Below are 57,671 nucleotides of genomic sequence, written 5' to 3' on the forward strand. Positions count from 1 at the left end.
GCTCCATCCAGACGGTGGGCGCGAAGTCGGCCGGGCCGGGTCCCCCGGGGTCGGTGCGGTCCGCGTCGCCGCCGGGGCTGCGCAGCGGCAGCACTCGCCAGTCGATGGCGGCCGCCTGGCCGATGCCGCCGCCGGGGGCGTGGATGCGCTGGGGCTGCCAGCTGTGGCCGGTGACCTCGGCCAGTTCGATTTCGAGACGGTCGGTGTCGAACGAACGGGCGAGCGGGGCCGCTTCGGCGAGCTGCGCCGGCTGGATGTGGTCGGGTGTGCTCATCACAGATTCCCTCTCCAGGTCCGGGGTCAGCGGGCGTGCTGGGCCGGTACGCCCACGTGGTCGCTCGCGGCGTACGTGTCCGCGGGGACGGCCGCGAAGTGCTTGTCGAGCGCGTCCCACACCGCTTGGCGTTCGGCGTCGGCGGCATAGGCGAGGCAGAACACGAACTGGGCGCGTCCGGGTTCGAGGGGGATGACCGGCATGGAGACGATCACGCCGGTGCGGGTGGCGGGGTCGTAGCCGCAGCCGAGCTCATCGGCGGCCGAGAGGAAGGCGCCGAAGTCGGGGACGGCCCAGGTCGGGGGGATGTGGTACTCCACCACCGACCGCTCGGGCGCGGCTGCGGTGTCGACGATGCGGTGGGCGATGACCTGGTAGATGTGCAGCGAGCCGGATACCTGGGCGTTGACCTCGGTGAACACCAGCCGCCCGTCCCGCGGGGCGATCGCGTCCGCGCTCAGGTGGCCGCGGTATCCGAGCGAGCGGTAGGCCTCGGCCAGCCGCGTCCCGCCGTGAAGGAGCTGCGCGCGGACCGTGTCGTCCACTCCGCGCAGCGGCACGATCTGGTGGCTCAGGCGCCGCCCGACGTACAACAGAGTGCCCATCTCCGTCGGACGCGTTGCGTCGTCGGCGGCGTAGTGCTCGGAGTACACCGACACCGCGTCAGGGACGAACTCCTCGATGACGACCGGGAACCGGCCGGAGGCGGAGGCCCAGTCCCAGCGTTCCTTCCAGTACGCCTCGATCGTCCCCCTGCCCCCGTCGAGGTGGTGCAGGTGGCGGGCGCCGACGTGGTCAGATGTGAGGGAGGCGTCGCTCACCAGGAGCTGGTTGCCCACGCCAGCCCCGTTGTGGGCCTGCTTGACCATGACCGCGTCGGCCTCGTCCAGCAGGGCGGTGGTGGCTTCGATGGCCTCGCGCTCGCTGCGGGCAACGGCGCCAGCGGGGATGGGTACACCGGCTCCGGCCGCGAGCGCCCGGAACGTCGCCTTGTTGTTGCCCAACTCCCCGCCGTCCTGCGCGAAGAAACTGGCCCCTGGGAAACGGTCCGCGATGCCCAGCGCGGCGGCGAAGCGGGCCACGTGCGCCGACGGCCACAGAGCGAAGACCTCCTCCACGGCGTCGAGCCCGCCCTCGCCGAGTGCGTCACGGACTGTACGGACGAACTGGTCACTGGTGAGGCTCTCAGGGTCCAGTAGGCGTCCGCCGTGGCAGCCGGCCGACGGAACCAGAAGGTGCAGGCTGGCCGGATCCACGCCCGTGTAGGAGGACGCGTAGGCGAGGAACTGCCGGTCGGGCTCATCGCACAGCACGACCACGTCGCCTTCGTCAGCAAACCACAGCACGCGCTGTGTCCAGGCCCGCAGGTCGCCGCGGTCGCGGATGGCGGGGTCGATGTGGTTAGCGATCAGGATCCTCAACGGTGTACTCCCAGCTCGGGGCGGAAGACGGCGGGCAGGACGTCGAAGGCGCGCATGGTCGCGGTGCGGCGACGCCGGGGCTCTGCGGCCGCGTTCAGGGGTGCCGGATGCTCCAGCAGGCTGGCCACCAGGGCGCGCAGGGCCATTTGGGCGGGCATGGTGCCGATGCATGCGTGGGTGCCCCAGCCGTAGCCGAGGTGCCGGTTCGGCGAGCGGCCTGGCAGCAGCCGGCCGGGGTCGGGGAACTGGGCCGGGTCGTGGTTGGCGGCGGCGAACAGGACTGTCACGGTCTCGCCCTCCGTCACGGTGACGCCGCCGATCTCGCAGGTCTCAGTTGCGATCCGGCTCGTGCCTTGCACCGGCCCGTCGTAGCGAACGAGTTCGTCGACGCCTGTGCGTAGCAGGTCCTGATCGCGCATCTGCTGAAGGGCGTGTGGGTTGTGCAGCAGGGTGTGCACGGCGTTGCCGATGGCAGCAACCATGGTGCTGTAGCCGCCCTGGAACATCACCCGGGCGGTGTTGCGCACGAACAGGTCGAGGCCGGCACCGGTGCCCTGGCGGGCGTGCTCGCGGACGTGCGATAACAGTCCCGGTCGGCCGCTGGTACGGAACCACGACTCCACCAGCGCGCTCAGCTCCTGCCGGGCGATCCGACCAGGCTCGACAACGGACGAGTCGAGGCCGCCGTCCATGCTCCGCATGATCGCGTCCGACACCTGGGCGAAGGAGCTGTGGTCAGGTTCGTCAACGCCGAGCAGGTCCGAGATAACCGCGATCGACAGCGGCGCGGCTACTTCGGCCATCACATCGAACTCACCGCCGCCAGTGAGCCGACCGAAGCGGGCAGCCAGCAGAGCGCGAGCCCGAAGCTCGATGGCGGTGAGGTCCTGGGCGTGCAGCGCCGTCATGAACAGCGAGCGCACCGGCGCCTGGTGAGGCGGATCCAGCGACTGCACGCTCAAGGACAGCTCGGGCACCTCAGCACCCATACGCCGCCGGTCTCGGGCGAACAGGGCGTAGTCACGCAGCACCGCGACGCAGTCCGCATGTCGCGTCAGGACCCAGGTGCGCATGCCCTCGTGCCAGAAGACCGGGGTGGCCTCCCGCAGTGCGGCAAGTACCGGGTGGGGGTCGGCGAGCGTTGCCGGATCCAGCGGGTCATACGTGAGCATGGGGATCGTGGGTGGCATGGGCTCTCCTTGCGAATCAGGGCGGAGTGTCCAGAGCGGGCCGGGGCCAGTCGGTGCCAACCCCGGCCCGACGCTGGGGATCAGTGGTCGTACGACATGGCCGTCCTCCTTCCCCGTGTATGCCGGATGGCGCCGGTGCAATGGGCCCGGGGGGACAGTCCCCGGGCGGCCCGCCCCTTGGATGGGGCGGCGCGCACCCAACGCAGACGCCTCATAGCTCTGCCGAAACGATGTGTGCCATTGCGCCCGGAACAAGTGACCCGCGGCTGACGTGTCGGCACCCGTTGGCGCGTCGGCCCGTCCATGAGGGTGCTCTGGAATCACCGGAAGGGCACATCTCAGCGGTGATATCACGCGGGTGATACCCGACGGCCTGGAGTTTGACCTGCGTTGTTCCGCCTGCCTTTAGTCGTCGTCTGGGTCTGCGGCCAAGGGGCGCAACATCGGTCCCGTTAGCTCAACAGGCGTGTCCAGTCCCTCAAGCGAATGATGATCTTGTCGATGTTTGTGAGACGGCGCGTCCCGGACTCGTGTCGAGGGAGCGCCGCGCATAACCCCTGATCGGGCATCCCGTAGCCTCCGTTGGTCGGTGATGCCCTCAGACTGGCTCCAGCCAAAGCGAAGGACCCGGACAGTCTGTCCGGGTCCAATTTGTCTTGTTCTAAAGGTTGTTGATTGGTTCGTCAGAAGCTGGTCTTCCCGGCCTCATCCAGTACGGCTTCCCACGGATACCGGCGGCCCGGCATTCCAGCCCGCGGCTCGGCGAGCGGCCACACCTGGTCTCCGTAGATCAACCGCGTCCCCGCATCGCGAAGGGCCTTGATGTGTCCCTCCCACGCGGGGTGGCGGGCGTGCGCGGCGTTCACCCGCGGCCAGATGACAACCGGCAGATCCGGTGTCCCGATAGCCTCGTTGGCCTGTGTCAACGCCTGGTTGTCTGAGATGCCCATAGCCAGCTTGGCGACGGTGTTGGCGCTCGCGGGGGCGACGACATAGCAATCCACTGGGGGGTGCGGCCGTGAGTCGCCGGGGAGACGCGATTCGGTGCGTACGGGCAGACCCGTCAACTTCTCGATCCTGGCAGCCTCTCCGCTGGAACGAAGCCACTCACCCGCTGTCGGCGTGAGCGTGACCGCGACGGTCCAGCCGCATTCGAGGGCGGGAACCACGAGTCCCGTACGCAACTCCTCGATTCCGCCGGCGCCCGAGCCCACGACGCCCAGCACCGCCAACGAGCTTGCGGATCGCGATCGGGATACGCGCCTACGGGGGCTGTCCGCTTCGAAGCGGACTGTGGAACGCTGGTGGGGCGGAGAGTTGAAGGGGCAGCCCCAGCCGGATCAGAGCCGGGTCCTGGAGCACATGTTCAGGCGTCCTATCGCCGAGCTACTTGCCGAGTGGAAGCCTCCGGTCGAACCGGATCCGCCCGCCCTCGCCCGCGTCGCGGATCAGATGCCGGCCCGTGTACTGCTAACCGATCCTCGTAATCGTTACGCGGATTCGGACGACATGGGAAGGCAGGTCGCAATGGCGGCAGATCGTGCACTCCGGTTCGCTGTGATGGCCGAAGGGAACAGTCTCGGACAGGAGTCTCTGGCCCACATTCAAGGTGAGATTGCCCGTATCGCAGCGGACTACCCGCGTGTTCCACTCCACTCCCTCCTCGGGGATCTCATCGAGGTGCAGGACCTCGCGCACCGTCTCCTGGAGAGCGGCAAGGCCAAGCCCACACAGGCCCGAGACCTCTACCTCCAAGCGGCAATGGCTGCCGGGATGCTGTCCAAAGCCAGTCATGATCTTGGTGATCCTCGCTCAGCGATGACTCAAGCTCGGACCGCCTACATCTGCGCCGACCAAGCCGATCACCATCCCATGCGGGCTTGGGTGCGCGGCCTTCAGTCCCTCATCTCCTACTGGGCTGGTCGCCCCGAGGACGCCGTCCGCTACGCGACACTCGGTACTCGTGAGGCCGCACAAGTAACCGGGAGCACCAGCACCTGGCTCGCGTGTCTCGACGCCCGCGCCCACGCTCTCCTCGGCGACCGCGACGCAGCCAATGACGCGATATCCCGTGCCGGAGACAGGCGCGAGAGTGCTGTGCAAGACGACCTCGACAGCATCGGTGGAATCCTCACCTTCCCCAATCCCCGCCACCCGTACTACGTCGCCGAAGCAGAGGTGCTCCTGGGGCAGCATTCAGCCCAAGTTGAACGGAATGCAGAGGAAGCGGTACGCGCCTACGAAACCGCGTCACAGGACGAGTGGGCCTTTGGCGATGAGGCCGGTGCCCGCACCAACCTGGCACTGAGCCGCATAGGGAGCGGCGAACTCGGAGGTGCTGCCGAGGCCATCCGCCCCGTACTCGATCTCCCACCCGCACAACGCAATCACGGCATCATCGTCAGCGCCCGTCGCGTACAGGACGCTCTTTCCGGTCCAGAGACCCGCACCGCCCGGCTCTCCAAAGACCTCCGTACCGAGATTGAGGTGTTCAGTTCGACGCCCACTCCCTCACTGCCGCGATAGGAGCGCCGAGTAGAGTCCCCAGCCATGTACCCGGTCCAGCACTCCACCCCGCGTCTGTCTCTCCGAGAGCTCACCGCGGAGGACGTTGATGGCGTCTTGGCGATCTACGGTGATCCAGAGGCAACCCGGCACTTGTCATTCGAGCCCCGAACCCGCGAGCAGGTTGCGGCTCTCGTCCGGGGAGCAATGGTGGCAGCCAGTGCTGAACCACGCACGGAGTACTCGCTTGCTGTGGCCTCCCGGGAGACTGGTGATCTAATCGGCTTCGCCCGTCTCGCCATGGACCCCCATCAGCAGCGAGCTGCCACGCTGGGGTTTGCGCTGCGTCCGGATGTGTGGGGCCAGGGCGGGGGTGTAGAGACGGTGCGGGCTGTTCTGGCGATCGCCTTCAGCCAACTGGATCTTCACCGAGTTTGGGCTGCACGGTCTCCGGCGAACACGGTGTCTGAAAAGACCCTGCTGCGCGCTGGCTTCGTGGAGGAAGGCCGCATCAGGCAGCACGTATTCGTGCATGGCGCATGGCGGGACTCTGTGACCTACGGAATCGTCGAGGAAGAGTGGCGCGCAGCGTTGTGATGCTGCGCGTGCCGGCTCCTGCAGACCGGCAAGCCCACTGCCGACCTTCATTCCTCCCGGTAGCGCCACTCCTCCCACAGGATGCGCCGCCACTCGCGCTGTTCATGTTCGAGGCGCACAGCTCGCCGACGCTGCACCGTCGCGCCGCCAGCTGCCGCACCGGCTAGGACAGCAACGATGCTGAACGCAACCCACACTCCGAACAGCGAGTCGAGAAGCAGCGCCCCGCCGCCCACAAGCAGGAGGCCGATAGCGATCCCCGCAGGTTCGCTTGCCCGCTGCGGCATCATCCGTTGTGAGGGTGCGGCCTTTGGTACACATTGGCTGACGAACTGCGGCGTATGGGGTCTAACATGGCCTTATTCCTCCGGGTTGGAATCAACTGTGCGGGGACGTAACGGAAGCGATCGCGTCCATCAGATGCTGTAGGTCTTCCAGACTGTCGAGAACAACATCAGCCCCTGCCTCCTTGAGGTCCTGTGTGGAGGTCTTGCCCGAGGGCACGCCAAGGACCGGGGCGCCGCCTTCGAGTCCGGTACGGACATCTTCGAGGGAGTCACCGATGATCACGGTGTTGGCTCGGGTAAAGGAGATGTCGTGCTTGGCCTGAGCGCGCTTCTGGGCGATGGCGACGAGTGAGGGCCGATGGTCGTTGTCGGAGGCGTATCCGCCGATCTCTGTATCTACGAATCGGCTGAGGCCAAAGGCGTCGAGCTTCAGCAGAGCGTTGGGGCGGAGATTCCCCGTGACGACGGTCGGAACCAGGCCGGGGTGGTCGTGGACGGCGCTCAGGGCGGCAGCCGCGCCGGGCATGAGGACGCCTTCGCGTCGGAGAGCCTGCGAGTGGCCGGCGAGGCGCTTCGGGAGCAACTTGACCATCAGCGATAGGAGTTCCGGGATTTTCGATTCCGGCACGCCGTTGTCCAGGAGTAGTCCTCGGATTGCGAGTGGCATCGTCACCCCTGTTCCGCGTGGCGGTAGGCGTTCCACCGGTCGGCCGACGACTTCGGCGAAGATCTCGCGGTACACCTGCCGGTCGATGTCACCGACGTACAGCAACGTGCGATCAATGTCCCAGAGCACAAGGACTGGCAGGGAATCCGGCATATTTATCCCGTCGTTCGACCGCATCAGCGCATTCGGCATTGCGTGATCAGGCTGCGGCCCATTGGGCCCGGTCGTCGTCTCTTCTGAGCGTCTCAAGGCGGTAGGTCAGCTGCTCGGCGGCGGCGGTGTCACCTCGGTCCGCTCGCCGAATGTAGGAGCCGAGGGTGTGCAGGTCACGGATCCTGCACAGGACTGACAGGCCAGTCCACTGCCGGATGTCGAAGCCGTACTGGAGGCTGAAGTCGTCCAGTTCCCCGTCGGTGCGTCCGAATCGGACCCCTTGGAACGTGTTGGCCAAGTCGATCTCGCGTGGACCTCGTGCTGCCTCGTCCCAGTCGCCGAGGCGAGCCCCAGGGCCGTCCCACAGGGTGTTGCCCGGGTAGGCGTCGCCGTGAAGCAGTCCCTTACCCAGCGGGAAGTCGAGCTGTTCGTAGGCGGCGAGGAGCTCGTGTCCCCGCGCCATCAGCCAGTCTCTGTGGTCTTCACGCAGGCCGGTGCTTTCCGTCAATGTCTTCTGGAGGGAAGCAAGCGGCTGGTACTCGGGCAGTTCGAGGGGTGGGGGCGGCAGGTCATGCAGCCTTCGGAGCAGTCCGCCCAGGGGGCCTGCCGGCGGTGGGCTGCGGTCTGGCTGCGGGTAGTGGGTCCAGAAGGTCACGACGTGCTGGCCACAGGGGACGGGCTGAGGCACGTCGACGGGTTCCGTCGCTGGATAGCTATGTGATGCCAGCCAGCGGGTCAGGGTCACTGCTGTGTTGAGTTGATGTATCTGGGAGGCGGAGCTGACGCGGACGACGATGCCCTCCGTGGGCAGGAGGAACACGGAGGTGGCGTGCTGGTGGAGGTGGGTCAAGGGCTGGTCCGGAAGACCGGTTAGCCGACAGGCTTGGCGGGCTGCGGTCTCCTCGGAGGCCGGTTTCGTCATGGCAGTTAGGCTTTCGTTGTCGGGTCGATCGCCTGGTAGTCGCGGGTGGCGTCTGCGAGCTCACGCGCCAGGCGGCTTCCTGCGAGGCGGGGCTGTTTCAGGAGGTCGCCGACGCCCTTCATGGCGCTGTCGATCTGTTGGATGCGCAGGTTGGGGGGCATCTGGAGAATCTGTTGGAGTTGCTCGCCGGCCCCCTCTACTTCTCCGACTGCGAGGCGTGCAGTGGTGATGTCCAGGCGCGCAAGAGCTTCGTCGCCGTAGGAGCGGTCTTCCTTGGCTCCGCCCTCGTAGAGCGCGATGGCAGCCGTTGCATGCTCCTCTGCTTGCGCATGCTCACCGAGGAGAGCGTACGTCCCGCCGATGTAGTACTCCTGCTTGGCCAGGGGGAAGGTGAGCAGTCCGCCGAACTGGCCGAGGCCACCTGGCCCGGACTGCTGGTCTCTGGCCCTCTGAAGATCTGTGAGTGCAGCCAAGGCCCTCTCTCTGTCGCCGATGCGTGCTGCGCCTCGGGCCTCGATGGCGGCTATCCGGATGCGGGACTCGCCGGCGGGGGCGTATCCCAGGGCTTGTTGGGTGTAGTTCAAGGCAGCCTGCTTGCGAGGGGACCACTCTGCGATCAGTGCTGCGGTGCCCTTCGCCCAGGCGCGCAGTCCGCTGTGGTCGGCCTTCTGGGCGCAGGTCCAAGCGGTTCGGATCTGCGCCATCGCGGATCGCTCGTCGCCGAGGTTCTGTGAGGCGTGGGCCAGCAGCAAGCAACTGGTTCCCGCGAGCAGGAAGAGGTCGCGGGTCTGACCAGGGTCCTGGCGCCCGTCGAGGAGGCTGAAGGCCCCGTTCCTGGCGGCGAGGAGGTCGCTGAACAGCGGTTGTAGGGGTGCGTGGACATAGTCCGTGGCGATTCTGGCAAGTTCGTAAGCCAAATCTTCAATGTCGTCGCCGGTGACGTTGCTCGGTCCGACGCGCTCAGCGAACTGGAGTGACTGTGCGGCTGCTTGGGATGCCAGTGCGCGTAGTTCGGTGGGGTTCAGCGTGCCTTCGGCTGTGGCGGCTGCGGTCGTGGGCGGCGTCAGAAGTGTCGGGGTGGCCAATTGGGAGGGCTGGCGTCCCGTTGCGGTACGGAGCTCCGCCGGCACTCCAAGGCCGTCGAGAAACCGGGTGACTCTTTCGATGCTGGTTAGTCTTCGGTTTCCGGACTCGAGCATGGACAGAAAGCCCTGACTCGTTCCTGCGAGCCCGGCCATGTCCACTTGACGTAGCCCTGAGTGCTTTCGGATCAGCTTGCACGCCCGCCCGTAATCTCGTTCTTCCAAGGCGATTTGGACAGGCACGTCCAGCCATACCCATGACGGTACTCGCGGCGAGTCCTGCACTGAGGGCGCCCTGCGAGAGCAGGGTCCGCACAGATCATCACGGTTGTACTGGCTCAGTCGGCATCTGCAGCCGCGGCATGTGCGAACTCGATCTGACATCGCTATTCCCAGGTCCCATCGCCCGCCAGCTTACGAGCGGCTTCACGGCAAGAGAATTACTCCCGTGATATGGCCGCCATCAGAGGTCAGTGCATGCAGCACCAGCCCCGTCGATTGGTCCGTGACCTGGGTAGTCCCTCATGTGCAGGTTGCCGCTTGGCCACGGAAATGCTCAGGGCTAGAGGGTTCAACACAGCTCTCGACAAGGGAAATCGCCTCAGCGATATCACTCCTGGAATGTGCGCAAACGCATTGCACCGACCAGTGTTGTCCTTCATCAGCCTCGGCCGAGTCCTCTTGCGGTCGTGGGATCAGCGAAGGTACGTCGAAACGCACGGGAGATCGGGGTGCTTGCTCCTCATCGGCAGTGTGAGACCACGCTCATCCAGCAGCACGATCAGCCCCGACATGCCTTCCCCCACACGGTTCGGCAGCAGCGAGCGTCGGGGGCTCTCATCTGCCCTCTCTTACCGGAGTCAACGTTGTCGTCCGCTCTGCAGACTGAGCTGCCTTGGAAGGTGCAACTGGTGGAGCAGCCAACTCCTCCGCCTTTGCTTGGTTCGCCCATCGATGTGGTCCAGACCGGCATGCGTGTCGGCCTGCGGGCCCTGGAAGAAGTCCGCGGGCAGGCCCGCGCCGTGGGGCCTGTTCTCGTCTGCGTGTCACACCTGCTCATGCATATTCCGGTGGAGCCGGGCACCGTCGATCGCTGGCATGCGCCGCAAACGCTCTGCCGGCCAGGCACGTTGTCCTGCGCCGCCATCGACCTTGGGCCAACTCGCTCCGCATGCTTTCGCATCTGGCTGATCCCTCAAGAAGCCGTGCGCCCCTATACGGACAGCACCGAACTCCTGCACCGCATCACGCTGGCTCGCTCGCGGCCCGACGGCGGCTGGGGGGTACCCCGTGGCCGTTAGCATCTCCGCCGTCGTGCTGCTGGCCATCGCCGTCTTCCTGCTCATCCGGAAGGGCGGGCTCAAAGCCGGGCATGCGGTCGTCTCCATCCTTCTGGGCTTCTACCTGGCCAGTTCCTCGATCGCGCCGACGATCTCCGAGGCCACGACGAGCGTGGCCCGAATGATCGGCGGGATCAACTTCTAGACCGGCCGCCGGGCGCGGGACGTGCACGGATCCACCCCCGCTCCGTCCGCCCTGCCCCCGGCGGCCTTCCACCCCTCTCCCCGTCTACTGAGGACCTTTTTGATGACGCAGATACCGGAGGCGTTTCCCGAAGTCTTGGCCGCGGGTGCAGCCTCCGCTGCTCTTGTCGCTGCCCGGCTTCTCTTCCGTGCCCGCCGCCTGGTGACGAGTCTGCGGACCGAGCGGGATGACTCCGTCCAGAACCAGGAGCACTTGAATGCTCGGCGGCAGGCTCTGGAGGAGGAGACGCAGCATCTGGTCACCGTCCGGCTTCCGGCCCTGGCCACCCATCTCGCGCACCGGCACGTCCCTGTTCCCGGCCTCCTTCACCCCGCATTCGCCGGGTCCGAGATCGATCAGCTGCATCGTGGAGCCCTGGATCATCTGGCGAAGGCCGTGGCCGCCGAGCGGCAGCGTGTGGATGAGGCTGCGCAGGCTGTGATGCGTGGTGCAACGACTGTCATCCAGGCTCAGAGCTACCAGCTGCAGTCCAAGATCGACCAGATGCAGCATCGCTACGAGGCCCCGGAAATCGCGGGTGATCTCCTGGAACTGGATCACCTCAACGAGCAGAACCTGCGCCGTATTCAGGCGACTGGGGTGTTGTGCGGGGCGTGGCCGGGGCTGACGCGCGCCGACTCTCACCTTGGCGATGTCGTCGTCGGCGCGCAGTCCCGCATCCGCGGCTATCACCGCGTCAAGGTCACGAGCAAACTGGACGTGCCTGTCGGCGTGGTGGCACGGGCAGTCGAACCTGTCGCCATCGCCGTCGCCGAGCTACTGGCGAACGCCGTGCACCACACGCACGGCACCCTGGCCATCGACGTGAGCCTCCACCAGGTGGAGGCGGGGGCCTGCATCGTCATCGACGACGCTGGCGTGGGGATGCACGCGGATGAAGTGGAGTTCGCTGCTCGTCTGTTGTCGGGGCAGCGGACGATTCTGCTGACCGAACTCGGCGATCCGCCGCGGTCAGGATTCGCCGCCATCGGCCGCCTGGTGCGGCAGTACGGCTTCGGCGTATCGATCGACAAGCCCGCACCGTACGGCGGAGTCCGCGCCGTCGTCTTCATCCCGGGACACCTGCTGACAGTCCTGGATGACCAGGCCCATCCCATGTCGGTGATGGCCCCGATGCACCGCCAGGCCACACCGCCGCCCCTCGCGGCCGCTTCCGTCCCGGCTCCCCACCCGGCGGTCGAGGTGGACCCCGGCGAGCTGCCGCGCCGACGCCGACGCCAGCCCCAGCCCGCCAGTGCAGAGGCTGCTGGTGCGCGGGCGGAGCAGGTCCACAGCCCGGAGGAGACCGCGGCAGCCTGGAGCGCCTTCCAGAAGGGCACTGAGTCGGGCCGCGCCGTTGCCCGCACCGACCACCATGAAGGGACCTCTCGATGACTGTTTTTCACCGTGCCGCGGGCAAGGACGTGTCCTGGGCACTGGATCCGCTCCTGGTCCTGCCAGGTGTGAAGCACGCCGTGGTGCTCACCTCGGACGGCATCGTGCGGGGCGCCTCCCCGAACCTCAGCACCGAGGCCGGCGAGGGCGCCGCAGCCATGATGTCCGCGCTCCAGGGTGCCGCCCGCACGCTGGCCATCCTCTTCTCCGGCAACGAGGCAACCCGGCTCCAGCAGATCGTTGTCGACGCCGATTCCGGATACGTCTTCGCCACCCCGGCGGCCTCGAACACCGTCATGGCCGTGTACGCGACGCGGGACGTCGACATGGGGGTCGTCGCGCATCTCATGCAGATCCAGGTCAAGACCTTGGGGGACAAGGTCATGCCCTCCGACGCCCGGGACACCGGCACTCCGGCATGACTGTCCGGCGCGACAGCAGGCGGATGGTGCCGCCCTACCTGGCGACCACGGGCCGTGCCCAGCCGACTCGCAACACCCTGGACGGGCTCACCCTTCTCAGCACGGCCGTTGGGCGTATGCCGGAGGGGCTGGAGCCGGCGCAGCACCGGCTGGCTGAGCTTGTCCACGGCGGGCCGCTGTCGCTGGCCGAGGCCGCGGCGTACTTGGGCCTGCCGGTGAGCGTGGTCCGTGTCCTGGTGGCCGAACTCGTCGATGCCGGGCATCTGAGTGCCCGCGCTCCTATCACCGTGGCACAACAGCCTGATCGTGAGCTCTTGGAGAGGGTAGTCAGTGGACTCCGCGCCATCCGATAACGCCATGTACCTGGCCAGCACCGACCAGACGCTGGTGAAGATCCTGGTCGCCGGAGCGTTCGGGGTCGGCAAGACCACCATGATCGACGCTCTGTCCGAGACCGTGCCGCTGCACACCGAAGAGACCATGACGCAGGCCGGTGCCCTCTTCGATGACCTGGCGGGCGTCGGGACCAAGGACACCACGACCGTCGCCATCGACTTCGGCCGGCGCACGCTGCCCGGCGACCTTGTCCTCTACCTGTTCGGCACACCGGGACAGCGACGCTTCAAACCGCTGTGGGAGGACATCTCCCGTGGGGCCCTCGGCGCTCTGGTCCTGGTCGACACACGGCGCCTGGGCGACTCCTTCGAAGTCATCGACATGATCGAGGAACGCGGGCTGCGCTACGCGATCGCGGTCAACGTCTTCCCCGACGCGCCTGCTCACCCGACGGAAGTACTGCGAGAGCACCTCGACCTCTCACCGCAGACCCCGCTGGTCACGTGCGACGCCCGCGATGCGACCTCGTCCATCGACGCGCTGATCGCGCTCGTCTCTCACCTGATCGCCCACTCCGCCCTGGACACCGCCTCATGACCCACTACATGCCGGATCCGGTTCCGCTGTACGGACCGGACTATGCCTCGGACCCGCACGCCGTCTACGCCAGGCTTCGCCAATACGGGCCAATCGCGCCCGTCGAGATCTCTCCCGGCGTGAGCGCCTACCTCGTCACCGACCACCGGGCCGCCCTCGACCTCCTCCAGGACCCCGACACCTGGGCTAAGGACCCCCGTCTCTGGCAGGCAACTCTCCCTGAGGACAGCCCGGTCCTGCCCATGATGAAGTGGCGCCCCAACGCGCTGTTCAACGACGGCGACGCCCACGCCCGCTACCGGTCCGTCATCACCGACAGCTTCTCCCTCATCGAACCCCACCACCTGCGCCAGCAGGTCGCCCACGCCGCCGACCTGCTCATCCGCGAGTTCGCCGCGACCGGCGAGACAGATCTCGTCACCCAGTACGCGCGCCCGCTGCCCTTGGTGCTGTTCAACGCCTTGTTCGGGATGCCCGACCACTACAGCCCGCGCCTCGTCGCTGCACTAGCCGGCATATTCGAATCGACCGGCTCCGAGAAAGCCAACAACGCCGACGCGGACTTCGAGCACTACGTGATGGAACTGGTCTCCCTCAAACAGGGGCAGCGCGGCCACGACTTGACCTCATGGTTCATGGATCACCCCGCCGGGCTCAGTCTGGAAGAAGTCATCCACCAGGTCGTGCTCACGATGGCTGCCGGGCATGAGCCGACCACGAACCTGATCTCCAACTCGCTGTCCCGGATGCTGTCCAACCCGGACTACTACAGCACCCTGTCCGGCGGAGCCCTCACCGCCCGGGACGCCATCAACGACGTGCTGCGTAACGAGCCACCCATGGCGAACTACTCGGCGCACTTCCCGCGCCGCAACGTACGCTTCCACGGCACCTGGATCCACGCCAACCAACTGGTCCTTGTCTCCTACCACGCAGCGAACACCACCCCCGACGGACTCCCCGCGGACTCGGTCCGGACGGACGGCGGCGCGAACCTCGCTTGGGCCGCCGGCCCGCACGCCTGCCCGGTCAAGCATCCCGCCCTGCTGATCGCGACGGCCGCAATCGAACGGCTCACCAGCCATCTGTGCGACCTCGAGCTCACCGTGCGCCGCGATCAGCTGAGCTGGCGGCCCGGCCCGTTCCACCGCGCACTCGCCCACCTTCCCGCCCGCTTCACCCCGATCACTCCCGACCAGGCAGGAGTCACCCCGTGGACCAGCAGCAGCCCTTCGCCCTCGACCCCGCCGGCAGCAACATCTACGCCGAAGCCGAACAACTCCGCGCCGTCGGCCCCGCAGCCCGCGTAACCCTGCCCGGCGACATACCCGCCTGGTACATCACCAGCCACGTACTTCTCAAAGCACTCTTGACCGACGACCGAGTGTCCAAAGACCCCAACCAGCACTGGCCCGCCTGGATCAACGGCGAACACCACGGCAGCTGGATCAGCAACTGGGTCGGCGTCACCAACATGTTCACCGCCTACGGCACCGACCACCGCCGACTGCGCAAGCTCATCGCACCCGCCTTCACCGCGCGCCGCACCGACGCGATGACACCCCGCGTCGAGCGCATCACGCACACGCTTCTGGACGCCATGGCCGACCTCCCCCACGGCGACAGCGTGGACCTGCTGGCCGCGTACGCGCATCCGCTGCCGATGCAGGTCATCTGCGACCTCTACGGCCTGCCCGACGAGTCCCGCCCCGGCATGGCCCGCCTCATCAATCGCATCTTCGACACCACCATCACCCCCGAGAAGGCAGTTGCCACCCGCCTCGCAGTCCACGCCGCCCTCACCGAGCTGGTGGCCCTCAAGCGCAAGGAGCCCGGCGACGACATGACCAGCATCCTGGTCGCCAGCCACGACGACGACGGCTCGCAACTGAGCGAGGAGGAACTTCTCGACACTCTGCTCCTGATCATCGCCGCCGGCCACGAAACCACCGTGAACCTCATCGGGAACGCCGTCCACGCCCTGCTCACCCATCCCGAGCAGCTCCACCTCGTACGCACTGGCGGCGCCACATGGAGTGACGTCATCGAGGAGACGCTCCGCTGGGCGCCGAGCGTTCCCAACCTCCCCCTGCGCTACGCCGTCGACGACATCCACATTTCCGGCGGGCCCACGATCCGCAAGGGAGACGCCATCCTCGCCACGTACGGAGCTGCCGGCCGCGACCCGGAACAGCATGGCCCTGCCGCCGACCAATTCGACATCACCCGACCGGCACCCGAACACCTCGCGTTCGGCCACGGCGTCCACCGCTGCCTCGGCGCACCCCTCGCTCGCCTCGAAGCCAGCACTGCCCTCCCGGCGCTCTTCGACCGCTTTCCCGACCTGGCCCTCGCCACGCCAGCCAGCGGCCTGCAGCCCGTCCAATCCTTCATCGCCGACGGCCTGCTCAACCTGCCCGTCCGTTTTCGGACGGCAGCCTGACGTGCCTGTCCGTCCCGTACGCCCGAAGAGAAGGGATGCCTGAAGTCGGTGCCTGCACAACCCCGCGTGACGCCCCTACGGCTCACCCCTGCCCAGCTCCGAGTTCTCTCCAAGATCGCCCTGGGTAAGAACACTGATCAGACTGCCAGTGAGCTGCTCATCACTTCCGGCACCGTCAGCGTGCAGCTGACCAGCATCAGTCGGAAGCTCGGCGTGAGCGGACGCGCCGCCCTCGTCCCGCCGCCTACCTCACTGAGCAGATTCCTCGGCCTGAGCGGGATACCTTCGACGGCGAGTTCACCGACATCGAGCTTCAGACATGGCGGCTCATCGCCTCCGGGGCATCCGTTCAGCAGGTGGCCGACGTGGGCCGGCTCTCTCGGCGTACCGCTCGTGAGCAGATCAAGATCCTTCGGCGACGAGTGGACGCTGCCAACGACCCCCACCTGGTGACGCTGGGCTGGCGCTACGGGGTAGTCGACCAATCGCTCGTCGACATGGCATCGGGAGTGCTCATCGCAGCTCCAGTGAGTGGATGACCTGCCAGCGGTAGGACCGCCCGTCACGACGCAGTTCGACTAGCCGAACCTTCTGCACGGGCGCGTCCACCGCATCCAACTCCCGGAGAGGCTGTACGGCATCGCGCACGATGTCGGCGGGCATCGAGCGGTTGCAGTAGGCGATACCCAGGTGCGGGCGAAGAACTGATGTCGGCTTGCGCGGCGGCAAGCCGGAGGCGGCACCGGCTTCGGCGAGCGCCGTGTGCAACTCAATGACGGGTGTCCAGGGCGCAATGCTGTAGCGGATCGCGCCACGGGATGCCGTGAGCGGCACCGCCCGGAGGGTGAACTTCTCAGGGCTGCGTTCCTCCGCTTCGGCGACCAGGCGGTCCATCTGCCCGGAGTCGATCTCGTCGACACGGCCGATGCGTCCCAGCGTCAAGTGAAGGCCATCCGCGTCGATGTCGTCGAAGCCGAGGTGGCGGAGCTCTTTCTGGCACTGGCCTGCGTGGTCGATAAGCGGGGCCGCGTCGGGGAAGGTGAGCATCCAGTAGTAGGCGCGGGTCGCGGCCGTCCAGCCGGGCCGGTCCCAGTGGTCTTTCATCTCCTCGACGGCGTCAAAGGCAGCCCAGTCATGCGCCGCGATCACCGACGCGTCAGTGGTGCTGGGTGGAGGGGTGGGAGGAAATGCGCCCGGGTCGGTTGCGAGCTGCATCCGCTGCCCCTCTCGTCTGCTCCGTCGGGCGTGTCATTTTGGCAGACTTCGCCAGGTCCCTCGTGTGCGGGGCGGACTGCCAGGAACGCAGGGCGTCGCCGTACTCCCGGACGGCCGGCAGGTCCTGCCATCTTCCGGCTCCGGCGTGGAGCTCACCGGCGCGTTGGACCACAGAGCGGATGGGCGGGCCACCACCGGCTTCGAGGACCTGACGGCCGAGAACCATGGCGTGCTCGACGTCCGGGCGCGGGCCGGCCAGGAGAGCGGTGGCGACGTCCAGGCGGACCAGGGCCTGGCTCCAGGCGGAGTCGGACTGCTCGACGAGTTCGTCGATCTGATCGGCGTATGCGAGAACCTGTGGCGCGTTGGCGAGCGCGACATGGACGGTCGCCGCATTCGCCAGCGTGCGGGCCATGCTGTACGGCTCGAAGGAGATACACGAGGTCAGCCCGGCAGGGACCAGAAGGTGACTGCTCAGTTCCTCCGCGGCTGCGATCGCGCGTTCCGCGCCGGGGCAGTCGCCGAGCTTGCCCAAGGCCCGCGCGCGCCCGTTGGCCTGGAGCCTGATGGCTTGCGGGTGGTTGGGGTCGATCCCGAGGCCCGTGTCCGCCCACTGGACGGCCTGGTCATAGTCGCCTGCGTAGTAGGCATTGAGTGATCGCGTGCCGTGGATCCACATGATCATCTCAAGGTCTGCGATCTCCTTCGCCAGTTCCTCTGCTTCCCTGCAGTACGCCTCCGCCACGGCTTCACGGCCGGCATTGACGGCCATGTAGCCGAGCAGCCCTGAGGCTTGAGCTGCCAGCCGGAACAGAGCTTCGCGCTGGCGAGGTGGCTGCCGACCCTCAAGCCGGTCCTGGATGAACGTTCGTAGATCGACGGCTTCGGGAGCGAGGCGGTGCGGCCCTTCGGCCTCATAACGGTCGACGAGGTCCCTCACGCCTTGCTCCAGGACCGCAACGGTCGCGGGATCGATGTTGGACGACGTGGTCGCGTTCAGCCTCTTCGCGATGTCGAGCGGGCTTTCCCACGCGGGAGTGGGGATCAGCGCGGGCTGCGGGCCGGAAGCCCGGAGTTGATTCTGGGCAGCGGATCCCGGGACGGGGAGTGGTGCCGCATGCGGGGGGACACCCAGTCGCTCAAGGACGGGGATGATCTTGTCAATGTTGAGCAGTCGTCGTGTCCCGGATTCGAGCGTTGACAGGAACGACTGACTCAGGCCGGTAATCACCGACATGTCTTCCTGGCGGAGTGACGCATCCTGGCGGATCAGACGGAACGCTGCGCCGAAGTCCCAGTCAGCCAGAGCCGCGGCAATGGCCGGGTTCTGCCACACGTGATCCGGCAAGCTCAGCGACGCTGCCGGCTCGTAGCCCGCAGCTCGGGAACACGCGGCGCATCGCGCGTCGGTGTTGTACCGGCTCAGGGGGTTGCCGCACCGGGTGCACCGACGATCGTCCTCGTGTGCCACTGCCGCCTCCCACCAGGGCCGAGATCCTGGTCTGGGATCTTCATCGGGCGCAATCACCTCAGTGATATCACCAGGCGAATGTGCCAACGCGGGCTTTCCGTCACATCCTTGACTCCCCGCCAACGAGAACGCGCAACCCTCGGACCACTCGCAACGTGAGGGCGACCGCCTCTTCAAGAGATCGCCCAGGACCGCATTGTCAGTGGCGGCTGGCAAGCTGCCCACCCACAGAACAGCACCCTGTGCGATCGAGCGATCACGCATGGTGTCACGCTTTCGTTTCGTGAACGGGAGGATGCACCACAGTGACCGACATGTCCGAGACGGTCCACCGCTTGATGGCGTCGGTGACCAGCAGCTTCCGCATCGTCGCCGACCATTCATCGGCCGGCGAAGGACGGCAGCCGAGGAAGTCGTCGGTTACCTGTACTCCACGTCATTCGCAGCCCCGCACCTGTTCATGGAGCACCGAGACGGCTTCGAGTCTGCGGTGAAGGCCGTATTGGCGGAGTCCGCCACAGGCGGCGTGCTCACTGAGGACAACGCGTTCACCGCGCTCACGGCTCGCCGCCCGTCCTCCCGAGAGGGGCGGTGAGCGGGATGGACGACATGGACTGGAACGAGGAGCTGGTGGCCGATGTCCTGGCCGACCAGTACGGGATCACCGTCGAGACGGTCGAGACGGTGCCAATGGGAACCGACACCATCAACCGGCGGGTTCTGACTGCCAAGGGCGGGCGGTTGTTCGTGAAGGAGTACGCGTCGACTGCTGACTTGGATGCGGCCAGGTCAGCGTGGGACATGTCGGAGTTCTGCCGTGCGGCTGATCTTCCAGTGCCGCGTGTCTGGCCCGACCGCGACGGCAATCTGATTGCCCTGGCCGAAGGGAGCGCCTGGGCCGTGGTCGACGAGGCTCCTGGCCGGGTGGCCGCCACGGCGATGAGCGTTGCGCGCGCGGAGCACATCGGCATGGTGCTGGGGCGCATGCATCGGGTCCTCGCCGCGTATCCCCTGCCGAGACGCGTGCAGCCGTCCCGATGGCGAACCGGGCCCGTCCAGGACGCCGTGACCAAGTGCAGCAGGGTGCTGTCCTCGGCCAGGCGGCAAGGGCATGGCGATCTGGCGCAGTTGCGTGACCAGCTGGATCAGCGCCGCCAGGACCTGTGGACCCATGTCGACAGGCTCCGAGCCGGGCTGCCGGAGGATCCGGTGGAGCAGGCGCTGCACGCGGACTTCACCCGACCCAACATGCTCGTGCTCACCGATGTCGTCACGGGAGTCATCGACTTTCGCGGTGCCAAGGCTTTCCCGGCTTGGGAGTTGGGGCGCGCGGCACTCGACCCTCGCACGATCGCCACCAGTATCCAGTGGCCTGCCTGCGCGACAGCGATGGTGTCCGCCTACCGCTCGGAGAACCCGAGCCTTCCCCTGACCGACGTCCTGGCGTGCGCGCGGATCGCACTGCTCTACATGCTGTGCAGTTTCTACGGCGCGACCACCGCCGAGCATGACCTGCCGCACGAGGCCGAGGAGGACCTGAAGCGGCACTGGCAGGAGCAACAGATCAGCATCCGCCGCCTCCTCGACAACCTGGACGACCTCGAGGACGCGCTGAAGACCTCAGCCGCCCGGCCCGGGGACTGCCGATGACCGACACCGCTCTGCCCGGCCCCGGTCGGCTGGCCGACGATCCGGACTTCCAGGACACCCACTTCGTGGTTCTCGACTTCGAAGGCACTACTCCGAAGGGCACCCACCCTGAGCCGATCGAAGTCGCGGCCCTGGGGCTGAAGCACACCCCAGGCAGAGGGCCGGTACGCAGCGGATTCGCGTTCCAGTCGCTCATCAAGCCGCCCCCGCATGCGCCGATCCGGCCGTTCGACACCGCGCAGACGGGCATTACGCCTGCGGACGTCGCCGACGCCCCTACTGCGGTGCCAGTACTACGGGCGCTAGATGAGGCGCTGCCCGAGCGTCCCGTGCTCCTGGTCGCGCACCATGCGCCGGCCGAAGCCGACATCATCTACGCCTACCGGGAAGCGTGCCCACGACTGGCCCACACGCGGATCGTGGATACACGGCTGCTCGCCAAGCACGTCGTACCGGACCTGCCCGCGTACGACCTCGATGCGCTCCTCGCGCACCACGGGATCCCACAGCCACCAAACCGGCATCGGGCCATGGACGACGTCACGGTCACCGCCGCCCTCTTCCGCGCCCTGCTGACCGAAGCCGCCCGCCTTCACACGATCAGCAGCGTCGCCGAACTCCTCCGTGTGGCCAGCCGGACTCCGCGCGCCGCCCAGCCGACCCAGCTCGAACTGCCCTGACCCCACCACCTGCAACAGGAGCCACTATGGCGAAGCGAAAACCCCGTGCCGAAGCAACAGCGCCCGCGGAGCCCTCGGAGTCCGAGCAATTGCTGTTCGGCGGGCCGCTGCGCTACGACCTCGGCTGGAACAAGCACGAAGAGGCCTTCCTCCAGCTGAACTTACGGTCCATGCTCACGCGGCTGCCGCACCTGCTCGCCACCACCACGCAGATGGCGTGGCACGCGGACAAGGGAGCACTGCGCCTGGTGGCCCTCTCGGAGATCGGCCGGGGCGTCAGTCAGGCGGCCGGCCTCATCGCCGTGAACCGGGTCCTCGCCCACCTCCTCGGCACAGGCACCACGGCCGACCGGCTCACCGAGGCGGCCCCGGCCCTGGCCGTCGCCGGCGTCACCGCGCTTGTCGGGGCAGTGCTGCGGGCCCTGTCCACCGCTGGCACCGGGCAACTGGAGCCGAAGGTCGAGCGGGTGGCCACCGAGCGGTATCTGTCGCACACCGCGAACGTCGAGCTGGAGGCCGTCGAAGATGAGGAGTTCCACAAACTCCTCGACAGCGCCTCGTACGGGGCCAGCTCCGCCCGCCGCATGGTCAAGTACTGCCAGAACGTCATCAACGCACTGATGTCGCTGATCGCTGCGGCCGGAGTGCTTGCCGTGCTGCACCCGGTGCTGCTGCCGCTGCTCGTGGCGATGACGCTGCCCAGCGCGTGGGCGGCCTTGTCTGTGGCCCGGAGCCGGTACATGTCCTTCCACGTCTGGGTGCAGCACTCGCGAGCCGGACAGTTGATCAGCCGCCTGCTGATTTCCACCGAAGCGGCCCCCGAGATCCGCGTCCACAACGTCGGACCGTTCCTGCTCCACCACTTCCGGGCCATGTCCCAGTCCCAGGAAGCGGAACAGAAGAGACTCGCCCAACTCGCCGCCCGCACCGGTCTGATTGCAGCGGGCTGGACCGGGCTCGCCGCCGCTGCCGCGTACGCCACCCTCGGCGGGCTGCTGTGGACCGGGGCCATGGCCCTGTCAGTCGGCGGCACGGCCGTCCTCGCCATCCGCAGCGGATCCTCGAGCCTCGACAACCTGGTGCTTCAGGTCAACTACCTCCACGAGGAATCCCTGTTCGTCGGGGACCTCCACCGGCTGTGCGAGGAGGCCGCTGAGCGGGCCATCCCGGTCGGCGGGCTGCCGCTGCCCAAGGAATTGGGCGCGATCCGCTTCGAAGAAGTCGTCTTCACCTACCGGGGCAAGGACAACAAGCAGGCCCTCAACGGAGCCAGCCTCACCATCCCCACCGGGAAGATCGTCGCACTCGTGGGTGAGAACGGCAGCGGCAAATCCACCCTCATCAAGCTCCTGTGCGGGCTCTACCGTCCTGACTCGGGCCGCATCCTGTGGGACGACGTCGATGCCGCAGAAGCGGACCGGCAGGAGCTGGTCTCGCGCGTCGCGGTGGTGGGCCAGGACTTCTACCGCTGGCCCTTCACGGCGGCCGTCAACATCGGCATCGGACGCCCTGAGGCGCCAATGAGTCAGGACCTGCTGGAGCAGGCCGTCCAGTACGCGGGAGCGGAGGAGCTGATCGAGGAGCTGCCGCGCGGCTGGCAGACACTTCTGGCCCGCGGCTACAAGGGGGGTCACCAGCTCTCCGGAGGTCAGTGGCAGCGCCTGGGTCTTGGCCGGGCTCACTTCCGCAAGGGGGAACTCCTCATCGTCGACGAGCCGACCTCCGCGCTCGACGCCAAGGCGGAGCAGCAGCTCTTCGAACAGATCCGCGCGCTTGCTGACGCGGGACAGACGGTCATCCTGATCACGCACCGGCTCGGCTCGGTCCGTGCGGCCGACCTGATCCACGTTCTCGACCACGGACGTGTCGTGGAGTCCGGATCCTTCGACGAGTTGCTGTCCGACAGGACCCTGGGTCCGAAGGTCTTCCGCGACCTCTACCAGATTCAGGCAGCCCAGTACGCGCTCGATAGCCCTGCCCTGCCCTCCCAGAACGGGCTCGCGAAGGCGCAGGGATCGGCGAAGAGCGGGGCGCGATGACCAACACCGCGTCGGCCGACAGCCTGTGGAGGCATGCGGACTTCCGCAGGTACTGGGGCGGACAGGCCATCACCGTCACCGGGTTTGGCATCACCACCATCGGCACCTCGGTGATCGCGGTGGTGGAACTGCACGCCTCGACCATGCACGTCGCGTTGATCGCCTTCGCCGGGAAGCTGCCGCAGCTGCTGCTGTCCCTGCATGCAGGCGTGCTCGCTGACCGCTACCGCAAGCGGCCGATCATCATCGGCTGTGACGTGCTGTGCGCCGCCACGCTGGCCACCATTCCGCTCGCTCAATGGCTCGCCGAGATCACCCTGGGCCAGCTGTACGTGGTCACGTTCCTCATCTCCGCACTCCACGTCATCGGCAGCAACGCCTCCATCAGCTACCTCCCAACCCTCCTGAACGGAGAGCAACTCAAAGAAGGCCACTCGAAGTTAGGAGCCGCCAACTCGCTCGCAGACCTGGCCGGCAGCAACCTCGGCGGGCTCCTGGTCACTGCGCTGGGCGCCGCCCGGGCGATCGCGCTGGATTCGGTCACCTACCTGATCTCTGCTTGGTGCCTGCTCCGTATCCGCCACCGCGAACCCGCACCCGCACCCCGGCCCGCGGGCAGCAGCCAATGGACAGAGATCCGTGAGGGACTCGACTACACCCTCAAAGCACCGGTGGTGCGGCCGATCGTGCTGTCCAACGCCGCCACGTCGTTCGTACTCGCCGCGAGCTCCGCGATCTGGTCCCTGTATCTGATGCGCGAACTGTCGTGGAGCCCGACCGCGCTCGGCATCGCCATGGGCGCCGGCGGCGCCGGCGGGTTCCTCGGCGCGCTCGCATGGCGGCCGCTGGAGCGGCGGTGGGGAGCCGGGCCCGTCATGCTCACTGCCCTTGCCCTGAACCCCTCGCCCAGGTCCCACTCGTCCTCGCCGGGCCCGGGTTGGGCGGACAACTCGCCATCGGCACGGGCATGGTCATCCAAACCTGCGCCGCGGTGGCCCACGGGGGCCTGCAGCGAAGCGTCCGCCAGGAACACTGCCCCGATCATCTCCAGGGCCGGGCCCAGTCCACCGGAGCGTGGCTCGCCTTCGGACTGCGGCCCTTCGCCGCCCTCCTGGCCGGAGGAACGGGCACGCTGATCGGCCTGCGCCCCACTCTTACCGTGATCACCTGCGCCCTGATCGCACCGTTCCTCGTCCTCTGGTCCTCCCCAATCCGTACCCTCCGCGCAGTCCCCACGGCCCCCAGCCTCCCAGCCGATGCAGCGAGCCCCTCATGACGCCCACCCCACCGCGCCCCGGCCGCCTCGACGAAGGAAGCCTCACCGACGTGCCACAGCGCGCCGTCACGTACTGGGAGCCCTTGTGGCGGGATGGCCGCCATTACCGGCCGCTCATCTCCCAGGAGGAAGAGGTACTCGCCCGCTACCTCGGGCCCGGCCGGGGGCGTTCGGCGCTCGACATCGGCTGCGGCGCCGGCGAGCTCGCCCGGCACCTGCACGAGCGCCTCGACTACCGCGTCACCGCTATTGACTGCGCCCCGACAGCGATCGCGACCGCCTCAGCCACACCACCGAATGCTGGTGAAATCGCCTTCCAGCTCCTGGACTTCGCTACCGACGACCTCAGACAGCTCCATGAGCCTGCCTACTCGGTCATCACCTGCCGTCTGGTCTACCGGTGGGTCGAGGACAAGCCAGGCTTCCTGCACCGAGTGCGCTCCCTCCTGGCGCCCGGAGGGATCTTCTGGGTCGTTACGGAACTGGCCGGCTGCCTGGAAGGAGAGGCAAAGAACCGCGGCCTCACCACGGCCGAGGCGGAGCAACTCGCAGCGAACTGGTCACGCTGCCGCACAGTCAATCTCGACCAGCTGTGCTGCTATGCCCTGCGCCCCTGACCACCCCGCCGCCCGCCGGGCCCATCGAGGAAGGAAGCGCCTGTGACAGGACAACTGAAAGCCAGACAACCCGATCAAGCCTCCACCAACGCCGGCGCTTTGCATGCTGCCCAGCTGACAGCAGAGGGGGCAGCGGCGAACGCAGACCAGGTCAACCAAAAGGCGTGGGAGGCCGTGGGCCGCCACTACTTTGAGCGACAGAAGCCGTGCCCCATCCCTGACTCCTGGGACTGGGCCATGTACGGCACCGGCCCCGGTGTCGAGGTACTCGGCGACGTCGCCGGGCAGCGGGTCCTCGATCTCGGCTGCGGCTCTGGCCGGCACGCCGCCTATCTCGCGGACCGCCACGGCGCACTGGTCGAAGGCGTGGACTACTCGACCACCCAACTCCAGCGAGCACAACACCACTTCGGGCACCTGAACGGGGTGCACTTCCACCATGCCGATGCCGTCGACCATCTCAAGTTCGCCGCCCCGTACGACGTGATCTACTCCGTGCTCGGCCTCATGTATGTCGACCCGCACCAGTTGCTTCCGGCGCTCGCTGAGGCCACACGGCCAGGCGCGCGGCTGGTGGCCTCCGTACTCCACACCTCCGTCACCGGCGTTGGCCCGTGCACGACTGTGACGCCGCGGACCGAGAAGCTGACGCTCCCCGGCGCAGGCACGCTGCCTGTGCGGATGTGGGTCCTGGCACCCGAAACCTGGGAGCGCCTCCTCGCGGAGCACAACTTCACCGTTGAAGCGATTACGGAAATCGGCCCGGAGAGCAGTGAGAGTCCCGTCTCGTGCCGACTCATCCAGGCCCGCCGGACGCACTCGACAAGTCCAACGCCAACACCTGCCGCGTGACCAGCGCCCTACGCCGCACGTCACAGGGTCCGGTGCGAGCAGCGGCTGACCACGCCCAGCAGGCAGCCATCACCGAGTCATCCAGGAGCACCATCCATGTACGGAAGATTGATAGAGGGGGCGGAGTCCCTACCTCGCCTGTCGCACGCTTGCTCCCTGGTGTCGGTGGCCGACTCTGGTGCCAGCACTTGCAAACGGCACGGGCCGGTCGCGAACCTTGCCGTCAACTCCCGCTCACGCCTCACGTGCCATGGGGTGTTTCGCGCCACCGTGGAGACAAGGGCGTGGCGTTTGCAACTTCGAGTTGGCTAATATGCGCGGACTACAAGTGTCGGAAGTGACGTATGTGGGTGGGCTGTTGAGCAGAACAGCCTTCGACCTGACGTTCCGACAGACCACACGGGGGTGGGCATGAAGTTCGACATGGGCAGTACGACGCTGTCCGGACTGACGAACAGCACGGTGGGCTCCAGTGGCGATCTCGGCACGCTGATCCGGATGTTGATCGCTGCCGCGGAGCCGCTGGAGGGCAAGTTCAACGGGGCGGGGAAGGTCGCGTTCGACTCGTTCAAGAACCGTTCGGACGAGATCACCGCTGCGCTGAACGGATCGCTGCAGTCGATCCTGGGCGGCCAGTCCGGCATGGACAACGCCTTCGGTACCGGTGACCAGGAGACCGAGGACAACGCCACCCAGCACATGGCTTCTGCGAACTTCGACGCTGCCCGGTTCTCCGGGCGATAGGGGGATCTCTCATGGCAAGTGACGACCGGCGCAGCTACGACACGGGCGCATCCGTGGAGGTGCAGGGCGGGCTGCAGGGGATCGTCGGCCAGTTGGAGCAGGTGCTGGCAGACCGGGACAGGGCCGTGAAGGCCGCGATGACGGAGTTCACCGCCGACGGGGTTTCGGACGAGTACCACGGCAAGGAACTGCGCTGGAACGCGGCGGCCAACGAGGTGCGCAACATCATCAAGCTGGTGCGCACGACGCTGGAGCAGAACGACGCCACCGCGCAGGCCACCTTGGCCAGGGCCAAGGCCGCAGTGGACGCCATCGGCTGACCCGGTCAACTCGGCCGCTCACAACTAGGGGGATGACGTGACGGGTTGGGACATCCAGCCTGCCGGGGTGAAGGGCACGCTCGCGGTGACCTCGATCTCGGTGGACTCTCTGCCGGCGCAGGTGAAGGCCTTCGCCTCGGATCTGGAAAGCGCGTCCAAGGGGGCAGGCACACTGAGCCAGGAGGGTTCGGACGGAGACGGCACCCCGGGACTCGTCGGGGCCGCACTCATGCAGTTCGCGCTGGCCCGCAGGGAACAGCTGGTGTTCATGCAGCGGCGTGCGGCCAAGTCTCTGCAGGGCGCCACCCTGGCGGCGGCCGCGTACGAAGCCGGCAACCTCGAGATGGCACAGCGAGCCCAGAGCGAGGCGCTCAAGGCGCCCGACATTCCTGATCTCAAGATGCCCGGAGTCGACGGCAAGGGCGCGAAGTGATCAAGCCGGAGGACATACCCAGGTTCACCGGAAACCTGGAGGTGCTGGAGAAGGCCGTCGCGGCACTCGACGCCGACGGATCCGGGTTCACTTCCACGGGCTCGGACATTCACAACCGGTTCCAGTCACTGGCCTCGTACTACGAGGCCCCTGAGGCCGAGAAGCTGTTCGCCACCACCGCCGCGGTGCAGACGACCGGGGAGAACCTCGGCAGCGATGTGGAGAGCGTGGCCCGCGCGCTCGGTGAGTACGCGAACGAGATCAGGCCGTTGGTGGCCCGGCTTGAGCAGTTGCGGAGCGAGGCGATCGCCTTCGTCGCCGAGGCCAAGCGCGGCCACGTCCTGATCAACAACTGGCAACGTGACCAGGACAAGGTCGACAAGAACGAGGAGCTGGTCAACGGCGTCACGGCCACGACGACCGCGTTCTGGGAAGCCGAACGCACCGCCGCGAACAAGATCATGGCCTTGTTCAGCTGCATCAAGTACCGGGCCAACGACGGATCCAACAAACCGGACATGTACGGGTTTTCGGCCGATGCCTTGAAGGATGCGGAGCTTCCCTGGGGCTCGGTCGAGGAGCGCACGTTCCTGCCCGGCAATATCGACCGGCACATCAAGAGCTTCGTCTGGGACGGGCTGATCGTCGACAACATCTGGGGGACGATCCAGGGCCTGGGCGCGCTGGTGGGCATCGGCGCGGATGCCTCCGACACATGGGCAGCCCTGGGCCGCGTATTCATCGGAGCGGGCGATTTCCTGCAAGACCCCCTGAACGACCGTCCGGGGGGCCTGGGGGACACGCCGTTCGGTCAGCAGAGCAGGAATGACGCCAAGGAGTTCGCCAAGGGCCTGGTTGCCTGGGACATGTGGAGCGAAAACCCGGCCCGCGCCTCCGCCACGGTCGTCTTCAACGTCCTTACCCTCGGCGTGGGTCCGCTCAAGGCCGGAACGGCGGCCAAGGCCGGCCTCGGTGCCAAGGCAGCGGGCACGGCAGCCAAGATCGGTGAGCTGCTCGACCCTGTCTCGGCGACGGTCAAGGCGGCGGGAGCGGCCGCGCCGAAGATCGCGGAGATTACGGCTGGCCTCCGGAAGGCCGTCCCGGACCTCCCCGACCTCGGGGACGGGTCGGTCCGGCTCACGGACGGGTCCATCCTGCGGACGGTGGACGGGGAACTGGTCATCACGAAGCCGGACGGCAGCGTTGCGGAGAGGGCCGCCGCCGAACTGTCCGCCGCAGACCGCGCCGCCCTGGACGACGCCGCTCGCGCCCGTGAGCGGCCGCCGGCGAGCGTCGGGGCGGTCCATGCCCCTGGCGGCACCGCCCATGCAGGCGACGGGCTGCCCGCGCAGGCAAGTCGTGGTCCCTCCGACAGGGTCGACCATGATGCTCCGGTCGGGAGTGGACGCGGCGGCGCTGACGAAGCAGGCGGGCGCGGAGGACCGACTGTTCGAGGCGGTGCGCATTCGGGAGACGGTCAGGCACCAGCTGGCGGTGGCGGGTCTGGCGGCAACAGCTTGGCGGAAGGTGCCGACCGGGGCAGCTCGCACGGGTCAGCGGGCGAGCCTGATGCTTCGGAGAATGGAGCCGCGCAGTCCGGCAGCGATGACGGCGACTCTCCTGCCGCCGGTATTGATGAAGCTGACGAGGCAAACCAGGGTGCACCGCAGGGAGAACCTGACTGGTCTCGTCCGGCATTGCCTCCAGGTCAGGCGCAGTTGTCCCTGGCCGAAGTGCGGGCTCTCCGTGACAAGCGGACGCGGTGGTCCACCGCGGAGGTCTTCTTCCGTGAGATGTATGGGGGTGGGCCGGAGCGGCACTATCCCGTCCCCACGAGTCAGCATCCCCTTTACCCAGTGGAAGCCGCAGGGGGTCGAAAGGTAGACAGCCCTGTCGATTTGCCCGATGGCAGAACCCTTGCCATGGAAATCAAAACCTACCAGGAGTATCGGACAATCAAGCTGGAGGACGGAGGGAATCAGACCACCAAGGTAGAGGTTCCACTGAGTAAGCACATCAGGGAGCAGATTCATAAGGATCTCGCTTTACGCGAAATGGACCCCGGCTTCGATCCTCGCTGGATATTCACTCATGCACCGCCATCTCTCGAGCTCCGAAAGTACCTCATCCAGGCACGTATAATATTCGTGGAGTACGGCCCAACACCCAAGAAGACACCGTGATCCACGTGCCACCGAAAGGCGAGTAGACGTGCAGGGCAGCTCTCAGGAACCCCGATCCGAACTTCAGCATTGGAGTGAGGGCGGGCACAGTAATGCGCTTGCCATCGCGGACATGCTTGGAGTCCCGCGCGATGCGTACTCCAGCGATCCGCTGAATCTCATTGCGACGCTCCAAAATTACGTGTCCCGACTTCCCTTGACCGATTTCGAACAGTCCGACTGGGCAACGCTGCACAGTGATCTGACCTCATACCTAGCCGACGTCCTTGTTCATCGCCATGGCGCAACCTGGGTAGTCGCGGACGATGCGGCTGCGCCGCGGGGGTATCGGTATGTGATCGAAGCCACCGGGCTCGATCAGTCCCTCCATCGGGTCGATCCGGCCGATGTCGTGATGGTGGAGTTTCGCAATCTGCCGATCGAGGTCACTCGAATGATTGCCAATGCGGAACTTTCACTGGGCGTGACTCGCCCAATTGGCAACGCCTAACTTCAACTCGCCAGTGATGATTTCTGCCGCGCGAAGGGAACACTTAGCTCTGATTGACCCACGGGTTGAGTATTGGGCCATAGGCGTGCTTTAACGGTGGAGAACCTGGTGAACGGGTTGGTGGTGTCCGATTTGGTGGCCACGAGTCGAGTCCCTTCACCGACATTCTCTTGAATGCCGCTTCAATACAGAAGGAGCAACATGTCGTTGCCGCCCTATCCGTCGCCCGGTTCTCCCGGGACCGGGCAGCAGCCGTGGCAGTTCGCGTCCGCGACGGATCAGTACCCCGCTCACTTCGGCGCTGGGCTCCCTGTCTACCCCGTCAGCGGTCCCGAGCCGAGGCTGCCCGTTCTGGCGAGTGTGGGGACGCGGCTTGGGGCGCGGGTGCTCGACGTTGTCTTCTGGTTTGCCGGTTACTGGGTGCTCGCCCTACCGCTGACGATGTGGATCGACCTCTTGGGGCCGGAGGAGTCCGGATTGCCTCGGACGCTTCTGGTCGCCTGGATCACCGCGTCGCTCACGCTGTACTTCCCCTTCAGCATCGGGAAGTTCGGGATGACGCTCGGCAAGCGGATCTGCGGCATACGGATCACCCGGCGTGAGACAGGGGAACCGGTCGGATTCTGGCGTGCTGTCCTGCGGGAGCTGTTCTGGATCGTCTCGATCGTCATCCCGGTTCTCAACTTGTTGAACCCCTTGTGGTGCTGCTGGGACAAGCCGTTCCAGCAGTGTCTGCACGACAAGGTCGCAGACACCATGGCCGTGGAGCGGTAGGGCGGACAGGTCTGATGTCCCAGGACTACGACAGCCAGTTGCTGGAGTCGGTATCGGTTCGACGCCGGCGGATGTGTGACGCCCTGCTGTTCGGTGCCCAGCGGGGGCGGCGCTCGGCCAACGAGCGTTTGGGGAAAGTGTTCGCCGGGGTCGTGATCGCGGCGGTGTTGTGTGCCGGGTGTGTGGGGTGGTCGTTCATCTCGAACCGGCTGGCCGGGCAGGGGCAGGGGGCGGTGCCGGGCCCGGTGAGCAGTTCTGCTCGGTGATAAGTTCGATCGGATGGTGATCTTGGGGGCGGCAGCAGTGCAGCGTGCGGAGTTGAGCCGGGTCACTCTGGTGGGTGACCGGCGGCGCATAGATCTCGTGCTGCCTTCCGATGAACCAATAGGGCGGCTGCTGCCAGAGGTTATGCGGCTGCTAGGCGACCGGGTAGCGGCCCAGCCGATGCTGCGGCAGCTGGTCACCACCGACGGTTCGGTGATCCCTCAGGAGAGCACACTGGCGACGGCAGCCGTTCCTGACGGTGCGGTGCTGCGGCTGGTGCGAGTGGAGGATGTGCCGTCGGCCGCGGTGGTGCATGACGTCACCGATGAAGTGGCCGAGGATCTCGGCGTACGGGCATGGCGGTGGCAGCCCGCGGCGCGGAGGGTGACGGCGGGAGTCGTCACGGTGTGTCTGGCCGCAACGGCGGCGCTTCTGGCACGGGGCGAGTTTTCCGCGGCGAGTGTGGGTGCTGTCCTCCCCTTCATCGCAGTGGTGTTGGCGGGCTGCGGCGCTCTGGCCGGCCGGCTGGGCAATCGTGGGCTCGCCACCACCCTGGTCGCGAGCGGTGGTGCGCTGGCCGTGCTGGGCGCCTGGCTGCTGGCCGACGCACATGAATGGTCCGGTCCGCAGCGGCTGGCCGGTGTGGCCGGAGCCGTCGCGCTGACGTTGCTCCTCCTTGGCTGGTTCTCGCCGCTGGGGCGCGGAGGAATGCTCGGCGCGGGCTCGGTCGCTGCGATTGGCCTCAGCTGGGAGGTCGTATCCGCCTTGCAGAGCGGCGCGGAAACCGCGGCTCAACAAGCCAGGCTCGGCACGGTGCTGGCAGTGACGTCCGTGGTGGTGCTGGGGGTGCTGCCGCGTGTGGCCCTGATGGGCGCCGGGCTGACCCGGCTGGACGACACGCGCTCTGCAGGGGCTTCGGTGAGTCGGCATCAGGTCGCCACAGCGTTGGCGGCCGCCCATCGAGGGTTGGTGCTGACGACGATGATTGTTACGGTCTCCGCCGGGGCCGCCGGCTTGCTTGTGGTCAGCGAGCGGAACGCGTGGACCGTCGTCCTGGCGTCTGTCGTGACCGTGGTGCTGCTGTTGCGCGCGCGGGCGTTTCCGCTCGTGGCCGAGGTCGTGGTGCTCCTGGCCGTGGGGCTGGTTCTCGCGGTCCGCCTGACGATGCTGTGGCTGGGGCACTCTGCCGGGTACGGGGCGCTCGCCCTGGTGGCAGGGCTGGCAGCAGCCGGACTCGTTGTGCTGGCAGTGGAGCCTGCTGAGCATGTACGGGTGCGTCTGCGGCGGATCGGGGACGTGGCGGAGTCCGTCGGAGTCGTTCTCCTGTTCCCGCTGGCGATCGGCGTGTTCGGCGTGTACGGGCGTCTGCTCGACACGTTCCGGTAGGGGGTACGCGATGGCGGGGGGCGACTGGCAGCGGGACGTACTGCGGGAACTGCGGCAGCCGGGTGCGGTGCCGGACCAGGCCACAACACCGGACGATCCGCAGCCTCCCGGCACCGCCGCGCCAGCGGCTCCGGCAGCGACGGTACCGACCGTGACCGGAGCCACCCCGGCCCCCCAATCCCCCATGCCCACCCCCGAGTCCGTCCCCGTCATCGATCCGCGGCTCGCCCTCGTCAAAGGCCGCCCTCAGCACGGTGATTCCGTGGTCCGGCGCACCGGGCACTCCCTTCGCCGCTTGACCTCCTCCGCCGCACGGGACGTCGCCGAGGCGACCCGTATCGCGGAGCAGTTGCAGCAACCGGTCACCACCGGGCGGCACATCGCGGTGACCAGCATCCGCGGCGGGGCGGGCAAGAGCACCGTGTCCGCGTTGCTGAGCCGGATCTTCAATCACTACCGGCACGACCCGGTGCTGAGCCTGGAGGCCGATACGGCCCTGGGCACGCTGCCGGTGCGGCTGGGCGCGGAGTCGGTCCGCTGGTCGTGCGCCGATCTGGCGCGGATCCTGAAGCCGTCGATGCAGCTGACCGACATCACCGGCTATCTGGTGCCGCTGGAAGACGGCGGGTGGCTGCTGCCCGCTGGGCAGGGACGTGTGGGCGCTCAACTCGACATCCGTACCTATCGATTGGTGACCGTGGCGTTGCGCCGCTACTTCGGAGTGACAGTGATCGACTGCGAATCGCTTCCGGGCGACATCGCACGTACCGCGGTGGACACCGCCCACGGCCGGGTTCTGGTGGCCCCCGCCACCGTGGAGGGGGTCGTGGGTGCGCGGACGGTGCTGGACTGGATGGCGGGCCTGCCGCGCACCGCGCTGCCCGGCACGGTAGTCGCACTCACCTCGGTCTCGCCGGACATGACGACCGATCTGAAGGCGGCTGCCCGGCATCTGCAGGAGACCGGCGTGCCCGTGATCGGGATTCCGTACGACCGGCATCTGGCGGCGGGCGGTCCGGTCCGCACCGATCTGCTGGGACAGGCCACCCGGCAGAGCGCCACCCTGCTGGCCGCTGAGGTCTTGCGGCGGGCGGCGGCGCTGCGATGACCCACCGTCTGATCCACCGGCCGGCCCGCTCCACGCATCCGCTCCCGCAGCCGGCCCCCGTCACGGTCGAGGCGCCGCCGAATCTGCCCGAGGGCAAGATCGGCAATGCGGCGACAGCCATGCTGCCCATGGCCGGCGTCATGGGCTCGGTCGTGATGATGACGGTGATCCGCAACAGCCAGTTCGCCGCCATCGGTGCGGTGGTGCTCGTCTTCGCCTTGCTGGGAGCAGTCGCTCTCTTCGTGTCCCAGCGCGGCAAAGCTCAGCGCACCCGGCGGTCCCAGCGTGAGCGGTATCTGGAGTATCTGGAGGAACTTCGCCAGGAGTTCGGCCGCCTGGAGCGGGAACGCAGGGAAACGGCCCGGCTGCTCAGCCCGCCGCCCAAGGCGCTCTACGACATCGTGCGCGACCCGTCACGGCTGTGGGAACGGCGTCGCCCGGACGCGGACTTCCTGCAGATGAGGGTCGGCACGGGCACGGTCCCTCAGCAGGAGCTGACGATCGGACAGCAGAGCGGCAGCAGTGTGCTGACACCGCCAGATCCCTTCATGCTCAACGAGGCGAACGCCCTGATCTCACGCTTCACGGCCGCCGCCGACTTCCCGCTGACCGTCCCGCTGGACCGCGTCGGCAATGTGAGCATCATCGGCGATCGCGAAGCCGTCGTGCGCGTCACCCGCACCCTGCTGGTCCAGACGGCAGTGGCGCACTCGCCGGATGACGTCGCTGTGGCCCTCGGATTCCCGGGGGAGCGCGAGGACGACTGGGCATGGGCCAAGTGGCTGCCGCATGCGCTGGCCCTCGACAGCGGCGACGGCCCGGTCGCTGCCCGGCGCACCGCGCCCAGCCTCACCCAGCTCGCGAAACTGATCGGGCCGGATCTGCGCGGGCGTGCCGCCTACGCGGCGGAGGTACGGCGGGGTCTGTCCAGCCGCGATGCGTTGCGCATGACCGGCCGGCTCGTGGTGATCAGCGACGAGTACGGACAGGATGCGGCCGAACTCCCCCGGCCCGACGAGGCGGTCACCCTTTCCGACATGGGTGTCACGGTGCTGCATCTGCTGGAAAAGCAGGTTCAGGAGCCCGACCAGGTGGCGGTACGGATCCTTGTGGACGGCGACCAGGTGACGATCGAGGACCTGCGCACCCCCCAGGCCCGTCCGGCGCACGGCGCCCTCGACGTACTGACGGCGCCCGGCGCGGAGGGGCTGGCCCGGATGCTGGCGCCCCTGCGGCTGTCGGCCGAATCCGTATCCAAGGGCACACCTGTCTCCGGCCCCGTGGACTTCGCCCAGTTGCTCGGAGTGGACGATCCGGCGGCCCTGGATCTGGACGCCTTGTGGGCGCCGCGGGGCGAGCGGGCTTTTCTGCGCGTGCCGATCGGCCTGAACGACCGCCACGAGCCAGTGCTCTTGGATCTCAAGGAGTCCTCGGAGCTCGGCATGGGGCCGCACGGTCTGTGCGTGGGCGCCACCGGCTCCGGCAAGAGTGAGCTGCTGCGTACGCTCGTCCTCGCCCTGGTCGCCACCCATCCGCCGGAGGATCTGGCCCTGGTTCTGGTCGACTACAAGGGCGGCGCGACCTTCGCACCGTTCGCGGACCTGCCGCACGTCGCCGGTGTCATCACCAACCTGGAGAATCAGGCCGGACTCGTCGAGCGCGTCCACACCAGCCTCGCCGGTGAGGTCAAGCGCCGCCAGCAGGTGCTGAAGGACGCGGGCAACATCGCCGACATCGGGCACTACGCGGCGCTGCGCGCCCAGAAGCCGGAACTGGAACCGCTGCCGCATCTCTTCGTCGTCATCGACGAGTTCGGTGAACTGCTCACCGCCAAGCCGGACTTCATCGATCTCTTCCTCTCCATCGGCCGGATCGGCCGCTCGATCGGCGTGCACCTGCTGCTCTCCAGCCAGCGCATCGAGGGCGGCAAACTCAAAGGCCTCGACACCTATCTCTCGTACCGGCTCGGCCTGCGGACGTTCTCGGCCGACGAGTCGCGCACCGTGCTGGACACCACCGACGCGTTCCATCTCCCGCCGCTGCCCGGCTTCGGCTACCTCAAGGTCGACACCTCCACGTACGAACGCTTCAAAGCGGGGTACGTCTCCGGGGCCTACCGCGGCCCTGCTCTGCGGGAGGCGGTGAGCGAGGAGCCGACGGCCATTCCCTACGGTGTCTTCAACACGCTGGCCGGTCTGGACACAGCGGCCGCGACCGTTCCCGAGATGCGGGAACGGGAGACCGGACCGACCGTGATGTCGGTGATGGGCGACCAACTGCGGGCACCGGCAGCACCCGTGCGGCGGATCTGGCTGCCCCCGCTCCCCTCCGCGCTCACCCTCGATACCGCCGCCGGTCCTGTCGAGGCCTCCGAGCGAGGCCTCCACCTCGCCCGGCCCTCAGGGACGATGCGCGTGCCGCTGGGCCTGCTGGACGACCCGGCCCGGCAGTGGCAAGGCCCCTGGAACCTCGACCTCACCGTGGCCGGCGGCCATGTCGCCGTCATCGGGGGCCCGCAGTCGGGGAAGACAACCCTGCTGCGCACGCTCGCCCTCTCGCTGGCCATGACCCACACACCTCAGGAAGTCGCGATCTACGGCCTCGATCTGGTCGGCGGCGGCCTCGCCGCCCTGGCCGGGCTGCCGCACGTCGGCGGGGTCGCCGGACGCATGGACCGCGAGCGGGCCGCACGCACGGTCGCGGAGATGCGCGCCATGCTCGGCGCGCGGGAGGAACTCTTCCGCGAGCTGGGCATTGACTCCATCGACCAGCTTCGTGCCCTGCGCGCCGCAGGGCAGGTTCCCCAGCTGCCGTCCACCGACATCGTCCTGATCATCGACGGCTTCGGCGCGCTGCGCGACGACTTCGACGACCTGGACGACACGGTGGCCGAACTGCTGCGCAGGGGAAGCGGCTACGGCATACACATCGTCGCCGGCATGCTCCGCTGGGGCGACGTCCGTATCGCCACCCAATCGCTGTTCGGCACACGCACGGAACTGCGGCTCAACGACCCGGCGGACTCCGGCATCGACCGCAAACTCTCCGAGACGCTCGCCCCCGACGAGCCGGGGCGGATCCTCACCGACGCCAAGCTCTTCGCCCAGGTCGCCCTGCCCCGTATCGACGCCGTTGCCTCGGCCGTCGGGATCGGTCCGGCTCTGGAGGAGGCCGCTCGCACCGTCCGTGCCACCTGGCACGGCGAACTTGCTGCTCCCGTACGGGTGTTGCCAACCAGGCTGGCTGCCGAGCGGCTGCCGACCGTGGACGCGGAGCCGCAGCGGATCCCCATCGGACTCGGCCAGGACGACCTGGAGCCCGTGCTCCTCGACCTGTTCGAGCACGACCAGCATCTGCTCATCCTCGGCGACACCGAGTGCGGCCGAACCAACCTCCTCAAGCTCGTCGCCCGGCAGCTTATTGATCGCTATACGGAGGACGAGCTGGTCTTCGCGGTCGTGGACCCGCGCCGCGGGCTGCGCGGAGTGGTCCCGGAGCCGTACCGAGGCGGATACGCCCACAACGCGAAGCTCGCCTCCGCGTTGTCGACCGGTATCGCGACGGAACTCGAGAAGCGGCTGCCCGACGACACCGCGGATCACGATGCCCTGGCGGACGCTCCCGGCTTCACCGGACCGCGGATCGTCGTCCTCGTCGACGACTACGACATCCTCACCACCGGCGGACAGCAGCCGCTGGCGCCGTTCCTGCCATATGTCTCCTCCGCGGAGGACATCGGGCTGCACTTCGTCGTCGCCCGCCGTGTGGCAGGCTCATCCCGCGCTCTGTACGAGCCATTTCTGACTACCTTGCGCGAGACGGGAACGGCGGCCGTCGTGATGAGCGGCGACCGCTCCGAGGGGCAGCTGTTCCCGGGCATGTACGCATCCGCGCAGCCGCCGGGCCGCGGCACGCTCGTACGCCGTGGCCGGCCGAACCAGCTGATACAGACCGCTCTCAAGCCGGAAGATGCAGGACACGCCCTGTGACGAAAGACGTCATCGCTCTCACTCCGAAGATGCCCGATGTGTGGACCGTCCTGGCCGGACTCCACGCCGGTGGGCCGGACCTGGGTGTGGCCACCACCGCGGAAGGGGCTGTGATCCAGCTCTGCGCACCGGGCGGCCGCCCTCTGGTCTCCATCGAGGCACCGATCTTCGTTCAAACCCCGGGGGAGGTCGAACGGCTGTTGGGCACTGCGGCTCCGGGCGCACCCACAGCACCGTTTTGGTGGACGGAAGCCCGTGCCTCCACCGCCGTCCCCGAGGCCGAACGCCTGGCCGGATCGTTCGCCGGCCGTCTCACCACCGTGCTCGGCGGCGCCACCTGGCCGCCCGAGGCCGCACACACCGCCGTCGTCCCGCTCACCTCGGACATCACCGCGCTGCCAGCGGCCGACGACGCCCTGCCCGCCGTGGACGTACTCACCGGATCCACGGCCGTCGTCATTTCCGAGCGACCGCTCGTGGCGATGACCGCGTGGCTCTCCGACATTCTGAGCCTATGCACCGAAGCCGAAACGGCGCTGCACATCGTCACCCCGCCCCACACACGCCTCACCCTGGCCACGCGCACCGCACTGACGGGCGCGCCCAACCGCTGGGTCGTCCAGGACGAGGAATGCGGCTACTACGACGGCCTCTCCGGAACCGTACTGCGCTGGCAGGACGGCACGTTCGCCCCTGTCCGCGCCGACGACGGCGTGACAGTCGCCGCCTCGTCGTTCACCCAGGGTGACGTGACGGAAGAGCGGCAACTAATCCTCTCCTTCAGCACCCGACACACTCCCGACGAGCAACTCGTCCTCGGCCGCGCCCTTGAGGCAGCATGGCAGGCACTCACCGGCTCCGCTCCAGCTGGCTGGAGCACCGCCGAGCCGATCAACCTGCCATGGTCCACCCGCCAGTTGACGGACCTCGCACGCCATCGAGCTCCCAGCCCCACATGGCTCCTCGCCATCGGCTCCCCCAACCGTCCAGCCATGGCCACCCTGCGGATCATCCGGACCAAGGACGGCGTCGAGGAGGAGATCACCTTCGTCACCGGCTACGGCCACGACGAGACCCCACCGCTGGACGCGATCGAGCCCCTCGCCGAGACGCTCGCCACCCGGCACGGCCTCATGTCCCTGATCGCCTCCCTGCGTGCCGGACGCCGGGATCTGACCGTGCCTCCCCAACTGGAAGCACCGCCCGTCCCCGTCGCCTTCGCCCTCGGGCCGGACAGCGTCAGCGACATCGGCCTCGACCACGCCCGCCGCCCACCGCTGAACCTCCGCCCCCTTCAGCTCGGTCCCGACACCCATCCGGGGCTGCACTACCCCCTCGGTGACGGCACCAACGCCCAGGCCTGGGACACGCTCCAGCAACTCACACAGCACCTCCGCACTCCGTAGCAAGCATCCACACTGGTCGGGCAGCTCCCATCGCCGGACTGGGGTCCGCAGCAGACATTGCCCAATTCAGGATGTAGGCCGGGCGTTGCCGACGCGGGTGGACGATCCAGTGCTCGGCTGCCGGACAGAACCCGAGCGACGGCTGCAACATGCGGATAGAGGTACTGCTCGCGGATGCGGTTGATGCCCGTACGTCCTGCCCGGCTGCAAGCTGGTCGGGGATAGGTGGTCCGTGGGTCGATCTTCGTTCCGCAAAGGGGCGTCGACGGCCCTTTCTGCTCTGCCTACTGACGACCAGGACCGCTCTTTCATCCAGTGGCGCAAGGCGTCAACCGTCGTGCCATGAGTTCCTGGCTGGCGCAGGCGCAGTGACATTGCTGAGGTGATATCACCGCGGGGATAGGGAGTTTGGCCCTTCCTGGGCATGGTGGTTGTCCCCCGCCTGGCCGGGCTTCCGCTGGAGGACTTGGTTGTCCTCCGGGACTGTCCCGTTAGGCCGGCGAGGATCCGTTCGCCTGTGGGAAATCGCGTTGATGCTCTGGCTCACAGCCCTGCGAGAGGTCTCAGCTATGCCGCGCCGCCAGCTCGAAGAGTTCCCCTACGCGTTCAAGGTTCCGGCCGCCGTCGAGGAAGTAGCGCCCGCGCGACGTCGTATTGTCGAGCGCGCTCGGCACCTCGGCGTGGTCATGGACGACGAGCTACAGGGTGACCTGGAGCTGGTGTCGGGTGAGGTCGTCGCGAACTCAATCACGCACACGGGAGCGCCATGCGTGGTGTGCGTGCGGTGGACCGGGGAGCGGCTGCGTGTGGAGGTCACCGACGTCGACTCCTCCGAGTTGAGCGCATCAGCGGCTGGGGCGGAGGACGAAAGCGGACGCGGCCTCGTCCTCGTCCTCGTGGACGCGCTGGCGACCGCCTGGGGAACGCAGCCGTGCTCAGCAGGGAAGACCACGTGGTTCGAGTTGGCGGCCCGCATGGCCATGACCTTCCCGGAGTCCGCCGTGACGGCGTCGTCCGCTGCAATGCGTGCAGGGCGCGCGCTCGTCACCTGCACGGATGATCTCGGCATTTCCCACCCTGGAGGTAAACCTCTGCCGATATCCAGCCGAGTGCTGCACCATCACGAAGCGTTCCGCCTGGCCGGATCACCGACGACCCCCGCGCCCAACTGGTGATGATTGGGGACACCCCCCCCATGGCGATATCGCCGACACGACCAGGGTCGGCATCGACGCGATCTGCCTGCGCCGCGGTGCCGATCTCGCCTAACGATTACGGACCTTGGCCGGACCTGCTGGTACGTGGCCGGGGGTGGAGGTCCACCACCCAAGCCACCAACCCGGCCCGGCACGCGCCCTACTACCGCCTCGTTGCCCGCAACCGCGCTGGGGTGCCCACCGGAGCCTTCCCGCCCCGCTCGTCCCTCTTTAACTCGGCGTGCGGACGGTGCTCAGCATCCGCCGTTGCTGGGGCTCAGGACATCTCGAGGTGTCGTTGCGCGGCCTGGCCGAAGGCCTGCGCGGTGGCCACGGCGAGCGGCGGTCGATGAAGTGGCGGACCGTGGCCCACGACAACCTCACCGCCGCGTCCTGCGCTGGCCATCGGCTGGTTCGGCACGTCGATCATGGAACACCTGGAGGCGTACAGTTCCCGGCTCGACGTGCGGCAGGGCGGCGGCGCCATGGGGCTTTCGCGGGGGCTTCCGGTGAAGTGCAACCTCGTGGTCTTTGTGCAAACGGCTGCGCGGCCTGTGACTGCCCGTCACAATCAGTGGTCATGGGAAGGCGGCGCCGCGGTTGGGCTGCCAAGTACGGGGATTGTGTGGTGGGGACCGTGGCGTTACAGGTCTTCATCAGCCATGGGGCGGGCAAGGACCAGTGTGTCGAGGACGCAGTCAACTTGCTTGTGCCAAGGCTGAAGGAGCTCGGCTACGAGGTCTTTTGGGATCTTGAGAGCCTACGCAAGGGCGACGTTTGGGCCGAAGAGCTCTACACAGCGCTGTTTCGGTGCGACGCGGCTGTGGTGCTGCTCGGCCCGAAGACGGTGGATGATTCGGAGTGGGTGCGGCGGGAGACCGAGGTCCTCATGTCGCGGCACGTGATGCACAGCCTGCCTCACGTATTGCCGGGTCTATTGGGCAACGTTGACACGAAACGTGCGCGTAAGCAGGGATTCGGCCCTCTGCTGCGCTTGCAGGCGGCTATCGAGGACCGGTCATCCAACCCGAATCCACCTCCCTGGGGTGAAGCAGCGGCGAATCAGGTAGTCGAGTGGATCCTCGAGGAGTTCGCCCATGTCGGTCCGGTGAGCCAAAATGAGGCCGTCTTCGAGTGGGCCGAGCGCATCGCTGCCTATCTCGACAAGGCGAGCAAGCGCGGGGCGAAGCAGGTTTTGGCTGCCGCTCAGCGACTGGGGCTGGAAGGCGCTGACCTGACCCAGATCATGTCGCGGATTGGGTCGGATCTGCTGCTGTCCTTCCGGCTCCTGGCCGCGGCGGGCCAGGGCATCGTCCTCGCCCAAGCACTTGCCGAGTTACACCCTGTTCTAGACAGGTCGCTGCGTGGGCTGGCCGAGCAGCTTGTACCTGGCTGGGTGAACCAGGACGCCGCGCAGTGCTTCCTACCCCAGCAGAGCGACTACGGCGTGCAGGGGCGCATCATCGTCTTCCCGGCCTACGACGGCTGGATGGCTGAACACCATGTCAAACGTGCCCTGTTCGTCAAGCCAGCGAGCTGGCGGGTCGCCGAGCTCGGCGACGAGGAGGAGTTGCCGTGGGACGAGCAGCACCCGACCGAGCGCCTGCATGATGCCTGCACGCAGCGTCTGTATGACCTGTTCCGCCTGCCGCGGTGGGCGGAGTTGGAGACGGTCGAGCAGACGCCGGGTGTTTTCGAGTACCTGGTTGTCAGTTTGAGCGACTTCCCGCTGGATGCCGTAGCAGAGGTAGCCCGTTCCTTTCAGGAGCGCTACCCCTGGCTGGGGTTCGTGATTCTTGCCCCCGATCAGGTGCCGGACGAGAAGGAGCTGGAGGCGCATGGTCTCACCGAAGCGGTGCCGGTTGAGCCGCGCCCGAGCCTCAAGCAGCAGACCGATGCCTTCCGGCTCCAGGCCACCATCGATGACCTACTCGACCAGTGCGGATAACCGGCTGGCGCTGGCGGGTGCCTGAACCCCTGGAGGAGGAGCAGAACGGTGACTGAGACAAACGCAACGGACATGCCTGACCGCCGAGATGGGCTGGTCTACGTCATGCCGGAGGATTTACGACTGGCGGTCAAGGTGGCGAAGGCGACGGGCCGCCCGCTGCTGTTGCGGGGAAATCCCGGGTCGGGTAAGTCATCACTGGCTCCGTATGTCGCGCGCAAGGAAAAGTGGCGGTACTACGAGTACGTGGTGACGTCGCAGACCCGTGCGACGGATCTGCTGTGGACGTTCGACGGAGTCCGCCGACTCGCGGACGCGCAGATCGCGCGGTTCGGCGAGGGGAGCAAGCAGCAGGTTGACGAGGACGCCTACGTGGAGCCCGGTCCTTTGTGGTGGGCGTTTGCACCGAAGTCGGCTGCCGCCGTGGCGAGGAAGGCCCATGCGGCTCGCGTGGCCCGTGGGACTGCCCAGACTGAGAGCACTGACCCGAGCAACAAGCGGTGGAACAGGGGCAGGCGCACCGACCGGGCGGTGGTGCTGATCGACGAGATCGACAAGGCTGACCCCGATGTACCCAACGGTCTGCTTGTTCCCCTGGCCTCCAACGGGTTCACCGTGACCGAGACCGGGCGCCGGGTCGACGTGGAGCCGGCTCACAAGCCTCATGAGGATGCACCGTTCTCACGCCACCTGGTGATCATCACGACGAATGAGGAGCGGGAACTGCCACAAGCGTTCTTACGGCGCTGTGTCATCGCCAGCGCTCCGGAACCGGAGAAGACGGGGGAGCTAGTGGCCATCGCCAGAGCGCATCTCAAAGCCCGGCTTACCCGCGTCAGTCGGCAGGACGAAGCCCTTGCGAAAGCACTGGCCGACGAACTGCTCGAGGTGAGGACCGCAGCTTTCAAGGACGGCATCAGGCCACCCAGCACGGCCGAGTACCTGGATGCCCTGTGGGCCTGCCGTGCGTTGGACATCAAGGTCGGCGGTGACGATTGGGAGAAGCTCCGCGGTCTGACACTGGTCAAGCCTCAGCACATGAAGGGCTGAGGATGTCCAGGAAACCGAGCGAAGACCCCTTCTGGGAGCAACAGCGTCTGTCTCCCGAGGGGGAGAATTGGATTGGCGACATGGCTCGCGCCATGGCAGCTCTCGACGGCGAGGACGACAACAGCTTCCCCAAAGTAGCTGCCATGCTCGGTCTGCGGAAACCTCCCGTTGGCAGGTCGGCCCGTTCCTCGGAGCAGACTGCTTCCACCGGTGAACCGACCGCCGCCCAGCCGCCGGATTCGAAGTCAGCGCCCCTGCGGACCGGAGGTCTGGCACCTGCGTCACATAGTCAGCCCGACCTCCCCATGTCCTTGCTTGTGCCGCTAGGAACCGAGCTGGCCGTGCAGCGTTCCTGGACGCAGCCGGTTCTGCAGGAAAGGCCGGTGCGGCGGAGCCACCGGCGCAGTCTCTACCAGCCGCTGCTGCCGCCCCGCACAGAGGCGGCCATTTTGCGCCTGCTTCTGTCGCGGGTGGTCAACGAGGGGCCCATCGATGTAGAGCGCATGCTTACCACGCTGGCCAGCGGCTCCTATGTTTCCGAACTGCCGCGTCAGCCCATCCGGACACTACGTTTTGGCGTGCAGGTCCTCGTCGACCTCGGCGTCGGCATGCAGCTGTTCATGCGGGATCAACAAGAGCTCTTGGAGCGTATCGCCGCGATCGTCGGCCGCCACACGTGCGATGTGCGCTACTTCGGCGGCAGTCCCTTGCGTAATGGTGCTAGCGGTGGCTGGACGTGGAAGCCCTATGTGGCGCCGCCTCTGGGCACCCGGGTGCTGATCCTCAGCGACTTCGGCCAGCACCAGGCTCCTCACGCCAGCGAGGCAGCGGCACCTCGTGACTGGCAGAAGACGGTGACGATTTTGCAGCGCGGCGGGTGTTTGCCGGTCGGCCTGACGCCCTTGCCGCCTGCACGGCAACCAGCCTGGCTGCGTGCCCTGATGCCCGTCCTGACGTGGGACCGCACGACGACGGCCGCCACGGCCTACGCGAGGCTGGCATGAGACGCCGCACGCGCATCCCCGACCATGAACTGCACCGGGAACCTTCGGTAGACGATTTGCCTCTTTCGGCCCTGTTGCTGGCGACCGCTCTGGCGTCCGCGGTGCGGATCGAACCCGAACTCATCCGCGTCGTGCGGCTGCGCGTCCGGCCCACTCTGGACGTCGGAGCCGAGTCCAGCCTGTGGTTCGGCCCGTGGGCAGCCCATCGCCCCGGCCAGTACATGGTTTTGCGCCGTCCAGTTCTGCTGGCGGTCCGCCAAAAGCTGGTCCATGAGTTGCAGCAGAGTTCCCCCGGTGACGCCATCCGCACGGTCGGCGAGATCATTGAGCAAGTCCATCACGATCTTCCTCCCGTGCTCGCCATGGAAGAGCAGGTCACCTGGAACGCCCTCCTAGCCGACGCGGGCGTCGATCCTCCCGCCGATCTCGACCAGATGCTGCAGTCCGCTCTGCGTACGGCCGTGGAAGACCCTCACCGCCGTGACGGCCTACGCCGCTGGTTCTCGCAGGCGTGGCACCGTCTACCCGAACGCGCCCGCCAGACCTCAACAGCCCTCGATCTGCATGAGCTGTTGGGGGAACCGGGCGGACATCTCTATTCCGCCGAACTAGGACCAAGTGTCTCCGCCCACGTCCGCGATGTCGTCCTGCCGGTACGACACGACGGCGCCAGTCTTGCCTTCGGCGACTCGACCTGGCCGGCCGATGGCATCCTGGTGCCCGACACCCAACCCCGCATTCTGCAGGTCACTCACGACGTCAACGAGTGGCGGGATGCGGTGGAAGTTCGCGTCCCGCGCTCAGGATTCACCGCAACCGAAGCTACTCACGTACCGATGTACGTCCGCACCGCACGCGGCCTTGTCTACCGGGTGGGTGCGCCAGGCGGATCCGAAGTCATCAGCCGCCCACCGTCGGGACACCCCTTCGCGCGCAAACTGCTGGGACGCCCGATCGCTGACCTCAAAGACCACGACTACCTGCACTTCGGCATCGCACCGCGGCTGCCTGACATCCAGCGCACGGGTGTCATTCCTCCGCTGGAGACCTATCAACCCCGCCGCGTCGACGCCCTCCTGCGAAGCCGCATCGAGTCAGCACGCCACCACAGTCAGCTCGTGGTCGTCCGCGGTCGTCGCGGAAGCGGCCGCACGCGCACGGCGTGGGAGGCCCTGCGCAGCAGCCTGGCCAACTGGTGGGCCTGGTCGCCGCCACCCATCGACCGTAACCAGGCGATCTTGCGCGCCCTGAATAACGACGGCATAGGTTCGCACACCGTACTGTGGCTCGATGACCTCGACGTCGCCCTGGCCGACCCGGACACCGGCGAAGCACTAGCGAACGCTCTCATCGAACTCCTGGAAGATCCTGCCCGACATCCGGTCCTTCTCCTGGCCACCATCCAGGACGTACACGTGCGCCTGCCCCGCTTGGGACAAGCCTCCAACGCACTACTGCGACACGCAGAGACGCTGGACATCACACGAGGCACGCTCAGGGCACAGCCGTTCTACACCCGCACGTATCCGGTTGGTTCGCTGCCGCCGGCTCCACGTCAGCCAGCCGGCCGTCAGGCCGCCCTCGAAGGCGTTCTCAGTGCCCTGAGCAGGGACCGCAGAGCCACGACCCTCACACTGATCACCGGGGTAGGGGGCGTCGGGAAGACCACGCTGGCTGTCCAGGCCGCACATCTTGCCCGCCGACGCGGCTGGTTCAGCGGTGGCGTACTCAAGGCGGCGATGGGTTACGAAGCGTCCCCCTGGCCAGTCCTGCTGAGAGAACTGGGCTGTGGAGACTATGGACGGGACGAAGACGAGAGCAGCCTGCGCGCCCTGTGCGCGGCTCAGCTCATGCTCCTGGGCGATCGAACGCGCCCGGTCCTCCTGGTCCTCGACGACGTCACACAACCGCAGCTGCGTGACATTGCCGCAATCACGCCATCGGGCTTCACCTTGCTCGCCACCTCGCACCAGGCCATCACTCTGCCTGACGTCCGCATGATTGAGCTCGGCCCACTGCACGAGGAGGACGCGCTGCAGCTGCTGCAGTTCTTCCTCGAGCAGCGCAGCCCCGAAGACACGCGAATCCATCGCGGCCCTCTCGTGGCCCGAGAGATCGTAAGACTGTGCGGTCGCTTCCCCCTGGCCCTGGCCATCGCTGCAGGCTGGCTGACAGCCGACCCCGGCCGAAGCCTCGCCGAACTCCAGGCTCTGTTGCAGCGCCACTCAGCGCTTGATCTGCCGCACTATGGCGACACCCCCGTGCGCCGGGCACTGGACATCACCTTCCAACGCGTCACCCCTCAGCAGAGGAGCGCCTTCTGCCTACTCGCGCTGCTGCCTGGTCCCGATTTCTCCGACCTCACTGCCTCCGTGCTCATAGAGCAGCCAGAAAACATACATCGGGTCCTCGAGAACTTCGCCTTGTACCACTTGATCACGAAGAACGAGGAAAGCGGCCGCTGGCAGATGCATCCCATTTTGCAGACCTACGGACGGGCTGTCGCCGACGAGTACCTCAAGGGCGCAGAGGTGTACGCAGCGCAAATGAGAGTTGTCGACTCTGCGCTCAGCAAACTTGTAGAGGCCGACAGACTCACGCGTGGGCATCGAGCCCAGGCCAAGGACATCGCCGCCGCCGAACAGCGCAATGCGGCTCTCGCCTGGCTGCGAGCCGAGCAGGAGAGCTTGGTCGCGCTCGCCGGGGCCTGCTTTGAGTGGGGGCAGAAAGATAAGGCCTCCGACCTGGCCATGGGCCTTGCCCCCTTCCTCTTCCGTCAAAAGGAGTTCACCTCGCTGCTTCAGCTGATGGCAGAGGTCTACAGTTGGGCTCAGCAGCAGGGGGACGGCGAGATGCAAACCGCCGCCTTGAACAATCTGGCCGTCAGTAACGCAGCCAAAGGCGACTACGAACAAGCTCGCGCGGCCCTTGCCAAGGCAGCAGATCTTCCGACCGCGCGTAGCCAGAGTGCCAACTACCTGCAGATGCTCAGCAATCTGGGTGCCGTTCTGCTCCATGCAGACCAGACGCAGGAGGCGATCGTGGTCCTCAAGGACGCCCTTGCCCAGCACCAAGCGGACAGGCCAGCTGGCCTGGTCTCACTACTGTGTAACCTCGGCGCCGCACTGCACCAGGCCGGTGACGCCGGGCAGGCTCTGCGCGTGCTTGTACAGGCTGAACAGCAATCCACTCGCTCCCCGCTCCCCGCGGCTGAAGAAGGCTCACTCTTTCGCAATCTTGCCGAGGTCCTCGCCGACACCGGAAACACCGAGCGAGCCACCTACTGCTTCGAACGGGCCCTGGCCAGCTTCACCGTGCTCGGCGACCACGAAGCGCAGGCCCGGGTACATCGAGACCTAGGTGGCCTGTATCTGCGGAGCGAGCTCGCCCAAGAGGCAATCGATCATCTGCACGACGCGCGAACGCTATTCACCGCACTGAACAATACGGCCGCAGCGGCAGACGTCTGCAACGATCTCGGACTGGCCCTGCATTCACAAGGCCGTTACGAAGAGGCGCTGGATCAGCTCCTGACCGCCCGCACCCTGCACGAACATAGCCACAATGAACTCGAAGCCGCCGTATCGCTTCGCAACATCGGCAACATCCTTCTCCACATGCGCCGATATCCCGAAGCCATCCCAGCGCTGCGCAACGCCAGCGCACACCTGGAGGCACTCGGCGACCAGCACGGCCAGGCACAAGCCCTGACCAAACTCGGGCGCGCCTTCATGGGAGACGGCGACCTGCCCGCAGCATGTATGGCACTCACCCGCAGTGCCGAGCTCTACCAGCAGCTCGATATCGAACAGTCCTACAGGCAACGCGGAGACATCGGCGGCCAGGGTAGCACCACGACGGTTGGTGAACTTGCGTCACAAGCGCACCTGGAAAACAGCCTCCGAGAAGAGGTGCAGACACTCAGAAGTGATCTGCTGAGCGCCAGCCATCTGCTGACATCAGCCGGTGAACAGGCTGAAGCATCCAAGGTCCTGCACACCGCCCTCGCGCTGGGCCGCTCGCCCTCAGTGTGAGGAGGACACTCCGGCACGCTCCGCGGCATGGCCATAGTCCGCAACACCATAGATTGCGAAATGCGCCTCCACACCCGGACGGGCCTGCAATGACGATCCCTTCAACGTACCCGGAGTAGTCGCCTTCTCACTCACCGCATCACGACTCGATGACCAAGCCTGCTGCGCCCAAGACTCCAACTCGGCACGGAAAGTGTCATCACGTTGCGCCCGCTCGAGCAGGCCAGCAAACAGCGACTGCGCGGTATCCACGCTGAGTGGTGAGTCGACCAAGACGTCCAGGACGTCGGTGTCCAGACGACTGTCAACAGCCCCGGAAAAGGTACCTGGCGTTTCCACAATCGCTTTTAGCTTCCCCCACAAAGCAGCCCCTGGACCAGCAGCCTCCAAGGCCACTTTCACTAACAGAGCTACCGACATCGGCACCGCACCCACTGGCCCCCCCTCCATCCCCGGTCCGATGGCCGCCGGCCCTGACCGAGCTTCATCCACGGACCTTCTTGTTACCCCTTATAACGGCTTAGGAAGCCCGTGGCCACGGCATGTCATCCACATGGCTCCTGCTGTGACACGGACGGCGCAGAACCCGACAAGAGTTCGGAACCAGGCGGGGGACTGGCCACAGCACCAGATCGCAGCCTGTCAAAGACCAGATCGAACGTGAATCCAGCGGTGAAGCCCAGCGGGATTGTGATGAACAACAACCGCCGCACGTCCAACCGCTCCAACAGATTTGGGACACTCAGCAACTGCGACGCGACGTACAGCAATATCGTAACGAGACCGGCGCCCAGCCCCCTGACACAGGCACGGGGCCAACTCGACTCTGCTACGAAGGAGTTCCGGATGACCGCACCAGCGATCGATGCCAGTAGGGGGGCACAGATCAGCATGGTGAGATTTTTCGGACCCGCAGCCTTCGTCGGCCCCGCTGTGACCAGACCCGCTACAGCCGCCGCCATGCACAGCACTGCCACCAGCCAGCCCAGGAAGGCCGCCCAGGCAGCCGACCGCTTCTGGCTGGCCGCGGCTTTGCGATACGCTGCACCGCGTTCGCGCTGCCGCAACAGGCAGGCCACGAGCCGGGCTGCCGACTGAGCTGACCAGTTGTCACCCAATAGGGCGATATCGGTGTCGTCAGCATCGTTCCTGACCTTGTCAAGATTGATCCAGACCTGGCTAGCGCCACCTCCGAAAGCTGCGACAGGCAAGACCGGGATACGTTGAGCCAAAGCGATGATCCCCGCCACCCGCGTGGACTGGCCACCTCCCATCAGCAACACTCCGTCGCACGCCAGCAACGTTCGATAGTAAGCGACCTCCCACTCACCGCTGGTATCCCTGACCACGTCAACCGTCACGTGGCTGCCTTCATCAAGTTCGAAGTCCACATTCCGGTGGCGTGGCGGATACGCCGCAATTCGGCCCGGATTGGCCTCGGTGCAAGCCTCTGCATACCCGTGCGCCACAGCAGCCTCGATGTACGTCTTCTTGCTCGAGAAGACCGCCAGGTCACACCCTGCCAACGCTAGCTCACGCCCTAACTGCCGACAGGCCTCGGGCGCATCATCAAGAGCCGCGAGCGGGGGCGCGAATGCGCGGGTTGCATCTACACTGCCGACGACTGCGACTAAAGGGCGTACGGCTTGCGACGAAGGCATGGCGCAGTCTAGTCACAAGTAGCTAGCCCGCTTGGCCCCTTTTCCCGAATTCGTCAACAGACAGCAGCCTGGGTCAGGGCTGTGGTGGCAGAAGCAATGCACGCGATGAGTGCAGCGCAGAGTGATGCGGAGGTAGTAGTGCCCGGTCATCATGGATGGAGGACGTGAGCGGCAGCGGGGCCGCCACCTGCCACTATTACGGCGTCAGTCCGCATCGCCCAAAGGGTCCCGGCCGTGCTCTGGCACCGTGGTCAGCAGGTGCCACGCCTCAACCAGATCAGCATCGGTTTGCGCCAAGCAACGGGCAATGCATACGGGTCGTCCAGCTCCCTCGGACTCGTCCTGCCATTGCCTGGCCCTGTCCGAGCCAAGCTATCGGCGACAGCTCCAAGGGCTACCGCGGCAGCCTCCCCTGGTCATGGGAGAAGGCAGCCCACGCCAGATGGGACAGACCCATCGTGGCTAGCAAGGGAGCCGCTGCGGCCGCCATACCAGGTCGAATCGCCACGTCAGTGCCAGCGCTCCAGCCGACCTACGCCTTCATCCCGAAGCCAGTCAGCCGTTGACGCAGTTCCGCCGACATGAGCAATCCCCAGCCGGCCTGCCGCCCATCGGTGGGACGGTGTCCGTGGAGGAGCATCGCCGTGGCGTGGGCTTGATCCGCTTTGACGGACATCCGAGATCAGGGGTTCTGCCCCGGGCAGGTGTCCATCAAGGCGAGCATGGGGAAGAAGAAGCCGCGCCCTCGCCGCTCGTTCACGCCGGAGTTCAAGGCCGAGATCGTGGAGCTGTGTCGGCGCGGTGACCGGTCGGTCAGATCGCCAAGGATTTCGATCTGACCGAGACCGCAGTACGGCTGTGGGTCAGGCAGGCCGAAGTCGACGCAGGCGGGCGCGACGGCCTGAACAGCAGTGAACGTGAGGAGCTGGCCCGCGCTGCGGCGGGAGAGCCGCCGGCTGCGCGAGGACGTCGACATCCTCAAGCGGGCCACGGCTCTCTTTGCGAAGGAGACCCGGTGACGGTGCACCCGTTCATCGAGGCGGAGAAGCAGAGCGGCCACAACGTGAAGCGGGCGTGTGAACTGCTGAAGGTCTCCCGAGCCGTCTTCTACGCCCGCCCCAACGGCAAGCTGGGTCCGCGGGCGGCCCGCGATGCCGAGCCGACCGAACAGATCACCGCAGTCCATGAGCAGTCGCGCGGCACCTACGGCGCCCCACGTGTGCATGCCGTACTCAAGCGGGAGGGCGCCAGATGTTGCCATCGCCGCAGCGCCCAGCTGATGCGGGCCGCCGGACTGCAGGGCCGACACCGTAGACGGCGGCGCCTGACAACGATTCCTGATCCACGAGCTGCCATGCGGCCCGACCTCGTTGTCCGGGACTTCCGGCCCGACACCGCGGCCGTCGACGCTCGCTGGTGCGGCGACATCACGTATATCCCGACCGCGGAGGGCTGGCTGTATCTGGCCACGGTCATCGACATTGCCTCGCGCCGGGTGGTGGGATGGGCGACGGCCAATCGTCTTCGCACTGAGCTGGTCGAAGATGCTCTGGCGGCCGCCTGCCGACAGCGTCGCCCCACTCGTCCGGTGATCTTCCACTGCGATCGCGGGTGCCAGTACACCAGTCAACAATTCGCCGCTATGACCGACCAGTTCGGCATCCGGCTGGCGGTCGGCCGCACCGGGCAGTGCTGGGACAACGCGCTCGCCGAGTCGTTCTTCGCCACCATCAAACGCGAGTTGCTCGACACCGCCGCCTGGCCCAGCCGGGCCGCCGCCCGCACCGCGATCTTCGACTTCATCGAGGGCTGGTACAACTTGCACCGCCTGCACAGCAGCCTCGGCTACCGCAGTCCCGCCGACTACGAGACCGCACTTGCAGCCTGACCACCACACCAATGGTGTCCGTCAAAGCGGAACAAGCTCAGGCGGTCGGCATCAAGGAATACGCGGAGAACTACGCCGAGATCCTGACTATCCTGGGTCCGCTCACGCGGGTGGGGGCGGTGTGTCTGTCCGAGACGCCGTACGGGCCCGTTGCGTGGCCAGCCATGGTCCAGGACCACCTTGCCTCGGGGCCAGGCGGGTCAGAGTTGAGCCTGGGGAGCGGCGATGCCGTCCACCTCTCAGACCTCGGTGGATTCGCTGCCCACTGCCCTCCGGCTCGATGCGATCACCACGTGATTACCACACCGAGCCGGACGGCTACGTCAGATCTCGTCGACCGGGTGCCAGATGTAGGGCAGGGTCTTGTCCGCCTGCCACAGGTCCCGGTGGATTGCCTGGAGAAGCTTCATCCTCTGGTCCCACTGAGTCGCGAGCATTTGGATCCGGGTGACGGCGTCCGTCGGGTCTGCGGGCAGGACAGCGCGCATGAGGGCCTTCAGCTCCTCGTACGCGGCTTCGACGGAGGCCGCCTCGGGTGTCCGGACGATCATGGTGTAGGCGTCGACCTCGGCGATGCCCCACTCGCCGTCCTCTTCCTTGGTCGCCCAGATCACCGAATGCGTTGACGGGGAGAGCGTCAACTGGCAGTTCGGGCCGATCATTTGGCTGAGGATAGGCAGGTCAACGCGATCGTCGCCGGCGAGGGCTGCGGCGTCCTTGGCGGAGGGGACGGACAGGCGCTTGGTCAAGGTGTGGGCGATCCGGCGCCGAGAGGCCGCCTCGTCACGGTCAACCTGCTTGTCATTCTCGGGCGGCGTCGCAGCCCAGCCGTTGCGCTCTCCACCCAGACTGTCGCGCTCGTCGTCGTCACCTTGCAGCCAGGTAATCACAACCAGGCGACAGTCGGGCAGGCTCGCCGGATACAGGAGGTGACTGACGACCTCGACGGTCTCCCAGTTCATGGCCGGCAAGCTCATGCGGAAGACGTGTCCGTCGCGGTTCTTGGCGAACTCGTTGCAGGTTTCCCAGATGTGCCGGACGTCGGGATCCTTCCGGACATCGTTGATCAGCTGCATCAATTCCGCGTTGTCGCGGTTGCTGGCTTGGGCGAACTTCAGCAGGCGGACATACGCCTTCGCGTGCTGGTGCCAGTCGTGATACTGGACGCGTGCTTCTGGGCTGAGGAGTGCCCAGCGCATGAGGTTGGCGCCGAGCTCAATCACCCATGGCCACCACTCGGCCATCGCCTGGTTGTAGGCCAGGATGTTCCAGTTGCTGTCGCAGAGGTAGGTGGGCGACGGCATCTGCTTGTCGATCAGCAGCCGCAGCGCCCTGCGGACCCGGGGGTCACCGGAGGGGACAGAGGCGTCGAGGGATCCGCCGATGTTGTGCAGCAGCAGGGCGTGTCGCTCGTCCTCGCTCAACTGGAGCACTTGTGCGAGGGCTTCACACTGCTCGCGGTTCAGCGGACGCGTGGTGGCGCCGCGTTCCAGGTCGCGATACCAGCGCTCCCCTCGACCGACGGCTTCGGCCACCTCCGGCTGGGTCAGCGGCTTGCCCCTGCGTGCGCCAGCGGCTTTCCGCCAGGCGCGCAGCAGACCGGCCAGGCCCATAACCTCTCCGGTCCGAGGTGCCTCTGCGAGGGATATCTCCTCGTGTTCAGCTCCGTCGCTGGGGCTACCCCCGATTGCGACCATGAGATCGTCCCTCTCGCGCTCATACGCATGCCATACAGGCGTGCACTGCCGTGTTCAGAGGCATGAAAAAGGGATCGGCGCGCCCACGCCGACCCCGACCTCTGGCTTCCGCCTTAAACAATACGACGATTTTTATCCGAGCCTGACAAAGATCATCTCCATCATGTGGCCCGCACCACAATCCAGTTAGGCCACTTGTTTAAACGCGCACTACTTCCGGCGGGCAACCAGCCACCTTCACCCGCGAACCGGACATCTCCACCGGCAATTAATCGCCGGTTTTCAAACCGGCGATTAATTGCCGGTTTGCCTTCCTGGCCACCAGGTCACATGTATAGACCAATTCAGGGCGCAATATTTCACCACCGACAGTGCCCTCATCTGCCTTTCAGAACTTGCTAGTTGCCCGCTCGCAGCTGTGCGGCCGAGTCGACGGCGGCGTAATCTACGCGCATCACATCGCCTCTTAAGACGCTTTGACGAGGCACCGCAGTGGGGCTTAAATCCTGCTGACCAGCCGGTTCAACACCTGACTGCCGGAGGTCATCCAGTGGGGGAGGTTGCAGTGACGCTCATCGCAGAGGCACTCGGGGCGACCTGCCTGCCGCCCTCGTCGCGTCCGGCAGCAGCGACCCCCAGTCGCGGGTGTTGCCAGCCTTCCCTGCGACTTGTAGAGAGTTCTTTAGCTAACTCTGGATCTTGACGCGGGGTCCGCATATGTTCGTCGTCGCTCGCCGGGCAGTCCGCCCAGCGAAGACGTCAATGGAGTCATATACGGAACGCGCGGACCGACCCGGCCGGGTAACCCGGGAAACAGCGACGGCGCCTGAGAGAGGCAACTCTCAGACGCCGACCGCTAAATGGCACTCCTGCCCAGGCAAGGGTAGGAGATTTACCCACCAGCACCGCACCGGCCCTTTCCACGGGGCATACCGGAGCGGCTTCACTTCAAAGGAGAGTGTCGCATGCCGACTGCCCTGCGCAAAAGGCCGAACATCCCGGCCAGCGCGGCAGCCCGTACCCCTTCCTCGCCCAACGCCCGGGAATCGGCGGCCCGTCGGGAGCCCGCCCCTCGGCGCGGGGGTGATGCCTGATGGCACGCATCCGCACGATCAAGCCCGAGGCGTTCGAGTCGGAGTCCCTGGCCGAATGCTCGGTGACCGCCATGCTGACCTTCTTCGGTCTGCTGACGCAGGCGGACGACTCCGGCCGGCACCGTGACCACCCGGCGATCATCGCCGGACGGCTGTGGGCGCTGCGCCCCGAGCACACCGCCACCCACGTCGCCCGCGACCTGGAGGAGCTGGCCGCGGCCGGGCTGATCTGCCGGTACACCGGGTGCGACGGGCGCACCTGGCTCCACATCGTGACCTGGAAGCGCCACCAGAAGATCGACCGCCCCACCGACTCGCGCGTACCGCGCTGCCCGAGCCACCAGTGCGGCCAGAAGTGCGGCGAATGCAAGGCGGCGCACTGCCCCGGCGCCTCGCGCACGGAAGCGGCTGCGCTGGCCTCGTCGAATCCTCGTCGAATCCTCGACGAGCCCTCGCCGAGCCTTCGACGAGGGCTCGATCAGGTGGTTTCGCCCGATTCGGCTTCTGGGCAGGCCGCAGCGGAGGCCGTCACCGCGCCGGGAGCAGCCTCGGCCGGGCCGCCGTCCGAGGACGAGTTGACCCCGACGGCACCTTCCGCGAAAACCGCAGGTCAGACGGTATTCGACGAGGACTCGCCGCATCCTCGTCGAGGACTCGTCGAGGGCTCGTCGTCTGGATCTAGGATCTTGGATCCTGGATCAATACCTGCGGGGCGCGAGGCGCCAGCGCCAGGCACCCCCCGCAGAGCGGTCTCCGCGAAGGACCTGGTGGCCGAGTACGCCAAGGGCTGCAACCGCCGTCCCCCGAGCGACACGCTCGGACTCCTGGGTCGCAAGATCAAGACCCTGCTGGACGAGGACTTCGAGCCGGATGACATCCGCACCGCGATGGACCGGCTGCGGACCAAGGGCCTGCATCCGAGCGTTCTGCCGAGCATGGTGAACGAGGTCGTCAACGCCTCGCCGCCGTCGAACGCCTCCGGCGCGGGGCCATGGGCCAGCGGATCCGCATACACCCCGTACCTCAACCCGACCGCACCCACCACGTTTGGAGGCCGCCTGTGACCCGCGCCCGACTCGCCGATCCCCAGCCCGTGGTCTCCGACCGGCTCCGTGCCCGCCTGGCGGCCAAGATGGCCGAGCGCGGCATCGACCTCGCAGAGCGACCGCTGCCGGACACCCCGCAACCCATCCCGGCCCTGGAGGCGGCCCAGCTCCGCATCCCGTTCGCCTACCGTGACGCGGTCGCCGAGCACCCCGACGTCGCAGCGTGGGTGCGCACCATCGCGGACGCCGCGGTCGCGCCGAACGCCGACGGGCTCCACCCGCACTACGGCAACACGGGGCGCCGGCGGGTCGCGCACGGCCCCTCGCTGCTGCTGTGGGGCAACACCGGTACCGGCAAAACGCACCAGGCGTACGGGGCGATCCGCGCCCTGACCGCCACCGGATGCGGCGTGCTGTGGCACGCCACCACCGCCGCCGACCTATATGCCGAGATGCGCCCCCGCACGGGCGTGGACCCGGAGTTCATGCTCCGGCGGATCGTCCGCGTACCGCTACTGCTCCTGGACGACGTCGGCGCCGCCAAGGGCAGCGAGTGGACCGAGGAGCTGAACTTCCGGCTGCTGAACTGGCGGGCGCAGAACCGCCTTCCGACGATCGTCACCACCAACCTGCCGCCCGTCCGCACCGAGGACACGGACCCGCGCAAACCCGTACTGCGCGACAAGGTCGGCGACCGGGTGCTCTCCCGCCTGTCCGGCATGTGCACCCCGGTCCACTTCACCGGCCCGGACCGCCGCTTCCAGCGCCGCTGACCCGGCCTCGCCACCGATTCCCTCCGGCCCGGCAGCTGATGCCGCGCCCCTGCCCCGCCTCGCCGCCGGGCCGCCCGCACCCCGCTCACCGCCGGTGTGCCGCGCTGCCCGCCCGCCGGCCCACGAGGCGTACCCGGAGAATCCCTTGCGTTACATCACCACCGACGACGCCCCGCCCCCGACCCTGCGAGGCATCGCCGACCACAGCTGGCACGTCCGCGGACTGTGCCACGGCATGGACGCCGAAGACGCCGAGCTGTTCTTCCCCAAGCCCCGCGACCACGAGGCCATCGCCGAAGCCAAGCAGATCTGCGGCCGGTGCCCAGTCAAGAAGGACTGCTTCAACCACGCCCTCGACAACACGATCAAGGACGGCATCTGGGGCGGCCTGACCGAAGCCGAACGCCGCCCCTGGCACGCCAAGATCAACAAGCGGCTGGACTACAGCCGGGTACGCGCCGCCCTCCAAGGGCGCGACGTGCACCTCAGCGAACCGGAGCGCGAGACGGTCACCCGCCACGCCTACCTGCGCGGCTGGAGTGCCGAACGCCTGGCCTACCTGCTGCAGGTCGACCTCGACTGGGCCCGGGACCTGCTGCGCAATGCCGCTCACGCCATCGCCGACCGCGACCGGTACTGGGACCTCTACGACGACGAGGACCAGGACGACGACACCACAACGACGGACAACACCAAGGCCACGGACGAGGACGACAGCGAAACCAGCTCGTCGCCCGTCAGCCGCCAGGTGCACACCCAGGCCCTGATCACCGCGCTCGGAAAGGCCGCATGACCCACCCCACCACCGTGCCCCTCGCCGTCGCCCCCGTCGGGGCATGGGACCGCCTCGCCATCGTCGCCCTCGGCGCCGCCGGCTGCGCCCTGAGCTACGACGCCCTGCAGCAGATGGCCGTCGCCATCCACGTCCGCGGGTTCCTGACCTACCTCTTCCCGCTCGTGATCGACGGCTTCATCGCCTACGGCGTACGCGCCCTGCTGGTGCTCTCCACCGCACCCCTGCGCGCCCGCGCCTACGTCTGGCTACTGTTCGGCACCGCCACCACCGCCAGCATCTGGGCCAACGCGTTGCACGCTGTGCGCCTCAACCAGCAGACCAGCCACGACGGTCTGCGCCTGGGCGACACCGTCGTCGCCGTCCTGTCCACCCTCGCCCCGCTCGCCCTCGCCGGCGCGGTCCACCTGTACATCCTCATCACCCGGCACCACCCCCACACCGCGGCCGAGGAAGCAGCGGATACCGGTGGGGACCGAGACGCCTCGGTCCCCACCGCCGACCCGCCAGTCGACGGGGACCGCCGATCGCGCTGGCTTCATCCGGTCCCCGGTCCCGGTCCCCAAACGGACCCGTCCTCGATCGGGGACCGTGCTGCCGGAGATCGCCCCGGCGGGAACCAGACGGGACCGTCCCACGAGACCACCATCCCCTCCCGGGACGGGGACCGGAATCCGGTCCTGAGCGTGGACGGGGACCGGCCGAGTGTCGGGGACCGTCCCGACGGGGACGGCTCGAGCCTGACTTACGGGACCGGCCGTCCGCTGGGCGGGGA

At 67.1% G+C, this 57,671-nt stretch carries 52 protein-coding genes and 1 pseudogene (1 of these 53 running past the window's edge); 38 read left to right on the forward strand and 15 right to left on the reverse strand.

All coding sequences use genetic code 11. The features are described from left to right. The 4 genes from ACI2LP_RS03460 to ACI2LP_RS03475 all read right to left on the reverse strand — a co-directional run. On the reverse strand, positions 1-274 hold the 5' portion of the coding sequence (locus ACI2LP_RS03460; RefSeq protein ID WP_404722854.1) for an aspartyl/asparaginyl beta-hydroxylase domain-containing protein. 698 nt of this gene lie to the left of the window's left edge; only the first 274 of its 972 coding nucleotides appear in the window; its start codon is at positions 272-274; the stop codon falls past the left edge of the window. Between the two features lie 26 nt (positions 275-300). Further along, positions 301-1,695, reverse strand: a complete 1,395-nt coding sequence (locus tag ACI2LP_RS03465) for a hypothetical protein (protein ID WP_404722855.1) — start codon at positions 1,693-1,695, stop codon at positions 301-303. Continuing rightward, the gene (locus ACI2LP_RS03470; RefSeq protein WP_404722856.1) at positions 1,692-2,885 is read right to left on the reverse strand and encodes a cytochrome P450; all 1,194 of its coding nucleotides are present in this window, start codon (positions 2,883-2,885) and stop codon (positions 1,692-1,694) included. Before ACI2LP_RS03470 ends, ACI2LP_RS03465 begins: the two co-directional genes overlap by 4 nt. Positions 2,886-3,568: 683 nt before the next feature. Further along, a complete protein-coding gene (locus ACI2LP_RS03475) occupies positions 3,569-4,111 on the reverse strand; it encodes a flavoprotein (protein ID WP_404722857.1) in 543 nt (180 codons plus the stop codon). Positions 4,112-4,247: 136 nt separating this feature from the next. Between ACI2LP_RS03475 and ACI2LP_RS03480 the strand changes: the two genes are divergently transcribed. Together ACI2LP_RS03480 and ACI2LP_RS03485 are read left to right on the forward strand one after the other, a co-directional pair. Beyond that, a complete protein-coding gene (locus tag ACI2LP_RS03480) occupies positions 4,248-5,411 on the forward strand; it encodes a hypothetical protein (RefSeq protein WP_404722858.1) in 1,164 nt (387 codons plus the stop codon). A gap of 24 nt (positions 5,412-5,435) precedes the next feature. Further along, the gene (locus tag ACI2LP_RS03485) at positions 5,436-5,987 is read left to right on the forward strand and encodes a GNAT family N-acetyltransferase (RefSeq protein WP_404722859.1); all 552 of its coding nucleotides are present in this window, start codon (positions 5,436-5,438) and stop codon (positions 5,985-5,987) included. A gap of 47 nt (positions 5,988-6,034) precedes the next feature. Here the strand turns inward: ACI2LP_RS03485 and ACI2LP_RS03490 are convergent, their stop codons facing one another. The 4 genes from ACI2LP_RS03490 to ACI2LP_RS03505 form a co-directional block, all read right to left on the reverse strand. Then, positions 6,035-6,277: a hypothetical protein gene (locus ACI2LP_RS03490; RefSeq protein ID WP_404722860.1), complete on the reverse strand. Its 243-nt coding sequence runs from the start codon at positions 6,275-6,277 to the stop codon at positions 6,035-6,037. Positions 6,278-6,365: 88 nt separating this feature from the next. Beyond that, a complete protein-coding gene (locus ACI2LP_RS03495) occupies positions 6,366-7,133 on the reverse strand; it encodes an HAD family hydrolase (protein WP_404722861.1) in 768 nt (255 codons plus the stop codon). Between the two features lie 7 nt (positions 7,134-7,140). Continuing rightward, a complete protein-coding gene (locus ACI2LP_RS03500) occupies positions 7,141-8,016 on the reverse strand; it encodes a phosphotransferase (RefSeq protein ID WP_404722862.1) in 876 nt (291 codons plus the stop codon). 5 nt (positions 8,017-8,021) lie between these two features. Then, a complete protein-coding gene (locus ACI2LP_RS03505; RefSeq protein ID WP_404722863.1) occupies positions 8,022-9,482 on the reverse strand; it encodes a helix-turn-helix domain-containing protein in 1,461 nt (486 codons plus the stop codon). 527 nt (positions 9,483-10,009) lie between these two features. Here ACI2LP_RS03505 and ACI2LP_RS03510 point away from each other — a divergent pair. Together ACI2LP_RS03510 and ACI2LP_RS03515 are read left to right on the forward strand one after the other, a co-directional pair. Then, complete coding sequence (locus tag ACI2LP_RS03510) at positions 10,010-10,399, forward strand: hypothetical protein (RefSeq protein WP_404722864.1); 390 nt, start codon at positions 10,010-10,012, stop codon at positions 10,397-10,399. Next, positions 10,389-10,583, forward strand: a complete 195-nt coding sequence (locus ACI2LP_RS03515; protein WP_404722865.1) for a hypothetical protein — start codon at positions 10,389-10,391, stop codon at positions 10,581-10,583. Before ACI2LP_RS03510 ends, ACI2LP_RS03515 begins: the two co-directional genes overlap by 11 nt. An 84-nt stretch (positions 10,584-10,667) precedes the next feature. On the opposite strand, the gene ACI2LP_RS03520 is transcribed toward ACI2LP_RS03515, so the two are convergent. Further along, entirely contained in the window at positions 10,668-11,135 is a 468-nt protein-coding gene (locus tag ACI2LP_RS03520) for a hypothetical protein (RefSeq protein ID WP_404722866.1), read from the reverse strand. Between ACI2LP_RS03520 and ACI2LP_RS03525 the strand changes: the two genes are divergently transcribed. The 7 genes from ACI2LP_RS03525 (at position 11,127) to ACI2LP_RS03555 (ending at position 16,268) form a co-directional block, all read left to right on the forward strand. Continuing rightward, entirely contained in the window at positions 11,127-12,017 is an 891-nt protein-coding gene (locus tag ACI2LP_RS03525; protein WP_404722867.1) for a hypothetical protein, read from the forward strand. The two genes, ACI2LP_RS03520 and ACI2LP_RS03525, sit on opposite strands and share 9 nt — an antisense overlap. After that, a complete protein-coding gene (locus ACI2LP_RS03530) occupies positions 12,014-12,439 on the forward strand; it encodes a roadblock/LC7 domain-containing protein (RefSeq protein ID WP_404722868.1) in 426 nt (141 codons plus the stop codon). The genes ACI2LP_RS03525 and ACI2LP_RS03530 overlap by 4 nt, the downstream gene beginning before the upstream one ends. After that, positions 12,436-12,792, forward strand: coding sequence for a DUF742 domain-containing protein (locus ACI2LP_RS03535; RefSeq protein WP_404722869.1), 357 nt, complete (start codon positions 12,436-12,438; stop codon positions 12,790-12,792). The genes ACI2LP_RS03530 and ACI2LP_RS03535 overlap by 4 nt, the downstream gene beginning before the upstream one ends. Before the next feature lie 4 nt (positions 12,793-12,796). Continuing rightward, positions 12,797-13,372, forward strand: coding sequence for a GTP-binding protein (locus ACI2LP_RS03540; RefSeq protein WP_404722870.1), 576 nt, complete (start codon positions 12,797-12,799; stop codon positions 13,370-13,372). Continuing rightward, entirely contained in the window at positions 13,369-14,682 is a 1,314-nt protein-coding gene (locus ACI2LP_RS03545; RefSeq protein ID WP_404722871.1) for a cytochrome P450, read from the forward strand. The genes ACI2LP_RS03540 and ACI2LP_RS03545 overlap by 4 nt, the downstream gene beginning before the upstream one ends. Beyond that, positions 14,586-15,815, forward strand: a complete 1,230-nt coding sequence (locus tag ACI2LP_RS03550; RefSeq protein ID WP_404722872.1) for a cytochrome P450 — start codon at positions 14,586-14,588, stop codon at positions 15,813-15,815. The genes ACI2LP_RS03545 and ACI2LP_RS03550 overlap by 97 nt, the downstream gene beginning before the upstream one ends. A 66-nt stretch (positions 15,816-15,881) precedes the next feature. Continuing rightward, positions 15,882-16,268, forward strand: a complete 387-nt coding sequence (locus tag ACI2LP_RS03555; RefSeq protein WP_404723047.1) for a helix-turn-helix transcriptional regulator — start codon at positions 15,882-15,884, stop codon at positions 16,266-16,268. A gap of 60 nt (positions 16,269-16,328) precedes the next feature. Here the strand turns inward: ACI2LP_RS03555 and ACI2LP_RS03560 are convergent, their stop codons facing one another. Both ACI2LP_RS03560 and ACI2LP_RS03565 read right to left on the reverse strand, forming a co-directional pair. After that, positions 16,329-17,030, reverse strand: a complete 702-nt coding sequence (locus ACI2LP_RS03560; RefSeq protein ID WP_404722873.1) for a 2'-5' RNA ligase family protein — start codon at positions 17,028-17,030, stop codon at positions 16,329-16,331. Continuing rightward, positions 16,972-18,501, reverse strand: coding sequence for a hypothetical protein (locus ACI2LP_RS03565; RefSeq protein WP_404722874.1), 1,530 nt, complete (start codon positions 18,499-18,501; stop codon positions 16,972-16,974). The genes ACI2LP_RS03560 and ACI2LP_RS03565 overlap by 59 nt, the downstream gene beginning before the upstream one ends. Positions 18,502-19,101: 600 nt before the next feature. On the opposite strand from ACI2LP_RS03565, the gene ACI2LP_RS03570 reads away from it, so the two are divergent. The 18 genes from ACI2LP_RS03570 (at position 19,102) to ACI2LP_RS03655 (ending at position 39,887) form a co-directional block, all read left to right on the forward strand. Continuing rightward, positions 19,102-20,151, forward strand: a complete 1,050-nt coding sequence (locus ACI2LP_RS03570; protein ID WP_404722875.1) for a phosphotransferase enzyme family protein — start codon at positions 19,102-19,104, stop codon at positions 20,149-20,151. Next, on the forward strand, positions 20,148-20,831 hold the full coding sequence (locus ACI2LP_RS03575) for a PolC-type DNA polymerase III (RefSeq protein WP_404722876.1): 684 nt from the start codon (positions 20,148-20,150) through the stop codon (positions 20,829-20,831). Before ACI2LP_RS03570 ends, ACI2LP_RS03575 begins: the two co-directional genes overlap by 4 nt. A gap of 26 nt (positions 20,832-20,857) precedes the next feature. Then, the gene (locus ACI2LP_RS03580) at positions 20,858-22,870 is read left to right on the forward strand and encodes an ABC transporter ATP-binding protein (RefSeq protein ID WP_404722877.1); all 2,013 of its coding nucleotides are present in this window, start codon (positions 20,858-20,860) and stop codon (positions 22,868-22,870) included. Then, entirely contained in the window at positions 22,867-24,006 is a 1,140-nt protein-coding gene (locus ACI2LP_RS03585; protein ID WP_404722878.1) for an MFS transporter, read from the forward strand. Before ACI2LP_RS03580 ends, ACI2LP_RS03585 begins: the two co-directional genes overlap by 4 nt. Before the next feature lie 136 nt (positions 24,007-24,142). Beyond that, positions 24,143-24,763 (forward strand): class I SAM-dependent methyltransferase, encoded by a 621-nt coding sequence (locus ACI2LP_RS03590; protein ID WP_404722879.1) that lies wholly within the window; start codon positions 24,143-24,145, stop codon positions 24,761-24,763. A 237-nt stretch (positions 24,764-25,000) separates the two neighbouring features. Next, positions 25,001-25,615, forward strand: a complete 615-nt coding sequence (locus ACI2LP_RS03595; protein WP_404722880.1) for a class I SAM-dependent methyltransferase — start codon at positions 25,001-25,003, stop codon at positions 25,613-25,615. 411 nt (positions 25,616-26,026) lie between these two features. Next, positions 26,027-26,359: a hypothetical protein gene (locus tag ACI2LP_RS03600; RefSeq protein WP_404722881.1), complete on the forward strand. Its 333-nt coding sequence runs from the start codon at positions 26,027-26,029 to the stop codon at positions 26,357-26,359. A gap of 11 nt (positions 26,360-26,370) precedes the next feature. After that, the gene (locus tag ACI2LP_RS03605) at positions 26,371-26,679 is read left to right on the forward strand and encodes a pore-forming ESAT-6 family protein (protein ID WP_404722882.1); all 309 of its coding nucleotides are present in this window, start codon (positions 26,371-26,373) and stop codon (positions 26,677-26,679) included. A 37-nt stretch (positions 26,680-26,716) separates the two neighbouring features. Further along, the gene (locus tag ACI2LP_RS03610) at positions 26,717-27,112 is read left to right on the forward strand and encodes a DUF6507 family protein (RefSeq protein WP_404722883.1); all 396 of its coding nucleotides are present in this window, start codon (positions 26,717-26,719) and stop codon (positions 27,110-27,112) included. After that, on the forward strand, positions 27,109-29,295 hold the full coding sequence (locus ACI2LP_RS03615; RefSeq protein WP_404722884.1) for a hypothetical protein: 2,187 nt from the start codon (positions 27,109-27,111) through the stop codon (positions 29,293-29,295). The genes ACI2LP_RS03610 and ACI2LP_RS03615 overlap by 4 nt, the downstream gene beginning before the upstream one ends. Before the next feature lie 28 nt (positions 29,296-29,323). Further along, positions 29,324-29,785 (forward strand): hypothetical protein, encoded by a 462-nt coding sequence (locus tag ACI2LP_RS03620; RefSeq protein ID WP_404722885.1) that lies wholly within the window; start codon positions 29,324-29,326, stop codon positions 29,783-29,785. A gap of 201 nt (positions 29,786-29,986) precedes the next feature. After that, positions 29,987-30,559, forward strand: coding sequence for an RDD family protein (locus ACI2LP_RS03625; protein WP_404722886.1), 573 nt, complete (start codon positions 29,987-29,989; stop codon positions 30,557-30,559). Between the two features lie 14 nt (positions 30,560-30,573). Next, positions 30,574-30,825 (forward strand): hypothetical protein, encoded by a 252-nt coding sequence (locus tag ACI2LP_RS03630; protein ID WP_404722887.1) that lies wholly within the window; start codon positions 30,574-30,576, stop codon positions 30,823-30,825. Positions 30,826-30,838: 13 nt separating this feature from the next. Further along, positions 30,839-32,209 (forward strand): type VII secretion integral membrane protein EccD, encoded by a 1,371-nt coding sequence (gene eccD, locus ACI2LP_RS03635; RefSeq protein WP_404722888.1) that lies wholly within the window; start codon positions 30,839-30,841, stop codon positions 32,207-32,209. Between the two features lie 10 nt (positions 32,210-32,219). After that, positions 32,220-33,317, forward strand: coding sequence for a MinD/ParA family protein (locus ACI2LP_RS03640; RefSeq protein WP_404722889.1), 1,098 nt, complete (start codon positions 32,220-32,222; stop codon positions 33,315-33,317). Beyond that, positions 33,314-37,306: a type VII secretion protein EccCa gene (gene eccCa, locus ACI2LP_RS03645; RefSeq protein ID WP_404722890.1), complete on the forward strand. Its 3,993-nt coding sequence runs from the start codon at positions 33,314-33,316 to the stop codon at positions 37,304-37,306. Before ACI2LP_RS03640 ends, eccCa begins: the two co-directional genes overlap by 4 nt. Then, entirely contained in the window at positions 37,303-38,712 is a 1,410-nt protein-coding gene (locus ACI2LP_RS03650) for a DUF6177 family protein (protein ID WP_404722891.1), read from the forward strand. The genes eccCa and ACI2LP_RS03650 overlap by 4 nt, the downstream gene beginning before the upstream one ends. A 569-nt stretch (positions 38,713-39,281) precedes the next feature. Then, the gene (locus tag ACI2LP_RS03655; RefSeq protein ID WP_404722892.1) at positions 39,282-39,887 is read left to right on the forward strand and encodes an ATP-binding protein; all 606 of its coding nucleotides are present in this window, start codon (positions 39,282-39,284) and stop codon (positions 39,885-39,887) included. Positions 39,888-40,185: 298 nt separating this feature from the next. Here the strand turns inward: ACI2LP_RS03655 and ACI2LP_RS03660 are convergent, their stop codons facing one another. Continuing rightward, positions 40,186-40,338: a hypothetical protein gene (locus ACI2LP_RS03660; protein ID WP_404722893.1), complete on the reverse strand. Its 153-nt coding sequence runs from the start codon at positions 40,336-40,338 to the stop codon at positions 40,186-40,188. Between the two features lie 207 nt (positions 40,339-40,545). Here ACI2LP_RS03660 and ACI2LP_RS03665 point away from each other — a divergent pair, with 207 nt between their 5' ends. The 4 genes from ACI2LP_RS03665 (at position 40,546) to ACI2LP_RS03680 (ending at position 47,944) form a co-directional block, all read left to right on the forward strand. Next, complete coding sequence (locus ACI2LP_RS03665; protein WP_404722894.1) at positions 40,546-41,856, forward strand: toll/interleukin-1 receptor domain-containing protein; 1,311 nt, start codon at positions 40,546-40,548, stop codon at positions 41,854-41,856. Between the two features lie 48 nt (positions 41,857-41,904). Then, a complete protein-coding gene (locus tag ACI2LP_RS03670; RefSeq protein WP_404722895.1) occupies positions 41,905-42,906 on the forward strand; it encodes an AAA family ATPase in 1,002 nt (333 codons plus the stop codon). A gap of 305 nt (positions 42,907-43,211) precedes the next feature. After that, entirely contained in the window at positions 43,212-43,910 is a 699-nt protein-coding gene (locus ACI2LP_RS03675; RefSeq protein ID WP_404722896.1) for a hypothetical protein, read from the forward strand. After that, positions 43,907-47,944: a tetratricopeptide repeat protein gene (locus tag ACI2LP_RS03680; RefSeq protein WP_404722897.1), complete on the forward strand. Its 4,038-nt coding sequence runs from the start codon at positions 43,907-43,909 to the stop codon at positions 47,942-47,944. Before ACI2LP_RS03675 ends, ACI2LP_RS03680 begins: the two co-directional genes overlap by 4 nt. Here the strand turns inward: ACI2LP_RS03680 and ACI2LP_RS03685 are convergent. Together ACI2LP_RS03685 and ACI2LP_RS03690 are read right to left on the reverse strand one after the other, a co-directional pair. Further along, positions 47,936-48,379, reverse strand: coding sequence for a hypothetical protein (locus ACI2LP_RS03685; protein ID WP_404722898.1), 444 nt, complete (start codon positions 48,377-48,379; stop codon positions 47,936-47,938). The two genes, ACI2LP_RS03680 and ACI2LP_RS03685, sit on opposite strands and share 9 nt — an antisense overlap. A 110-nt stretch (positions 48,380-48,489) precedes the next feature. Beyond that, complete coding sequence (locus ACI2LP_RS03690; RefSeq protein ID WP_404722899.1) at positions 48,490-49,335, reverse strand: hypothetical protein; 846 nt, start codon at positions 49,333-49,335, stop codon at positions 48,490-48,492. A 1,126-nt stretch (positions 49,336-50,461) separates the two neighbouring features. On the opposite strand from ACI2LP_RS03690, the gene ACI2LP_RS03695 reads away from it, so the two are divergent. Beyond that, complete coding sequence (locus tag ACI2LP_RS03695; protein ID WP_404723048.1) at positions 50,462-51,493, forward strand: IS3 family transposase; 1,032 nt, start codon at positions 50,462-50,464, stop codon at positions 51,491-51,493. A 323-nt stretch (positions 51,494-51,816) separates the two neighbouring features. Here ACI2LP_RS03695 and ACI2LP_RS03700 read toward each other — a convergent pair whose 3' ends face one another. Continuing rightward, positions 51,817-53,106 (reverse strand): helix-turn-helix transcriptional regulator, encoded by a 1,290-nt coding sequence (locus tag ACI2LP_RS03700; RefSeq protein ID WP_404722900.1) that lies wholly within the window; start codon positions 53,104-53,106, stop codon positions 51,817-51,819. Positions 53,107-54,283: 1,177 nt separating this feature from the next. Between ACI2LP_RS03700 and ACI2LP_RS03705 the strand changes: the two genes are divergently transcribed. The 4 genes and pseudogenes from ACI2LP_RS03705 to ACI2LP_RS03720 all read left to right on the forward strand — a co-directional run. Continuing rightward, positions 54,284-55,348: a hypothetical protein gene (locus tag ACI2LP_RS03705; protein ID WP_404722901.1), complete on the forward strand. Its 1,065-nt coding sequence runs from the start codon at positions 54,284-54,286 to the stop codon at positions 55,346-55,348. Next, positions 55,345-56,103, forward strand: a complete 759-nt coding sequence (locus ACI2LP_RS03710; RefSeq protein ID WP_404722902.1) for an ATP-binding protein — start codon at positions 55,345-55,347, stop codon at positions 56,101-56,103. Before ACI2LP_RS03705 ends, ACI2LP_RS03710 begins: the two co-directional genes overlap by 4 nt. Before the next feature lie 145 nt (positions 56,104-56,248). Continuing rightward, the gene (locus ACI2LP_RS03715) at positions 56,249-56,896 is read left to right on the forward strand and encodes a WhiB family transcriptional regulator (RefSeq protein ID WP_404722903.1); all 648 of its coding nucleotides are present in this window, start codon (positions 56,249-56,251) and stop codon (positions 56,894-56,896) included. Beyond that, positions 56,893-57,324 (forward strand): annotated as a pseudogene (locus ACI2LP_RS03720) (DUF2637 domain-containing protein); the annotation flags it as partial. The gene ACI2LP_RS03715 and the pseudogene ACI2LP_RS03720, both read left to right, overlap by 4 nt. Between the last annotated feature and the right edge of the window lie 347 nt (positions 57,325-57,671).

It is taken from the genome of Streptomyces sp. NPDC019890 (genome assembly GCF_044903445.1).
Taxonomy (GTDB): Bacteria; Actinomycetota; Actinomycetes; order Streptomycetales; family Streptomycetaceae; genus Streptomyces.

What these genes read in the sequence shown, in the direction of transcription:
- ACI2LP_RS03655 (WP_404722892.1), top strand. Translation starts at nt 39,282, where the DNA reads ATGCCGCGCCGCCAGCTCGAAGAGTTCCCCTACGCGTTCAAGGTTCCG.
- ACI2LP_RS03575 (WP_404722876.1), top strand. Translation starts at nt 20,148, where the DNA reads ATGACCGACACCGCTCTGCCCGGCCCCGGTCGGCTGGCCGACGATCCG.
- ACI2LP_RS03560 (WP_404722873.1), bottom strand. Translation starts at nt 17,030, where the DNA reads ATGCAGCTCGCAACCGACCCGGGCGCATTTCCTCCCACCCCTCCACCC.
- ACI2LP_RS03545 (WP_404722871.1), top strand. Translation starts at nt 13,369, where the DNA reads ATGACCCACTACATGCCGGATCCGGTTCCGCTGTACGGACCGGACTAT.
- ACI2LP_RS03470 (WP_404722856.1), bottom strand. Translation starts at nt 2,885, where the DNA reads ATGCCACCCACGATCCCCATGCTCACGTATGACCCGCTGGATCCGGCA.
- ACI2LP_RS03585 (WP_404722878.1), top strand. Translation starts at nt 22,867, where the DNA reads ATGACCAACACCGCGTCGGCCGACAGCCTGTGGAGGCATGCGGACTTC.
- ACI2LP_RS03675 (WP_404722896.1), top strand. Translation starts at nt 43,212, where the DNA reads ATGTCCTTGCTTGTGCCGCTAGGAACCGAGCTGGCCGTGCAGCGTTCC.
- ACI2LP_RS03525 (WP_404722867.1), top strand. Translation starts at nt 11,127, where the DNA reads ATGCAGCATCGCTACGAGGCCCCGGAAATCGCGGGTGATCTCCTGGAA.
- ACI2LP_RS03490 (WP_404722860.1), bottom strand. Translation starts at nt 6,277, where the DNA reads ATGATGCCGCAGCGGGCAAGCGAACCTGCGGGGATCGCTATCGGCCTC.
- ACI2LP_RS03640 (WP_404722889.1), top strand. Translation starts at nt 32,220, where the DNA reads ATGGCGGGGGGCGACTGGCAGCGGGACGTACTGCGGGAACTGCGGCAG.
- ACI2LP_RS03630 (WP_404722887.1), top strand. Translation starts at nt 30,574, where the DNA reads ATGTCCCAGGACTACGACAGCCAGTTGCTGGAGTCGGTATCGGTTCGA.
- ACI2LP_RS03570 (WP_404722875.1), top strand. Translation starts at nt 19,102, where the DNA reads ATGGACGACATGGACTGGAACGAGGAGCTGGTGGCCGATGTCCTGGCC.
- ACI2LP_RS03700 (WP_404722900.1), bottom strand. Translation starts at nt 53,106, where the DNA reads ATGGGCCTGGCCGGTCTGCTGCGCGCCTGGCGGAAAGCCGCTGGCGCA.
- ACI2LP_RS03495 (WP_404722861.1), bottom strand. Translation starts at nt 7,133, where the DNA reads ATGCCGAATGCGCTGATGCGGTCGAACGACGGGATAAATATGCCGGAT.
- ACI2LP_RS03680 (WP_404722897.1), top strand. Translation starts at nt 43,907, where the DNA reads ATGAGACGCCGCACGCGCATCCCCGACCATGAACTGCACCGGGAACCT.
- ACI2LP_RS03660 (WP_404722893.1), bottom strand. Translation starts at nt 40,338, where the DNA reads ATGATCGACGTGCCGAACCAGCCGATGGCCAGCGCAGGACGCGGCGGT.
- ACI2LP_RS03600 (WP_404722881.1), top strand. Translation starts at nt 26,027, where the DNA reads ATGAAGTTCGACATGGGCAGTACGACGCTGTCCGGACTGACGAACAGC.
- ACI2LP_RS03505 (WP_404722863.1), bottom strand. Translation starts at nt 9,482, where the DNA reads ATGTCAGATCGAGTTCGCACATGCCGCGGCTGCAGATGCCGACTGAGC.
- ACI2LP_RS03535 (WP_404722869.1), top strand. Translation starts at nt 12,436, where the DNA reads ATGACTGTCCGGCGCGACAGCAGGCGGATGGTGCCGCCCTACCTGGCG.
- ACI2LP_RS03480 (WP_404722858.1), top strand. Translation starts at nt 4,248, where the DNA reads ATGTTCAGGCGTCCTATCGCCGAGCTACTTGCCGAGTGGAAGCCTCCG.
- ACI2LP_RS03605 (WP_404722882.1), top strand. Translation starts at nt 26,371, where the DNA reads ATGGCAAGTGACGACCGGCGCAGCTACGACACGGGCGCATCCGTGGAG.
- ACI2LP_RS03595 (WP_404722880.1), top strand. Translation starts at nt 25,001, where the DNA reads ATGTACGGCACCGGCCCCGGTGTCGAGGTACTCGGCGACGTCGCCGGG.
- ACI2LP_RS03485 (WP_404722859.1), top strand. Translation starts at nt 5,436, where the DNA reads ATGTACCCGGTCCAGCACTCCACCCCGCGTCTGTCTCTCCGAGAGCTC.
- ACI2LP_RS03705 (WP_404722901.1), top strand. Translation starts at nt 54,284, where the DNA reads ATGGCACGCATCCGCACGATCAAGCCCGAGGCGTTCGAGTCGGAGTCC.
- eccCa (WP_404722890.1), top strand. Translation starts at nt 33,314, where the DNA reads ATGACCCACCGTCTGATCCACCGGCCGGCCCGCTCCACGCATCCGCTC.
- ACI2LP_RS03530 (WP_404722868.1), top strand. Translation starts at nt 12,014, where the DNA reads ATGACTGTTTTTCACCGTGCCGCGGGCAAGGACGTGTCCTGGGCACTG.
- ACI2LP_RS03590 (WP_404722879.1), top strand. Translation starts at nt 24,143, where the DNA reads ATGACGCCCACCCCACCGCGCCCCGGCCGCCTCGACGAAGGAAGCCTC.
- ACI2LP_RS03500 (WP_404722862.1), bottom strand. Translation starts at nt 8,016, where the DNA reads ATGACGAAACCGGCCTCCGAGGAGACCGCAGCCCGCCAAGCCTGTCGG.
- ACI2LP_RS03580 (WP_404722877.1), top strand. Translation starts at nt 20,858, where the DNA reads ATGGCGAAGCGAAAACCCCGTGCCGAAGCAACAGCGCCCGCGGAGCCC.
- ACI2LP_RS03540 (WP_404722870.1), top strand. Translation starts at nt 12,797, where the DNA reads ATGTACCTGGCCAGCACCGACCAGACGCTGGTGAAGATCCTGGTCGCC.
- ACI2LP_RS03625 (WP_404722886.1), top strand. Translation starts at nt 29,987, where the DNA reads ATGTCGTTGCCGCCCTATCCGTCGCCCGGTTCTCCCGGGACCGGGCAG.
- ACI2LP_RS03520 (WP_404722866.1), bottom strand. Translation starts at nt 11,135, where the DNA reads ATGCTGCATCTGGTCGATCTTGGACTGCAGCTGGTAGCTCTGAGCCTG.
- eccD (WP_404722888.1), top strand. Translation starts at nt 30,839, where the DNA reads ATGGTGATCTTGGGGGCGGCAGCAGTGCAGCGTGCGGAGTTGAGCCGG.